Consider the following 57,671-nt stretch of genomic DNA (forward strand, 5'->3'; position numbering starts at 1 on the left):
GCCATCATGCCGCTACGTGGTAAAATTTTAAATACCTGGGAAGTTGACTCGGGACAAATCTTAGCTTCGGAAGAAGTGCATAACATTTCTGTGGCTTTAGGTATTGACCCTGATAGCGATGATTTATCAGGATTGCGTTACGGTAAGATTTGTATTCTCGCCGATGCCGACTCTGATGGGTTACATATCGCTACTTTGCTTTGTGCGTTATTTACGCAACATTTTTTACCTTTGGTTCAAGCCGGTCATGTTTATGTGGCTATGCCGCCATTGTATCGCGTTGATGTTGGTAAAGAAGTGTTTTACGCTTTGGATGAAGCGGAAAAAGACGGTATTTTGGATCGAATTGAAGCAGAGAAAAAGCGTGGCAAAGTCAATGTACAGCGATTCAAAGGTCTAGGTGAAATGAATCCGTTACAATTACGTGAAACCACCATGGACCCCAATACGCGTCGCTTAGTGCAGTTAACGGTTGATGATCATAGTGAAACTATGGAATTGATGGACATGTTGCTCTCTAAAAAACGGGCCGGTGATCGTAAGGTTTGGTTGCAATCTAAAGGTGATCTGGTTGAATTAGATTGATAAGGTTTATCCATTCTGTCGGCAACATTGGCCAACAGAATGGATTTTTTCGCGTTAAGTCATCAGCCATTCGATAACTTTTATTAATGTGCCATAGCATTAGGCGGACGTTGCAACAACGAACTTGGAGTAAGATGATGATATGCTTACCTCGTTGTTGACCTAGATGATAATGAAATAGCAGCAAGTTACTGGCAAGTAACTGAAAAATAGTTTGAAATAACCTTAGTGATATATAGCTTATTGTTTTTTTAACATAATAAATAATAGTTTATCATTTACCTAAATTCGTTTTATACTATTAATTTTATATTATCAGATGGATTGTTGGAGCAGAGATTTGTTGAGAAGCTTGGTAAAATTAACCTTTCAAAATAGTAGCCTAATTTTATTTGTTTTTTTGTTAATATCTTGTAAGTCAAATGCTTTACAGTCTTTAACTGATAGCGATTTTAATACGTTTTTGTTACGTGCTGAACAGCTTAATAACACTGATCCCAAAGCGGCATTGGTTTTATTAAATAGACATAAAGCCGAGCTAAACACTCAACCTATCACCAATCAAGTCAATTACTATCGCATTCAATCCACGGCATATATAGATCAAGCGTTATACCGTTTAAGTGAGGCATCTTCAGAGCAGGGCTTAAAACTTGCGAAGCAAATGAATAACCCTAGCATATTTATTGCAGAGCTTGCTTACACTAAAGGTTTTGCGATCGAAAATTTGGGTGATCTGGAAGGGGCTTTTTTACTTTATCAAAACGGTTTAGACGTTGCACGCTCGATGAATAATCAGAAATTAATTGCGCGCGGTCTGATTAATATCGGTGCGATATTATATTTACAGCAAGATTACAAACAGTCATTAATTACGCTTAATCAAGCCTTAGCACTGGCAAATGCCATTGGCGATGATACACTTTTAGGTGAAATTAACAATGAGCTGGGTATTTTATATGGTCATTTAGATGAAAAAAACCAAGCCAATGACTATTTTCAACAGTCGTATCAACATTATAAAAGTGCAGGTAAACATAACTATGCTCTTAAAAGTTTGCATAATGTGGCTAATAACCACACTAAGCAAAAGAATTTTGAGCAAGCTATTAAAGTTTATCGCGTATTAGAAAGCGAAATTCAGCCCAATAGCAGTCATCAGTTTATCGCTAATGTTTATAGAAAGTTAGCTTGGGCGCTACTCAATAAGGAAGATTCTGGGACCGAAAATGCTTATCGATATATTCTCCTTGCGGGTGAATATGTTGAAGATGTAGAACAACATTTAGTAAAACTTCAATACCTTATAGACAAAGCTTATATTTTAGAAAAAATGACGCGTTATCAAGAAGCATTAGACAGTCTTGAGCAAGCTGAAATACTGCTTGAGCGTAAAACTAGCAATGTTTATGACACTAGTGAGCTAAAAATGCTCTTTTTAAGCGCTAAATTGCATTATGCTTTAGGCCATTATAATCAAGCATATCAAATTCAAACTCAATATTTTACGCTGTCTATAGCGGGTGAGCAGGCACGAGAAACGACAGAAGTCGATGAGTTAATGTTGCAATATGAAAGTGAAACGGCTCAACGACATACGCATATTTTGGAAAAAAAACAGCGCATACAGCACTTACAACTCCAGCAAATGACACTTGACGTTAACAGCCGTAAGGCATTTGTTGGCATATTAGCATTGTGTACTTTGTTATTAGCTTGGTGCTTATATCGTGTTATCAAAGGGCAAAGGAACTTAACTAACGCCACTCGAACTGATAGTCTAACGGGTGTCGTTAATCGACGTAGATTACTTGAGTTAGGTGAAGAATACTTTTTAACCGCTCAAAACCATCAACAAGCCTTTAGTGTTTATATGATTGATATCGATTTATTCAAAAAAATCAATGACCAATTTGGTCATGTTATTGGTGACAAAGCACTAAAAGAAATTGCTATTCAAGGTCAAAATCTAATGCGAGCGAGTGATGTTTTTGGCCGCTTTGGCGGTGAAGAATTTATTGCTTTATTGCCAAATACTGGAAATAGTGAAGCATTGGAAGTAGCACAGCGACTTAAAGAAAACATCGAACAAGCAAAATGGCAAACTCAGCAAATCAAGCAGTTAACGGTAAATATTGGTGTAGCGACATTTGAGCAAGGTAATTATGATAACTTTGCGGCTTTGTTAAAAGTAGCTGACGAACAGTTATTAAAGGTCAAACAGTCTGGCCGTAATACAGTTACAGTGAGTGATCATGAATAAATACTCACTGTTAACAGGTCTTGCTTTATATTTGTTAATGACTTTTATTAGTACGGCGGTGAATGCGGATGAAATTACTGGCCAGCAAGAGGTATTTAATCAAGTTAATAGCCTCTATGCTAAACAGCAAAGGCCCATTGTTTTTTTTGCGATTAATAGCGAAATATTATCGCTTAACAGCTTGAGTATGCATGACAAAGTGGCAGCGCAAGTTAAATTATTAGCTTGGCAAAAATTGTCTCTGACATTAAATGTCGCTGAACAATATTTATTGTATGTTGTGCGTGCCAATATTGCTGATGTTGCAGGGCAAGAATATAAAGTGATTAATTGGCTCAATAAAGCACTTAAACTTGAGCCGTTACTGGCTAAAAAACAACTCGACTCACCTTTATTTGCCAGTGCTTATCTAACCCTTGCAAACATCTATGCAAGCCAAGGTGAAGATAAGAAAGCCTTCGATAGTAAAAAACAATACATGAACAAGTATTTTTCTCATTTGAAACAGCAAAAAGAATATCGTGTTAAAGGTTTAAATGAAAAATACCACATTGAAAAAAAGCATGAAGAAAACGAGCTACTGAGACAAAATAGTCAAATACAGCATTTTGCGCTGACGCGTGCTGAATCTGAACGTAGTCAACAGCATCGTAATATTGCCATTTTTATTGCCGTAGGAAGCCTGTTCCTTTTACTACTTTTACGACAATTTAAAATCCGTCAAGCCTTAAAGTTACTGGCAAAAACTGATAGTTTAACGTTATTGCCTAATCGTCGTTTGTTCTTTAGTCACGGTGCTACTTATATGAAACAAGCATTAACGGGTAATAAAGCGCTCAGTATTTTAATCTTAGATATAGATAATTTAAAAAATATAAACGACAACTTTGGTTACGATGCCGGCGACAGCGTTATTGCTCAGGTTGGCGTATTAGCCGGTGAAACTATGCGTTCTCGAGATTTTCTGGCACGTATTGGCGGTGAAGAGTTTGCCGCTATTTTACCCGAGGCCACCATTGTACAAGCGCGCGCGATTGCAGAGCACATACGTGAGAAAATTCAAGCTAATATCAGTAAAAATAAAAACAATAATATGCAGGTTACTGTCAGTATAGGTATTGCCAGCATTGCTGATATTAAAGAAAATTTTGATAGTTTGTTACATGCGGCTGATTTGGCTATGTATCAAGCAAAGGCTAATGGTCACAATCAAGTTTGTAGCTATTCTACAGAAAGACAAGAAAATTAAGATTAATCACTATTGGACGATATTTATCGCCTAACAGTGTTCTTTCCACTAGTATAATCAGCTAAGCTACCCCAGAACAACAATAATAAAAGTAACGCTTAATAATTCGGCATTAAGTGAGCTTTTTAGGAAAATATTTTCATGTCAGATGCTCTCGACTTTAGTTTAGACGGTATTGAACAACGCCCTCTAAGACAATTCACTGAAGAAGCTTATTTAAATTACTCGATGTATGTCATTATGGATCGTGCATTACCTCATATTGGTGATGGCTTAAAGCCGGTGCAACGACGTATTGTTTATGCCATGTCAGAACTTGGCTTATCTGCATCAGCAAAATATAAAAAATCTGCCCGTACTGTCGGTGATGTACTAGGTAAGTTTCATCCCCATGGTGATTCTGCCTGTTACGAAGCTATGGTGTTAATGGCGCAGCCATTTTCATATCGTTACCCATTAGTTGACGGACAAGGAAATTGGGGCGCTCCTGACGATCCAAAGTCATTTGCCGCCATGCGTTATACCGAAGCCCGTTTATCACGCTTTAGTGAAGTTTTACTGGCCGAATTAGGCCAAGGCACTGTTGATTGGTCGCCTAATTTTGATGGCACCATGCAAGAGCCCAAAACCTTACCTGCGCGCCTACCGCATATTTTACTCAACGGTATTACCGGCATTGCTGTCGGCATGGCAACAGACATTCCGCCGCATAATGCTAGAGAAGTGGCTAATGCCTGTATTCATTTAATTGAGCAACCGAAAGCTGAATTAGCCGATCTACTCGATATTATTCATGGGCCAGATTATCCAACTGATGCTGAAATCATCACGCCTAAAGCCGATATTGAAAAAATTTATCAAACCGGTCGTGGTAGCATTAAAATGCGTGCGGTCTATGAAGTGTTACACGGTGATGTGGTTATTACCGCATTACCACATCAGGCTTCTGGTGGAAAAATATTAGAACAAATTGCTAATCAAATGCAGGCAAAAAAACTGCCAATGGTGGTTGATTTACGTGATGAATCAGATCATGAAAACCCGATCCGTTTAGTGATTGTGCCCCGTTCAAATCGTGTTGATATTGAACAGTTGATGCAGCACTTATTTGCTACCACAGATTTAGAAAAAAACTTTCGTGTCAATTTAAACATGATAGGTTTGAACAACAAACCCGCCGTTAAAGATATTAGAACCATATTAAGCGAGTGGTTAGAATATCGACGTGAAACTGTGCGTCGTCGTTTGCAATATCGATTAGATAAAGTATTAGCGCGTTTGCATCTGTTAGATGGCTTATTAATCGCCTATCTTAATATTGATGAAGTAATTGAAATTATAAGAGGTTTTGACAAGCCCAAAGCAGAGTTAATGTCACGCTTTGAACTGTCAGAACGCCAAGCCGAATCGATATTAGAAATTAAACTTCGCCAACTGGCCAAGCTTGAAGAAATTAGAATTCGTGCTGAGCAAGATGAGTTGAACATAGAACGTGAATACCTAGAAAAAATACTCAGTTCTAAAGTTCGCATGAACACCTTAATGAAGAAAGAGATCCTAGAAGCCGCTGAAAAATACGGTGATGATCGTCGCTCTGTTATTGTTGAGCGACAAGAGGCAAAAGCCCTATCTGAAAAAGATCTTATGCCGAGTGAGCCTGTGACTGTTGTGGTTTCGCAAAAAGGCTGGGCACGTTGTGCAAAAGGTCATGACATTGATGCACAAGCATTAAGTTACAAGTCAGGTGATGAATACTTATGCTTAGCAAAAGGGCGTAGTAATCGTCCTGTGGTGTTTTTTGACTCCGCAGGTAGAGCTTACGCCACTGATGCGCATAGTCTACCCTCAGCGCGTAGCCAAGGAGAGCCGCTAACCGGACGCTTTAATCTGACCAGTGGTGAAAACTTTGAAAAAGTACTGATGGCTGATGACCAATGTCGTTACTTACTCAGTAGTGATGCCGGTTACGGTTTTGTGGCAAGCTTTGCCGATATGGTCAGTCGTAATAAAAATGGTAAAGCATTATTAACTTTGTCTGCAGCGGCGAAAGTAATGACGCCAAAAGTTATTAGTAATTTAGAGACAGAATTAGTGCTTTCAATTACCTCAGAAGGGCGCATGCTGGTTTTCCCAATCAAAGACTTGCCTATTTTGAGTAAAGGTAAGGGTAATAAAATAATTAATATCCCTACTGCAAGGGCTAAAACACGTGATGAATATGTAACCTTGCTCGAAGTGTTGCCACCCAACAGTGCCATTACCTTGCATGCAGGCAAGCGCAAGTTAACGTTAAAAGCGAGTGACATTGAACATTATAAAGGTGAACGTGGCCGTCGAGGTAATAAGCTACCTAGAGGTTTACAACGCGTTGATCATATCGTTATAGAGCAACAAAACTCAGATATAGAGCCTGAAATTCCTGAGAGTTAATACTTCTGATTTAGCACCTAAGAATTAGCACAAAAAAAGCCTTAAGATTAAATATCTTAGGGTTTTTTTATGCTCAGGACGAGCGGTATGCTGCGATCACATGGATATGAAGTAGCAGCGATGCTCAGGACGAGCTGTATGCTGCGATCACATGGATGTGAAGTAGCAGCGATGCTTAGACGAGCGGTATGCTGCGATCACATGGATGTGAAGTAGCAGCGATGCTTAGACGAGCGGTATGCTGCGATCACATGGATGTGAAGTAGCAGCGATGCTTAGGACGAGCGGTATGCTGCGATCACATGGGTGTGAAGTAGCAGCGATGCTTAGGACGAGTGGTCAGCCTTTTGTGCCTAACAAAAACTCAGTACCAACATTCATGTCGGCAATGCTACAAACACGTCGCCGTTCCTAACCATCCACCTTGGATTGTACTTGGTGCGCGGTTACTTGTTGAATTAGGCCTGAAAGTTGCGTAATTTTTTTATTTGATAATTGCCGATAATCGAAATAAGGACAAATAATAACGCCTAAATCGATATTAATGGCGAAATCATGACTCAGCCATATGCAGCTATTACAAAACCCTAGTTGTTCAGCGTAACCTTTACCTAATATTATGTGTAGTTTTTGACTGGGCTTAGCACTGAGTAAATTAACCCCTGAACAGTCAGCCTCTGAAAAGTCAGGTGCTGAAAAAAGTAAGCAATGATCACTTTCTGCCTGTAATAGAGCGCTGTCTCTTAATTTTTGCCAACTAGTAAATTGTTCCGGTGATATTTCAAATAACAACTTAGCGTAGACATTAAAAATTTTCGCCAATGGTTACCAGTTTCAAGAGCAATATCGGCAATTTCATCTGTCACTAACGCTTTAACACTCGTCAGGTTTTGATAGTGTGCTAATGGAGGGCAGTTTCTTATATAGAAAATAATCTTGGCGTCAAGAGTACCTAAACCGACGGCTTTATTTAGCATTTTTACCCATTTTATTCGTTAGCTTATCCATTTTTACGCAGGAAAAATGGCCAAATATAAAACATTTATTTAATAACGAGTTGTGCTAGTTATTAAATAAATAAATAAATAAATAAATAAATAACGCAGCAGTTCTTTATTTAAACCAGTAGAATTGATAACAAGTTTAGTGAAATTGGTGGTACTTTTCCTAATAAAAATGCAATAAAAAACCCGGTACAATCCGGGCTTTTAATCGTTTATATTAGCCATACTAAGCTTAATTAAAACTCTTTCAACATATTTTCTAAAGAATCATCAAATGCTTTTAATTCTTTTTCCAGTTGAAATTTTTCTTTCAGTTGTTCAATTTCACGCCACTTTCTTTTTTTATTATTACTTGAACTCGATTTAGGCCGTTTGCCTAAAGAGCCCAATACTTGTTGAAAATTTTCCATGGTATGCTCCTTATTTCTACAACTGCAGTATTTTGTATCACAGTTGTTAACAATATAGAAACATTATTTGCATTTTATTTACAATTTCATGGGGTTCACAAGTTTCATAACTTAAAAATTTAAAGCATAGCCTGTAATTGTTGCTCAAGTTTAACTTGGTCAATGGTAAAGTTTCGAATACCCTCGGCTAACTTCTCTGTTGCCATGGCATCTTGGTTCATTTGCCATCTAAATTGTGCTTCACTAAGTGCAGGTTCATCGGCTAATGGTGCATGATCGCTGAATAGTTTTTGCGATACTGTTGCCGTTGAATTAGCTAATTCATCCATCAGGTTTGGGCTAATCGTTAATCGGTCACAACCAGCGAGTTCAAGTATCTCACCAATATTTCGGAAACTAGCACCCATGACTACAGTTTTGTGACCTTTAGCTTTGTAATAATTATAAATACTGGTTACTGATACTACGCCTGGATCTTCGCTGGCTGAGTAATCACTACGGCCAGTGTCTTTTTTATACCAATCTAAAATGCGACCAACGAAAGGTGAAATTAGGTAAATATTGGCTTCAGCACAGGCCTGTGCCTGAGCAAAGTTAAACAACAAAGTTAAATTGCAGTTAATGCCTTCAGCTTCTAGTTGCTCTGCCGCTTTAATACCTTCCCACGTTGAGGCTACTTTGATCAAGATACGATCATTACTAATGCCAGCCTCGTTGTACATAGCGATAAGTTTATACGCTTTAGCAATCGATGCGGCTGTATCAAAGGATAAGCGCGCATCAACTTCTGTTGAAATTCTACCTGGGACTGTCTTTAAGATTTCTAAGCCGATGAGTACCGAAAACTTATCTGCAGCGTCGATGACTTGCTGTTCAGCGTTTGATGATTGAGTTTTCGCCCACGCTACTGCGCTAGTAAGTAGTTGCTGATAATTAGCTAAAGAGGCTGCCTTTAATAGTAAAGACGGATTCGTGGTGGCGTCTTGTGGTTGAAACTTAGCAATAGCTTCAATATCGCCGGTATCAGCAACAACCGTGGTCATTGCTTTTAGTTGAGAAAGTTGAGAAAGTTGATCGGTCATAACATGTCCCTTGACGTTGATAATGTAATCAGGTGGTTTTATTGAGTAAATTTTGGTGAAATATTACAACATTTACAAGTATTTTGATTGGAAATAGTAAACTTTTTATCTTATTCGGCTCTATTTGTATCAAATTTTCATAATTTAGCAAGTGTGATGATGAAATAGTGTTGATAAAACACTTTATTGCCTGTGCGCGCGCTAGCGGTTCAATGAGTAATTCATAATGAAGATAATTATATTAGTTTTTTCCTGTGTTATAGTGACAAAAATTGTAAGATAGAGTAGATAAATAATGTTACTTGTTGTTTCTCCGGCGAAGAACTTAGATTATGAATCCCCCGTTGCTACCGAGCTATATTCACAACCTGAACTATTAGCAGACAGTAAAGTGCTGATGAAAAAGTGTAAAACACTAACGCCTGCGGATATTAGTTCATTAATGGCTATTAGCGATAAATTAGCCGGCTTAAATGCGGCACGTTTTGGCGAATGGGCAACGCCTTTTACGCCGGAAAATGCTCGACAAGCTGTGCTAGCATTTAATGGCGACGTATACACTGGCTTAGATGCTAAATCGTTTAGCGAGGATGACTTTACCTTCGCTCAACAGCATATGCGGATATTATCAGGATTATATGGCCTATTAAGACCGCTCGATTTGATGCAAGCATATCGACTAGAAATGGGTAAAAAATTAGATAATGATCGCGGTAGCAATTTATATCAATTTTGGGGTGACATTATCACCGAGCATTTAAATGTCGCTATTGCTGCCCAAGGCGATAATGTGTTAATTAATTTAGCGTCAAATGAATACTTTAAAGCGGTTAATAAAAAAGTATTAAAAGCCGAAGTAATAACTCCGGCATTTAAAGATTGGAAAAATGGTCAATTTAAAATGATCAGTTTTTTTGCCAAAAAAGCCCGAGGTTTAATGGCGCGTTATATTATTGAGCACCAAATCACAGATCTTGAAAAGCTAAAAGACTTTGATGTCGCAGGTTATCAATATTCTTGCGATTTAAGTAAAGGTAATGATTGGGTATTTACCCGTAAAGAGCTAGATTAAGCTGATTTAATTTGCGTGACTATAGTCGCTATAAAGTTGAAAGGTAGATACTTTATAGCGACTATAGTGCTAACTGCCCGAGCGGTTAATAACACGCGCCTACCTTGTTTAATGCGTCGTCACTTATAGCTGACCTGATTAGCTGACCTGATATATTTGAACAGTATATTTAACCTGTGGGTATTGTTTTTAAACGCCTAAATGACCCAGGTGATCTTCAAGTACAAAATATAAATCAACAGTCCAACACTTCTAAATCTATCACAGAATATAGTTATAAAAGCTATGCTAAATTAAATATAACCGTATTAACTATCGGCTTCTTTTACTTCAGCTTTACTACTCGAATGAATAAAATACAGCGCAATCGCCAAACAAACTAAAGCCCCAATTCGGCTATTTGACAGTGTAATGGCCTCATTGCCCAACCAGCCAAAGTTATCGATTAACACACTCATGGTGAGCTGACCAAAAATAACCGCAACCGTTGCTAATGCTGTGCCTATATGTTGAACAGCAATCACCATAATAACAATATAAGGTACACCACATAAGGCGCCAAGCAGCTGCCATTTGGGTACGTCCATTAAAGTAATAGCGTGATTGGGCTCAAAGAAAAAAATAAGCAAGGCAGTGATTAAAGCGCCTACCGAAAACGTTAAAAATGCGCTTTTAAATACACCAACATTGCCGCCTAGGCGACCATTCAATGCCGCCTGAACACTCAATGTAGCGCCAGCAATGACGGCTAACATAATCATTATAATGGTGGTCATTTCTTTACCCCTTAGTCATAAAAAAAAGTGCTAGCACAATGAAAGCCAAGGCAATAATTCGCTTAAGATCTATTTTTCGTTCAGTCGTACCAAATAAACCAAAATGGTCGATTATTAAACTTTTAAATACTTGGCCTGCAAGTATGCCAATCATAGTCATCGCGACCCCAATAACAGGAGTAACAACCGTTAATACAATAACGTAGATAGGCCCTAATACGCCGCCAATGAGCAATAATGGCGGTTGTGCAAAAAAAGAAGCACTATTACGTGGGCTAAAGAACAGCATTAATAAAAAAGTCAGTGCAGCTCCAACACCAAAAATGCTCAATGTGGCCCACAGTTCACCGACTTGATTTCCTAGAGGCCCAAGTAGACCCGCTTCAACAGACAAGCCCATTCCACCTAAAACAACAATAAATATTAATAAAATTTGCATGAGACAGCCTTTAATAAATCATATTATGTAGTTTACATCAGCTCATCATCATGAAAAACGCTATAATATAGAAATGATCTTTGCAAAAGTTGCACAAATGAATAATATAAATTCAATCAGTATAAAAACATTAGTTTTTTTTATTAATGTATTTAATCATCAAAGTTTTTCGGTTGTGGCGAGAAGAGAAGGTGTGTCAGCGTCTAAAGTGTCACGTATTATTAAGCAGTTAGAAGACAATTTAGGGCAGCAACTTTTTTATCGGAATACACGTGCGGTGATCCCTACCGAAGCTGCTAGGGTATTTTTGACTTATGCACAATCAATTACCGCAAGCATTAATGAGGCGCAAAATAAATTTCAAGACAAAACGCTAGAACCCGGTGGTTTAGTCAGAATAAATGGCCCGGTATTTTTTGGACAACGACACATCGCACCTTGGCTGCCTCAACTCAGCTCTCGCCACCCTAAATTACAAATAGACCTGACATTAACGGATGATTTTATTGATCCCCATCATGATGCTACAGATATTATTTTTCGGATTGGAACCTTAACTGACTCTTCGTTTCATGCCCGTACTTTTGGCGAGCAAACCTATCATTTAGCTGCTTCTCGAGCATACATAAAAAAATATGGCATAGTGCAAAGTCCAGCAGATTTACCCGAGCATAAATGTTTAATATATAAAGGTTCATCAGGCCAAAACCGTTGGCTGTTTAAAAAAGAAAATGAAGATTGGGTGCATCAATCTATACCGGCTTTACTGACCTCTAATAATGCAGAAAGCTTGCTAGTATGCGCGCTTGAAGGCATGGGTATTGTGCTTTTTCCTGATTGGCTTATTGGAGAGCATCTCAAAAATGGTACTTTGATTAAATTATTACCCAACTACAATACCGCTATTAAGAAAACACCTCAGCATGTTACGGCCATTTATCCTAATACCCGCCATGTATCGCTAAACGTAAGACAAATAATTGACTACTTTAGTGAAGTGTATGGCTCACCGCTTTATTGGGAACTAAATTAGATTGAAAAAGTTAAATTGAAAAAGTTAGATTGAAAAATCACACTGAAAAGTTAAACAAGATTAAATCGTATGCTATAAACAAAAAAACCTAAACAGCAAGGTTTAGGTTTTTTAGTTTCTAGCTAACATCTGGTCACTTTTAACTGACCGCTTAGCACTGGCCGTGTTTAGTTTAACTCGTCGCTTTACCGCGTTTCGCGACTTTTTTCGCTTTAGCTTTCTTCTGAGCAACGGTTCTTTTTACTTTGGTTTTTTTAACAGCAACACGTGCTTCTTTGTATTGCGGTCTTAACGTTTCAATGACACGGCGTGGTAAACGTTCTTTAATATAACGTTCAATTTTACCAATAACCAACATGTCATGCGCTTCAACCAGTGAGATAGCGGTGCCTTTATTGCCCGCTCGACCTGTTCGGCCGATGCGATGTAAATAAATATCGGCGGTGCGTGGCATATCAAAGTTGATAACATGGGTGATATCGTCAATATCAAGGCCACGTTCAGCGATATCGGTAGCGACTAAAACATTAACCGTACCATTGCGTAAACGCTCGACTGAGGTGTTGCGTTTGTCTTGTTGCATTTTACCTTCAAGCCAGACACAAGGCATGTTATCAGCATAAAGTTTACCTGATAGGTATTGCACTGTCTCACGTTTATTGGCAAAAACTAGGGCACGTCCCACTTCTTCTTGTTGCAATAAGTTCAGTAGTAAGGCGAATTTATGATCTTTGTTATCGGCTAAGTGCATCCACTGATGAATTTTCGCTTTTTCTTTTCGAGAAGGGTTCGCTTCCAAAAATACCGGGTCGTTCAATAGTTCGCGAGAAAAACGTACTACGGCAGCACCTTCCAGTGTGGCGGAAAATAACATGGTTTGTTTGCGCCAACGTGCTTCTCCAACAATGCGATTAATCGTTTCAGCAAAACCCATAGTGAGCATACGGTCAGCTTCATCTAAAATAAGGATTTCAATTTCACGGCTATCAAACTGCTCGCTTTCAATGTATTCCATTAACCGGCCAGGTGTAGCAACCAAAATATCGGTGTTACCTGTGAGTACTTCTTTATGGCTGCCATAATTAACACCACCGGTAATAACCGCAGATTTAATGTTGGTTAGCGCGGTTAACTTCTGACATTGCTCATGAGTTTGTATGGCAAGCTCGCGTGTTGGCGATAAAATGAGTACCCGTGGAAAACCTTGCTGCGGGCGAGGATAATCAAGCAAGTGTTGAGCAGCAGGCAAAATAAATGCTGCTGTTTTTCCCGTTCCTGTTGGGGCTGAAGCTAATACGTCTTTGCCTGTCATCGCTACAGGAAGTACTAACTCTTGGATAGACGTTGGCTTTTTATAGCCTGCATTTTCAATGCCGCCCAATAATGCGGAATCTAGGTCAAACTGCTCAAACATGTAATAATTTTCTTTGGGGATTAATGAGGGGGATTATAATGGCAAAATACGATTTATCCTAAAGATCTCGCCAAATTTGTCTATTTATTATGATATTTAGCCTAATCTGCTAGAATATCTGCGATTTCAGCGCTAATTTGTTGGCACCATTGTTTGATCCGTGCTTCGCTAGCATTGTACTGGTTGTCTTCATCAAGGGCTAAACCAACAAAATGTTGCCCATCTTCTGTTAGTGCTTTTGACTCCGCAAAGTCATAACCTTCATTTGGCCAATAACCGATAACATAACCGCCTTGTGCTAGCACTTGGTCATGTAACATGCCAAGTGCATCTTGAAACCAATCAGTGTAACCAATTTGATCCCCCATGCCATAAAGGGCAACAATTTTTCCTTCAAGATCAATGTCGGCTATTTCTGGCCAATGTGACTCCCAGTCTTCCTGAATTTCACCATAGTCCCAAGTAGAAATACCTAAAATTAAGATGTCGTGGTTTACCATTTCCGTCAGTGGCGTATCTTTGATATTAAATAAGGTGACGTTATCTTGGCCAAGTTCAGCTTGAATTTTTTCTGCTGCTATTTCGGTATAACAAGTAGTTGAGCCGTAATATAATGCGATGTTCATTGATAAATTACCGAGGTTTAACGAACCACGTTAGGTGGTTGGTGAGCGAGTGGCGAGATTTTAGCAAATTTCTCGCCAATAAGATGCTTTGCTGTGCCACTGAAAGTCATATTTTATCAGATCAGTTAGCTAGTGGCCGGCTTAGTGTTATTGCAATTATGCCTTTTTCACTGTAATTTTAGGGTGCTTAAAGCGGTCTTTGTATTTATCTAAAATTACAAAAGTAATTTTCCGCTTATTTTCCGCTCATAGAGTTAAGGTATGGTATTGATTTATGTCTAAGAAATTTTTATTGGCTGCTGCATTTGGCTTGTTAAGTTTGACCCAAAATGTTGTAGCGTCTGCTGAGCCAGAAAATAACCGTGTGATGTTACCTGTTAACCAGTCGTCTGAGTTGCAAGGGGTAAAGGCAAAATTGTCACAAATGTTAGGGTTTAATGTCGCTAGTATCAAACCCTCTCCCATGGCAGGTGTCGTTGAAGTGCTTACCGATCAGGGCTTATTTTATGCTAGCGCCGATGGCAATTTTTTATTGCATGGTAAAATGTATGGATTAGGCGAAAATGTGAGTAATTTAACCGAAGAAAGTTTAGCGCAAGTGCGTGTTGACGGTATGGTTAAGTTCTCTGATGCTATGATTGTTTATCCGGCTAAAAACGAAAAGCATGTAGTAACCGTTTTTACTGACATTACCTGCGGTTATTGTCGTAAAATGCACGAACAAATGAGCGCTTACAACGATAAAGGCATCACGGTGCGTTATTTAGCCTATCCACGTGCCGGCGTAAAAGACCAAACCGGTAGTTATTCACAAGGTTTTAAAGATTTACGCTCGATATGGTGTCATGAAGATCCTCAGTCGGCGTTAACAAAAGCAAAAAGTGGCTCTTCAGTGGCGGCACGTATTTGTGATATGCCTATCGAGGATGAATTTGACTTTGGTCGTCAAGTGGGCGTTTCTGGAACACCGGCCATTATATTGGCCAATGGCATGATGGTGCCTGGTTATCAAGACCCAAGTAAATTATTTATGTTATTAGAAACTTCTCAACAAGGTGGCTAATATCAAAAAAATTGATAAATTTTTTTGATAGGTATAAGTTAATTTTTTGATAAAATGGCAAGTCATTCACTTGCCATTTTTGTCTCTAGCATTTCAAGTATAAGGTGCATTCATGCATAAAGAGATCATTCGTCGAGAGCAAGTTAGCGATGAGCATTTACCCGATACACTTCATCCACTTGTTCGACAAATATATGCACGACGCGGTGTTACCAACAAAGCACAACTTGAATTAACCGCGTCTCATTTATGTGCGGTTGACTCGTTAAAAGGCTTACCTGAAGCATGTGAACTGTTATATCAGGCCCTGCAAGGGCAAAAAAACATCACGATAATTGGTGACTTTGATGCTGACGGAGCCACAAGTACGGCCTTAATGATGGAAGCATTGCAAATGCTAGGTTCAACCAATCATCATTTTTTAGTCCCCAACCGATTTAAGTACGGCTATGGCTTAACCCCTGAAATTGTTGATATTGCCAACTCACAAGGCGCACAGGTATTGGTGACGGTTGATAATGGCATTAGCTGCATTGCGGGTGTTAAAAGGGCGAAAGAGTTAGGGCTGCAAGTGGTAGTTACTGACCATCATTTACCTGGCGCACATACACCCCCTGCCGATGCCATTGTTAATCCCAATCAAGTGGGTTGTAATTTTGCCAGCAAGTCGTTGGCCGGTGTTGGTGTCGCATTTTACTTTATGTTGGCGTTAAGAAAATATTTACGTGAACAGCAATGGTTTGAACAGCAGAACATTAAAGAGCCTAATATCGCACAATTACTTGATTTAGTTGCCTTAGGTACGGTTGCTGATGTGGTGTCACTTGATGCCAATAATCGAATTTTAGTCGAACAAGGACTCAAGCGCATTCGCGCAGGAGCGACGCGCCCGGGTATTCAAGCCTTAATAGAAATTGCCGGTAAAAATCAGCAAAAATTAGTGGCCAGTGATTTTGGCTTTGCTTTAGGCCCACGTATCAATGCAGCAGGTCGGTTAGACGACATGGCGTTTGGCATTAACTGTTTACTAGCAAAAGATTTATCCAGCGCTAGAGTGATGGCGGCCGATTTGGATGACTTAAATAAAGCGCGCCGGGAAATAGAGCAGGGCATGCAAATTGAAGCCGAGCAAGTACTGGCCAGTTTACAGTTTAGTGAAAGCAATTTACCCCATGGCATTAGTTTGTTTCATGGCGACTGGCATCAAGGCGTCATCGGTATTGTCGCAGGGCGCTTAAAAGAAAAGTATCATCGCCCGAGTATTGTGTTTGCCAAAGGTAATGATGACGACGCCAGTGGTATGAATAACAGTGACGCTGACAGTATTGATATCAGTAGCAATGAAATAAAAGGCTCAGCGCGCTCTATTCCAGGTTTACATATTCGTGATTTACTCGAGTATATTGACAGCCAACACCCTGGTATTATTATAAAATTTGGTGGTCATGCCATGGCGGCAGGTTTATCAATACCGGCAAATAAATTCGAACAGTTTTCAGCACTATTTGAGCAATATGCCGAGCAGTGGTTAAGTAAAGAAGCTTTAACGGGTGTACTGGCCTCAGATGGCGAGCTATTAACTAACGATATGACACTGGCTTTTGCACAGGTCTTACGTGAGGCCGGGCCGTGGGGACAAAATTTTCCAGAACCGGTATTTGATGACGTTTTCACGCTTGTACAGCAACGTATTGTCGGCGAAAAACACTTAAAGCTTGTGGTAGAAAAAGACCAGCAAGTATTTGATGCCATCGCCTTTAATGTTGATATTAAGCGTTGGCCAGACAACCAAGCCAAGCAGGTGAAGCTAGCCTATCGTCTGGACATTAATGAGTTTCGAGGTAAACAGTCAGTACAATTAATGGTTGAACAATTAGACTAAAGGTTATCAATGCCATTATCAGCTTAAGAGGTGATAAAAATATCATAAAAATGGCATTGCATTACTCAAGCAAGCGTTTATTTAATCGCGTAATTAGGCTACAATGCGCGACTATTTTTTTTGTTTTTCCCTTTATTCATCAATTACGGCGTGACAGATAAAAAATATGCTAGAAGTTAATCCAGTACTCAATAAAATTAAAGAAATTCGTGAACGCACCAATCTGCTTCGGGGGTATCTTTGACTACGACCAAAAGTCAGAACGCTTGGTTGAAGTTACGCGAGAATTAGAATCTGCCGATGTTTGGAATAACCCTGAACGTGCACAAGCACTAGGTCGTGAACGTGCGGCATTAGAAGCTGTGGTTGAAACTATTCAACAAATGGACTCAGGTTGTGAAGACATTGAAGGCTTGGTTGAACTTGCCGTTGAAGCCGACGACGAAGAAACCTTTAATGACGCTGAAGCTGAAACAAAAACCTTAGAAGTTAGCCTTGAAAAACTAGAATTTCGTCGGATGTTTTCTGGTGATCACGACGCCAATAACTGCTATTTAGATATTCAATCAGGATCTGGCGGTACAGAAGCACAAGATTGGGCAGAAATGCTTATGCGCATGTATTTACGCTGGGGTGAAGCCAATGGTTACAAAACAGAAGCCATTGAAGTCACCGGCGGTGATGTCGCCGGTATTAAAGGTTGCACCATTAAATACACGGGTGAGTATGCTTTTGGTTGGTTACGCACAGAAACCGGTGTGCATCGTTTAGTACGCAAGTCACCTTTTGACTCAAGTGGTCGTCGTCATACCTCGTTTGCTTCTGCGTTTATTTACCCAGAAATTGACGACAATATTGAAATTGATATTAACCCAGCAGATTTACGCATAGACACCTTTCGTGCCTCTGGTGCGGGTGGTCAACATGTTAACAAAACTGATTCTGCCATACGTATTACCCATGAGCCAACCGGCGCAGTAGTGGCTTGTCAGGCTGATCGTTCACAGCACAAAAACCGTGCTACTGCGATGAAATTGCTAAAAGCTAAATTGTATGAAATGGAAATGCAAAAGCAAAATGAAGGTAAACAAGAATTAGAAGACGGCAAATCAGATATTGGCTGGGGCAGTCAAATACGCTCTTATGTTTTAGATGACAGCCGTATTAAAGACTTACGCACCGGCATAGAAAATCGCAATACTCAAGCAGTATTAGACGGTGATTTAAACAAATTTTTAAAAGCTAGTTTGAAATCTGGCTTATAAGTACTTAATTAATTTAAACTATTTTTAATAGAATATACCTGTAATAGCAAGATTTGAGCGCTAAATAACTTAGCTTAAATTCCATGTTACGTTAACACACGAGAAATAAAATGACTGATCAAGCACACCAAGACGAAAATAAATTGATTGCCGAGCGTCGTGGCAAATTAGCAAAAATTCGAGAAAACTGTCCGGCTAATGGCCACCCTAACAAGTTTGACCGAAAACATTATGCTGCTGATTTGCAAGCTGAACACGGTGAAAAAGATAAAGAAACGCTTGAAGCTGAAACCGGTCTTTACAGCATTGCTGGTCGTGTTATGGCAAAACGTGGTCCATTTTTAGTCTTACAAGATATGACCGGCCGTATTCAGGCTTATGCCCACAAAACGGTGCAAAAAGATATTAAAGAGCGTTGGGGCACTTTAGACATTGGCGATATTATTGGTGTTACCGGTACTATGCATATGTCAGGTAAAGGCGACTTATACGTCAATATGGATAAATACGAGCTGTTAACAAAGTCACTGCGTCCATTACCAGAAAAATTTCATGGTTTATCAGATGTTGAAACAAAATACCGCCAACGTTACGTTGATTTGATCATCAATGAAGAAACGCGTAACACCTTTAAAATTCGTTCAAAAATTGTTGATGGTATTCGCAAGTTTTTAACTGACCGTGATTTTATGGAAGTTGAAACACCTATGCTACAAACCATTCCAGGTGGTGCAACGGCGAAGCCTTTTGAAACATTCCACAATGCCCTAGACATTCAAATGTATATGCGTATTGCGCCAGAGCTTTACTTGAAGCGCTTGGTTGTTGGTGGTTTTGAGAAAGTTTTTGAAATTAACCGTAACTTTCGTAATGAAGGCTTATCATCACGTCATAATCCAGAATTTACCATGATTGAATTCTACCAAGCTTATGCTGATTATCATGACCTAATGAACCTTACTGAAGAAATGTTACGTACTCTAGCTGAAGACGTTATGGGGTCAGCTATTATTCGTAATACCGTTAAAAACTCTGACGGTGAAGTTGTAGAAGAGAAGTTCTATGATTTTGGTAAGTCGTTTACTCGTCTGTCTATGGTTGATGCGATTTTACAATATGGTACCAACCTTGATGAAGCGGTTTTACGTGACCCAGAAGCTAATTTTGATGCCTTAAAAGCGATGGCAAAACAAGTAGGTGTTAAGGAAACTGAAGCATCTAAAGTCTGGGGTGCTGGTAAGTATGTTTGTGAGATTTTTGAAGAAGTTGCCGAGCATATGCTTGACCAACCGACCTTTATCACAGAATATCCTTGGGAAGTATCGCCATTAGCTCGTAGAAATGATGACAACGCATTTATCACTGACCGTTTTGAGTTTTTTGTTGGTGGTCGTGAACTAGCCAACGGTTTCTCAGAGCTTAATGATGCTGAAGACCAAGCGGCGCGTTTTAGAAATCAAGTTGCAGGTAAAGATGCCGGTGATGACGAAGCCATGCACTTTGACGCTGACTATATTCAAGCACTTGAATACGGTTTACCGCCAACAGCGGGTGAAGGTATTGGTATTGATCGATTAGTCATGCTATTTACCGATTCACCTACCATTAAAGACGTTATTTTATTCCCGCATATGCGTCCACTTGCTGAGTAATACCAACTTGGCATTACTCGCTGAATAAGCTGAGTTAAACGCATAACGAAAAAAGCACCTTAGGGTGCTTTTTTATGTTCAGGCTTTCTGTCTTTCAAGGCATTAGAGCATATCGCTAATTGCTCCTGCACTACTTCCACTGACTTCTCTCCCTGTAAAAAAATATGGCTGCACAGTAAGTTCAGTTTAGCTAATGGTTATTATCATCTAAGTATTTATAAGCTAGGGTATTTACAATATAGCTAATATTATTTTAAATAACATAAACAGATACTTAATTTTTTATTAGGCTTTTTTTGGCAGCAATATAATTTTACTCACTTTGTTTATCAACTTAGACTGAAATAATGTCGTGGCCAAAATTAAGTTATAAATAGCACAAGGGTTATTTAAATGAATGGTTTATATTTGTCTGCATTAGTGGTGTATTGTCAATGTTCTGTTAAATTTAAAGGGTTACCGATCAAAGTAAGCCAAATATTAGGAGAATTAAAATGGCATTTGAAGTTACCTTTGAATTGAAAGAGTCAGATTTAGAGTATTTTCGTGATGTGATGCGAGCAGCTAAATCAGAAGCAAAAAATTTAACTGAAGCAGAAATTTTAGCTAATGCAAAAAGCCTGAGTAAAGACATTCAAGTTGATGTGCCGCTATTTGTCAGTGAAAGAATTAAAAAATTAGCCACCTTAGTCGCTATGATTGAAGATTCGGAGTGGAAAATACCTGACCAAGAGCGGGCTGATGTATTAAGTGCTTTGGCTTATTTTAGTGATCCTGAGGATTTAGTGCCTGATCATATTCCGGTGTTAGGTTTTTTAGATGATGCCATCATGATTGAGCTAGTTGTTGATGAACTTAAAGATAACATCGAGGCTTTCTTAGAATTTTGTCACTACCGAAAGCGTGAAGAAGGTCGTCATAGCGATGAAACTATTACTCGAGATGAGTGGTTAGAGTCTAAGCGAAAAGAGTTGCACAGTAGAATGAGAAATCGTCGTGCTGGTCGCAGTAGTTCTCGTTCAGGTTTTCGTTCGGTTTTTTAACTGAAAACTGGTCAGTTTATTTGATTGAATTCAAGGTCTGAAAAAGCCGCAGTAAGTGGCTTTTTCAATTTCAACTTTCAACTTTCAACTTTTAACTTCTAATTTTTCAAGTTTTTTAAGATAGCTAGATGAATTAATGCGTTATAAACAACATTAAAATGAAAAAAGCGATAATAGTAGCGTTAAAAGCAAAGATATAACCAAAGCCTTTTAAGCCCTGTTTAATGGTGTAATTATTACTGCTTAAATACCAATACCAAATAGCGCTCATGAGTATAGGGACAAGAAAAAATAGTTGGATCATATTTACGCTATCTCCTGCGTTACTGTTTTTGATGGCTCGCGCCACGGTGCCACTTTTAATAGCATTAACATACCGGGTATCGCTAATGCCGTACATATAAAGTAAAAATTAGTCCAACCTATTTGTTCAACAATAACGCCCGTAGTGGCATTGGCAAATGTTCTTGGCAGTGCGGTTAATGCAGTAAATAATGCAAATTGTGTTGCTGCAAATGCTGGGTTAGTGGCTCGGGCAATAAAAGCGGTAAAGGCCGCTGTGCCAAGACCAACACCCAAATACTCAAAGCCCATAGCGAAAGCTAAAGCGTAGGTGTTGTGGCCAATTTCTGCGAGGGCTGCAAAACCTAGTATACTTATTATTTGCACAAAACCAAACAACCAAAGCGCACGATTAATACTTAATTTAATCATTACGATACCACCAACAGCCAAACCTATAGTCATAGCAATTAATGACGCTGTTTTAGCCACCACACCTATCTCAGTTTTAGTAAAACCTAAGTCGATAAAAAATGGCGTTTGTAAAGCCGTTGCCATACTGTCGCCGAGTTTATATAAAAACAAAAAAGCGAGAATTTGTAGCGCAGATTTTGTACCTTCTCTACTAATAAAGTCCTTAAACGGTAAAACAACGGCTTGCTGTAATGTTTTTGGTGCTTGGGCGGTGTTATTAAGCTCTTTGATTGAAAGGCTTAAGACAACGCCTATTAGCATAAACGCCGCGACAATAATAAATACGGCTTGCCAACTGATATGGTCAGAAAGAATAAAGGCCAACGAACCCGGCACTAAGCCAGAAAGCCGGTAAGCTTGTACGTGAATAGAGTTACCTAGGCCAAGTTCATGCTCAGGCAGTAATTCTCGACGATAGGCATCGAGTACAATATCTTGACTAGCACTAAAAAATGCCACAGCGGCTGCTAGGTAGGCAACATTCCAGATATTCATTACGGGGTCAACAAAACCAAAACCTGCAATAGAGAAGAGCAATAATACCTGGGTGAGTAACATCCAACTGCGGCGGCGTCCCAATACCGGTAATGAATATCGGTCCATTAATGGCGACCAAATGAATTTCCATACGTAGGGAATGCCGATTAAGGAAAATAAACCAATTTCAGTCAGGCTAACACCCTCTGAGCGTAACCAACCCGGCACCAGTTGATAAAGAATAAACAAAGGCAGACCGGAGCTAAAGCCAGTGAATATACAAATTAGCATGCGGCGATTGAGTATTGCTTGTTTAAAGGTCGGGGATTGCATTGCTCAAAGCCTAATGAATGCGAGAATATAATGTTGTAAGGCTATCAAAATGTATTAGTAAACAGAAGTTTAATATTTTGAAACAGGCAATTAGTTATTACTGCTTACCTGTGGATTTTTTTTAATCTTGTAATATTAAGGTATTGGGCGCCAACCTATGCAATCAATAGGATAACTGCCCGTTCCAGAGAAAAACTCTAAACAGGTGGATATCTCACTTTTAAAGTATAAATCACGTTCAAGGTCATTAGCGCTGTGCAAACTAAGTTCATGCATTATATGCCAAAATACACGTTCTCTAGCATTATTGGGCGTTTCGTCACTCACCTGAAGTAAAGTCCATTCTGCCATGGTGTTTTCGACAAATTTATCAAGCTCAGTGTAGTGTAGAGAATGATTAATAACAGCGGTAATATAGGCCCTAATTTGTGTGATTTTTTCATTGATAAACTGCTCAATTATCATGATGTTCCTTTTTCGAAATCTAGCTAATAAGCTAGCTTAGCTCTGGTATGAAATTCTGCTATATACTCGGGTATATAAGAGTGTTGCTCGCCTTGTAATATTTTTTGATGCTGTTTAGTTATCGTAGATAAAATTCAAATTGTCAACGTTGATCTGTTGTTCAATGGTGGCTTATGGGGGGTGTTAAAAGGCGATGTAGTAACCAAAAGACTATTTGAAAAGTGTGTTTTATATCAAGGTAATGTTATTCATCATCTATTTTATTATTAAGAGGGCGTTGATAAAAACCAATCAGCCCAGTATATAATGAATCAATTTCGGATAAGGGCTTTAGATAGCAGGCAATAAAATGGCCTTGATTAACATGATAGGTTCAATAGGCACATCTTCCCAGCCCATTTCGCCATTATAATCTGTTTTCACTAAGGCCATAGCATCTACCACTGCTTGACCTTCCACGATGGCACCAAAAACCGCATAACCCCAATGTCTGCCGGGGTCTAAACTGCTATTATCTGCCACGTTGAAAAAAAATTGTCTATTTGCGGTATGAGGACGGTTCTCTTTTGCCATGGCAATCGTGCCTATGACATTTTTTAAACCATTGCCTGACTCATTTATGATGGTGTTATCCACTTTTTTAAGTTCAAAGTTTTGGCTATAGCCTCCGCCTTGGACAATAAATTCAGGCACAATACGATGAAAAATAGTGTTGTTGTATTCGCCTCTAACCACATAAGTTAAAAAATTATCGACAGTAATGGGAGCGCGTATTCTATCAAGCTCTACAATAATGATACCCATTGAGGTTTCTAATTTAACTCGTGGGAATAAATTATCAGGATCAATGGCTAAATTTTTGGCACTACAGGTGAATGAAAGTAATAATAATATCACTGAAAAAATTTTCATTATGGCTCTCTCGACATTCGGTTATTAAGTTATTGTGCTATTGAATAAACTGCTGCAACTCTTCGCTTTGCACTATTTGGCTTAATAACTTTGTCAGTTGTTGGTTAAAGTCGCGCTCTAATACCGCAAGGTCTGCTTTTAGAGGGCCATTGCTGGTACCGGTAATTTTAAATGTTTTTGTTAAAGTGTTTTTGCCATTATTGACAATCACACGAAAACTCATTTGATTACTGGCGCTATATTTTAACAATTGTTGTTGTACACTGACCAAGGCATTGTCGATAATAACGTCCACTTGATTAACGGCTAGCGGCTGTATTTGTAGACCATTAGCTATTAATGCTGGGGTAAGTGCTGTAGATACAATATCAACTATGCGCTGTTGAGGTGAATATAACTGTGTGGCTTCGCCAGCACGTAAAATTTGCACGACATGGTTTGAGCGGCGCAAATCACTAAAGCGTAATTGCACTTGCTTTTGTTGGAAGGCATCACTGCTACCTACATTGATTTCAGGGCTGACAATAACCTGCTTTATTGGCGCACTACAGGCAAATAACAAGCTAGTAGCGCTTAAAAGTAGCAACTTTATTATACTTGATTTCATCTTATATCCTTTAGAATTAAAGTGACAAAATTAACGTTTTATTGCTGAAATAGTGACAAATTTTTCGTTGCTGGCAATCAACTTTTCATTGCCAAAAATACGTTGTAATTTTATATGATAACCCAATTGACGGTTGCCAATAATGCGTAACTCACCCCCTTTTTTCAATACCCGGTGGCTGTCTTTAAACATCTGCCACGCGATATGATCTGTGGTGGCGGTTTGTTGATGAAATGGCGGGTTACATAATACAAGATCAACACTGCCGCCCTCAACACTGGTTAAGCAATCGTTGACTAGAAAATGGCACTGTTCAATAGCTGAGGGTAAGTTTTCAGTCATATTTAATTTTGCTGATGCGATCGCCATGTAAGACTCATCGATAAAGTGCACTTGCGCTGCGGGCTGCTTTGATAATACCTGTAAGCCAATAACACCATTACCACAACCTAGGTCGATAACCTCAGTGTTTGCAGCAACATTGGGTAAATTTTCCATAAAATAACGCGCGCCAATATCGAGTTTTTCTCGAGCATAAACGTTGGCGTGATTATGTAGGGTGAAATCGGTGTTTTCTAATGGCCATGAGGTTGGAAAAACCGCCGATAATGCTTTGTCATTATCGAGTTGACTAAAAACTAGGCGGGCTTTTTTTACCGCTAATGATGTTGTTGTTGTGCCTAAGTAATTTTCAAACAATTTAAGTGTCGAACTGTGAATTTCCTTAGCGCGATCGCAGGCGATAAAAATAACATCTTTACTCAGCTGCTGTTTTATTTTGCTCAGTTGTTGGCAAAGTAGGCCTTTGCTTTTTGGAATTTTATAAAGCACGATGTTAATATCGCTAGGTAAATCATCTAGGCTGCTCAGCAGGGTGATATTTTCTTCTGATAAACCATTTTGTTCTAGATTAAGTTCAATACCTTGATGACTTAAAAATGAGTCACTAACACAATACAACTGCTGCTCAGTTAAGTTGCAGCTTATAGCGCCAAAACTATCATTGAAAATAAGAATGTTTTGTTTTGAGCTAGTTAATAGTTGTTGCTCTACGTAACTAATTATATATTCATCAGCGGCGTCCCATGCTTGCAAGCTTCGATTGACTTGGCCGGTTGGAAAACGATCGAGAAAAAGGTTTTTGTCATTGAGAATAAAAGGGCTGATCATAGTGATAAATACTTGGTTGGCGTTACTGATATTGTGACAAAATTTATCACTACGAGCTAGTTAATTGCGGATTTTATCGAGATAATAGCGTTAAATAAGACAAACTCATCATTAAAACATCATAAGGAAGCTATTGGTTTGAAAATACTATCTCCTGATGCTGATATAGATTATATCGAAAACTTTTATGCTGCAGATAAAGCACAACTGTTTTTTCACCAACTTGAGCAAAAGTTAGCTTGGCGCCATGATGATATTAAAATGTTTGGCAAAGTGATGAAAATACCAAGATTACAAGCTTGGTATGGTGATAATAATCTCAGTTACCGTTATTCAAATATGACCTTGATAGCCCAACCTTGGACAGAAAGTTTACGGGCACTGAAAGCAAAAGTTAGCGACTATTGTGACCATGAGTTTAATGCGGTATTAGCAAATTTATACCGTAATCAAGATGACAGTGTCGGCTGGCATAGTGATGATGAGCCTGAATTAGGTCTAATGCCAACTATCGCTTCGTTATCTTTTGGCGCAGAACGTGAATTTCAACTTAAACATATTATCACTAAAGAAAAAATAAACATTATGCTTAGGCCGGGTAGCTTACTGATTATGCGAGGAAATACACAAAAATACTGGCAACACTGCCTACCTAAAAGAAGTAAAGAAATAGCGCCACGCATCAACCTGACCTTTCGAAAGATATGTCTCTAAGGTTTATTTTGGCAATTTTCAAAAAACTTAACTAGTAAGAATAATAGTTAAAATAACGCTGTCAGTCGCCTAGATAGATGGCATAATTATCAGTAACGACTAAAATTAAAACTGATCCATTAGCCGATCAACCTTAGGGAAAATATTATGACAATCGAAGCTATTATTGAAGAAAAACTACTTGCTGCTTTTTCACCCCTTCATCTCGATGTAATTAATGAAAGTCATATGCATAATGTTGCACCGGGTAGCGAGTCGCACTTTAAAGTGATTATTGTTTCAGATGAATTTGAAGGCGAACGTTTGATTAAGCGCCATCGCGCCATTAACACATTATTAGCGACAGAGCTTGCAGATAAAATACATGCACTAGCCCTACATACTTATACTGAACAAGAGTGGAAAAACTATTACGCTGAGAACACACCTTTATCACCTAAATGCTTAGGCGGTAGCAAAAAAACAGGATAAATTATCCGTATATCGCTGTTAAATAACTCGCTATTATATTTTGCACCGTTAATGTCATATTAGCGGTGTTTTTATGTACAGGATGTACGGTATGCAGCGGTCACATGGATGTGAAAGAGCAGCGATGTACAGGACTTAGGGTATGCAGCGGTCACATGGATGTGAAAGAGCAGCGATGTACAGGACTTAGGGTATGCAGCGATCACATCGCAGTTCCTAGCCATCTAGGTAATCGCTCTATTGAGTGGTTTATAGCTATGTCAGGCTATGGCTCCACGGCATTAGTAGAACCATGAATGTCGATATTAAAGATCTTTGCTGTGTAAGCTATACAATGAGTAGCTTCCGAATTTTATCAGGCCGCAGACTAGTATTAATCATCAATATGTCATGAGCCAGGCACTGGCTTAGCGTTTTTAGTTAGCCAACAAGCTTTTGCTGCTTTGCCTGTTGATTTGCATAGTATTATTGAAGTGGCTGTTAATGCGGTAAATGAATCAACCTTAGCAGAAGCCCGTAAAAATATGGCATTAAAAGCCCTGATTAAAGCGCATAATGTGCAATTACGTCAAATGCCTGCTGAAGTTATGTTAGCATTAAAATAGCATAAGAACGCCTTGATTAAAGAACAGGTTAAAGCAGATAAATATTTTGCCCGCGTATGGCAGTCATACAGTGAATTTTTAGCATCTATGCGAGCGTATAATAAATTAACCTTGCAAAATTATGATCAAAATCGTTGATTTTTTAACAATGTTGTCAGTTTTTGTCGAATATTATCGTTGGTTGTAGTCAAGTATTGTCTAGCATGACTGAGTTTCACCACTGGTCGCATCTCTTAAGAGGTCAAGCCAGAGTAAACTAGTCGGCAAATTGTTTGTAGACAGTAAATTAAGCTTAATTAATTTTAATTAAGCATTTTTCAAACTCAAATTGTTACTTTGAATAACCCCGTATCACGATACTACTTGGTGTTGTATGTTATTGGGATTTTGAAGTGACACTAAGAAGGTATAGTTATGGTTATTAAGCCAAAAATTCGTGGTTTTATTTGTACTAATGCCCATCCTGCCGGTTGTGCAGCGCATGTTAATGAGCAAATTGCTTATGTAAAAAGTCAGCCTCAAGCCGATGATAAGCCTAAGAACGTATTAGTTATTGGTGCATCAACAGGTTACGGCTTGTCATCTCGAATCACAGCGGCTTTTGGTAATGACGCTAAAACATTAGGTATTTTCTTTGAAAAGCCACCAACAGAAAGAAAAACCGCATCAGCGGGTTGGTATAATACGGCTGCTTTTCAAGCGGCGGCTGATCAAGCAGGCCTGTGGTCAAAAAATATCAATGGCGATGCTTTTTCTCATGAAATTAAAGCAAAAGCTATTGCCGCTATAAAAGCAGAATTAGGTGAAATTGACCTGATTGTATACAGCTTAGCGTCGCCACGTCGTACGGATCCGGATACGGGTGAAGTCTATTCATCAGCACTTAAACCTATTGGTCAAAGTGTTACGACGAAAAACTTAAATACCTCTAAACGTACGATTGATACAATGTCAGTGGATGCGGCTACAGAAGCAGAAATTCAAGGCACTATCGACGTTATGGGTGGCGCTGATTGGGAGCTTTGGATTAAGGCTCTCGGCGATGCGGGTGTACTGGCTAATGGTTTTAAAACCGTTGCTTATACCTATATTGGTAAAGAATTAACTTGGCCAATATACGGACATGCTACTATTGGTCGTGCAAAAGAAGATTTAGATCGCGCGTCAACAGCAATAAAAGCGACAACAGCTAATATTAAGGGCGAAGCTTATGTTACGTCACTTAATGCCGTGGTAACACAAGCCAGTTCGGCAATTCCTATTATGCCATTATATATTTCAGCCATGTTTAAAGTGATGAAAGCTGATGGCACTTACGAAGGTTGTATTGAGCAAATTCAAGGCTTGTTTAGAGAAAATATATACGGCAAAAAACCTATTATTGATGAAGCTGGGCGTTTGCGTCAAAATAACAAAGAACTTGAAGACAGCGTGCAAAAACGTGTCACTGATATTTGGAATACGGTTGATAGCGACACTATCGATGAGTTAACCGATTACCTTGGTTATCATCAAGAGTTTTTGAAGTTATTTGGTTTTGACTTAACTGGCGTCGATTATAACGCAGATATTAATCCAGAATTGGCGATCAATAACTTATTGTAACTTGTTGCAAATTACATGAGATTTAATGCTGAAAGTCATACAGGCTAGTGCATGATAAATGAGTAACCTAATCTCTGTGATTAAAAAAACCGACAATTTGTCGGTTTTTTTATGTCGATTAGGCGTTATTTATGCTTTATAATTTTGCTTGTTTAGCACTTTATTGCAGAGAATAATGAGTCAATTTTTAACTGGAATTGATGCTGTATCGTAGTAAATTTCTACTAAAAAATGATATTTCGTTCTAATATTAGCCGAATTAGAGATTATTCGACTAAATTGTTATTTTTTGTGCTGCTTAAGATAGAATCAAAATGTGGTTTTGTGCTAGAATCGCGCCAGAAATTTTAACTAGAGCCAGTGAACCTTGATTTATCAAAAATAAATTAAGACTTTGCTGAAATACACTGAAATCAGTCGTTTTGTTAATTGTCTGCGCTCATTGTTGTGATGTTTTGCAACAGAAAGTGCGGTTAAATAGCTCAAAAATTGATTTTGATTACTCCCATCAAAAGTAGTGCAAGTGTTTATGATTACAATAAAAAAAGGTCTGGATGTTCCTGTAGTAGGTACCCCCCAGCAGGTAATCCATGATGGTCCGTCCATCAAAACTGTTGCAACATTAGGTGAAGAGTTCGTGGGTATGCGCCCAACCATGTTTGTTAAGGTTGGAGAAAGCGTTAAAAAAGGTCAGGCACTTTTTGAAGATAAAAAGAATCCTGGCGTTAAATTCACAGCTCAAGCTTCAGGTGTTGTTAAAGAAATTAATCGTGGCGAAAAGCGCGTATTGCAATCAGTTGTCATCGAAATTGGTGGCAATGAGCAAGAAACGTTTACTTGTTATGCAGCTAACGAACTCAACTCTATTGCACGTGAAGATGTTGTTGCAAACCTAGTTAACTCAGGTTTGTGGACGGCATTACGTACACGTCCATTTAGTAAAGTTCCTGCGGTAGATGCGAAGCCTGTTGCCATATTTGTTAGCGCTATGGATACTAATCCATTGGCCGCCAATCCAGCACTCATTATTGCTGAGCAAAGTGCCGCATTTGCCAACGGTTTAACTGTGCTTGCGCGCTTAACTGACGGTGAAGTTTTTGTCAGCAAAGCGCCAGGTAGTGATATTGCGGTTAATTCATCTGCTATTGTCAATGAATTTGCTGGAAAACATCCTGCGGGTCTAGTTGGCACACATATGCATTTCTTGAAGCCTGTTAGTGCTGATAAAGTTGCATGGCATGCTGGCTATCAAGATGTAATCGCGATTGGTAACTTGTTTACTTCTGGTGAGTTAGATAGCAGTCGTATTATTTCTTTAGCCGGTCCTGCTGCAAAGAACCCTCGCTTGGTTCGTACCGTATTAGGTGCAAATGTTGCAGAAATTATTGCTAATGAAACACTTGATGGTGAGTTACGTGTCGTTTCGGGTTCATTGTTATTAGGCGCAATTGCCTCAGGCGTTAAAGGTTACTTAGGTCGCTATCACACGCAAATCTGTCTGATCCTTGAAGGTAGAGAAAAAGAGTTTATTGGTTATATGTACCCGGGACCTAATAAATTCTCAGTAACGCGTGCGTACATGTCACACTTCTTCCCTAAGAAGTTGTTCAACATGACGACTACAACCAATGGCAGTTCTCGAGCTATGGTGCCTATTGGTAATTTCGAACGTGTTATGCCGTTAGATATTTTACCGACATTGTTATTGCGTGATTTATGTGCCGGTGATACCGACAGAGCGCAACAGCTTGGTGCTTTAGAGCTTGATGAAGAAGATTTAGCCTTGTGTACGTTTGTTTGCCCAGGCAAAACAGATTACGGCGTGATCCTTCGTGATTGCCTAACCACAATTGAGAAGGAAGGTTAGTCATGGGCTTGAAAAAGTTTATTGAAGATATTGAACCGCAATTTGAAAAAGGCGGTAAATTTGAAACTTGGTATGCGCTTTACGAAGCGGTCGCAACAGGGCTATTTACGCCTGGCCAAGTGAACAAAGGTCAAACTCACATTCGTGACAGTATGGATCTTAAACGTATTATGATCACAGTATGGCTGGCGGTTTTCCCTGCTATGTTCTGGGGTATGTACAACATTGGTTTCCAAGCGGCTGACGCATTAGCGGCCGGTTACGCTTTACCTGATAATTGGCAAGTAGGTTTGTTTGAAATGCTGGGCGGTAGCTTATCTGTAGAATCTGGTTGGTTCAGCATGATGTGTTACGGCGCTGTGTTCTTCTTACCTATTTATGCCACAGTATTTGTTGTCGGTGGTTTTTGGGAAGTGTTGTTCGCCTCAGTGCGCAAACATGAAGTTAACGAAGGTTTCTTTGTTAGTTCAGTGCTTTTCGCTTTGATCTTACCGGCAACTATTCCACTATGGCAAGCCGCCATAGGTATTACTTTTGGTATTGTTATTGCCAAAGAAATATTTGGTGGTACAGGTAAAAACTTCTTAAATCCAGCATTAGCCGGTCGTGCATTTTTATACTTTGCTTATCCAACGGATATCTCTGGTGGCTCTGTGTGGGTTGCTGTTGATGGTTACTCGGGAGCAACAACGCTAAGTGCAGCAAGCCAAGGGCTAAACGATTATACCATTGGTACTGATTGGTGGAATGCTTTCTTAGGCTATATCCCAGGCTCTGTTGGCGAGGTTTCCACGGTAATGGTTCTGCTTGGTGGTGCTTATATACTTTATAAAGGTATTGCCTCATGGCGCATCGTCTTAGGTGTGTTTACCGGTATGGTGTTAACGTCAATGCTATTTAATAGCATCGGTAGTGATACCAATGCTATGTTTGCTATGCCTTGGTATTGGCACCTTGTCAGTGGTGGTTTTGCTTTTGGTATGATGTTTATGGCAACAGACCCAGTAACCGCTGCATTTACCAATAAAGGTAAATATTGGTACGGGGCAATGATTGGTCTGATGGTGGTACTGATACGTGTGGTTAACCCAGCATTCCCAGAAGGTATTATGTTAGCTATTTTATTCGCTAACTTGTTTGCTCCACTACTTGATTATTTTATGGCTCAAGAAAATATCAAACGGAGGCTTGCTCGTAATGTCTGATACTAAAAAGAAAGAAACTTTCGGCGGAACTGTTGGTTTCGTATTTATAATTTGTTTAGTTTGTGCTGCCCTAGTATCGATTGCTGCAGTTGGTTTAAAACCCTTACAAACCGCCAATAAATTGCTTGATAAGCAAACTAAGATCCTTGAAGCATCTGGTTTATTAGCGATAGCGCTTAAAGCAGAAAATATTAAAGCTTTGGGTGGTGAATCTGAAAGTATTGTTGATACGTATGAAAAGTATGTTGATGCCAAGATGATTAGCTTAGCAACAGGTAAAGTCATTGAAGGTAATGTTAAAACCTTTGATGAACGTGCTGATGCGCGTGATATCAGTAAAAGCTCAATACCTGAAAATGATATCGCGGGTATAAATCGTCAAGCTGATCATGCCGTAGTTTATTTGATTAAAGATGAACAAGGTAAGGTATCAACGATAGTATTGCCTATTGTTGGCTCTGGCTTATGGGATCTAATGTACGGCTTTATTGGTTTAGAGTCTGATTTAAATACCGTTAAAAGCCTTATCTACTCTGAGCTAAAAGAAACGCCGGGCTTAGGTGCTGAAGTACTTAACCCTAAATGGAAAGCTTTGTGGCCAGGTAAGGAAATGTTTGACGAACAAGGCAACATAGCGATTCAAATTGTTAAAGGTGGTGCTAAAGCTGGCAATATTCACGGCGTAGATGCCTTGTCTGGTGCTACCTTGACCAGTAATGGTGTTGAGAATACATTGCATTTTTGGTTAGGCAAAGAGGGCTATGGTCCATTTATTACTAACTACCGCGCTGGAGGATTGAACTAATGGCTACTGATACTAAAAAAGTATTATTTGGACCTGTTATTGATAATAACCCGATCGCCTTGCAAGTGCTGGGTGTTTGTTCTGCACTGGCAGTTACAAGCTCATTAGCGAATGCGTTGGTTATGACGCTTGCCGTCATGCTAGTAACAGGCTTTTCAAATTTATTTATTTCACTGATTCGTCATCAAATACCATCCAGTGTTCGTATCATAGTACAGATGGTGATTATTGCTTCACTGGTTATTTTGGTTGACCAAGTGTTAAAAGCGTTTTCTTATCAGCTATCAAAAGAGTTGTCGGTATTTATCGGACTGATCATTACTAACTGTATTGTGATGGGCCGTGCTGAAGCTTTTGCGATGAAAGAAAAGCCAGGGGTTAGCTTTTTAGATGGTATCGGTAATGGTTTAGGTTACGGTGCAGTGTTGATGGTTGTTGCTTTTTTCCGTGAACTATTTGGTTTTGGTGAACTATTTGGTTATGAAGTGTTTACTTTGGTGCAAAACAACGGTTGGTACCAAGGTAATGGCTTATTAGTTTTACCCTTTAGCTCATTCTTCATTATCGGTTTAATTATCTGGGCAATTCGCCAGTTCAGGCCAGAACAAGTAGAGAAGGATTAAGTCGTTATGGAACATTATTTAAGTATATTTGTTAAGGCTATATTTATTGAAAATTTGGCATTAACCTTCTTCCTCGGTATGTGTACATTCTTAGCGGTTTCTAAGAATGTTAGCACGGCGATAGGTCTAGGTGTTGCAGTTGTTGTAGTATTAGGCATCGCAGTACCTGTTAACCAAATCATTTATCAAGCGATTTTAGCGCCAGGTGCGTTAGATAGCGTCATGGGTGTTACCGAGGCAAAAGACTCTATAGATTTAAGCTTTTTGTCTTTTATTACCTTTATTGGTGTGATTGCGGCTTTAGTGCAAATTCTTGAAATGGTATTAGATAAATACTTTCCTGCGCTATACCAAGCGCTGGGTGTTTTCTTACCCTTGATTACTGTTAACTGTGCCATCTTTGGTGGTGTGTCGTTTATGGTAGCGAAAAACTTAACCTTAGGTGAAAGTGTTGTTTACGGCATTGGCTCAGGTGTTGGTTGGATGTTAGCAATAGTATTAATGGCGGGTATTCGTGAAAAGATGAAATACTCGGACGTACCTGATGGCTTAAAAGGTCTAGGTATTACGTTTATTTCTGCAGGACTGATGGCCTTTGGCTTTCTTTCTTTCGGTGGTATTTCACTTTAGGTTTATGTTGGTTTTAGCGAACACTTACTTGCGAGTAAATGACTTAGCTAAAACCCTTAGAGAAAATTAAAGGAAAGTCGATGGAAATTATTATTCTCGGCGTATCGATGTTCACTGTGATAGTGCTAGCCTTAGTAGTGGTGATTTTACTTGCCAAATCTAAGTTAGTTTCTTCAGGTGACGTTACGATTAGCATTAATGGTGACCCAGAAAAGTCGGTAGTAACTCCGGCTGGTGGTAAGCTTTTAGGCGCACTTGCTGACCAAGGTATTTTTATACCTTCAGCTTGTGGTGGCGGTGGTACTTGTGGCCAGTGTCGTGTAGAAATACATTCAGGTGGTGGTGATCTGCTACCCACTGAATCAGGCCATATTAATAAGCGTGAAGCAAAAGAAGGTTGTCGTTTAGCCTGTCAAGTGGCTGTTAAGCAAGATATGGATATTGTGCTTGAAGATGAAATCTTTGGTGTTCAGCAATGGGAATGTGAAGTTATCTCTAACGATAACCAAGCAACTTTTATTAAAGAACTTAAGTTACAAATTCCAAATGGTGAGTCTGTACCTTTCCGCGCGGGTGGTTATATTCAAATTGAAGCACCTGTTCACCACGTAAAATACAGCGATTTTGATATCGATGAACAATACAAAGGTGACTGGAATCATTTTGGCTTTTTTGATGTAGAATCAAAAGTTGATGAGCCGACGTTACGTGCTTATTCAATGGCGAACTATCCAGAAGAAGAAGGCATTATCATGCTGAACGTGCGTATTGCTACGCCACCTCCAGGGCGTTTACATTTGCCAGCAGGTAAAATGTCGTCTTATATCTTCAGCTTAAAAGCGGGCGATAAAGTGACTATTTCAGGTCCATTTGGTGAGTTCTTTGCCAAAGAAGGCGAAAGTGAAATGGTCTTTATTGGCGGTGGTGCAGGTATGGCGCCTATGCGTTCACATATCTTCGATCAACTTAAACGTTTACATACTAAACGTAAAATATCGTTTTGGTATGGTGCTCGTTCTAAGCGTGAAATGTTCTATGAAGATGATTATAACGGCCTTGCAGCTGAAAATGACAACTTCATTTGGCATGTGGCGTTATCTGATCCACAACCCGAAGATAACTGGGATGGCATGACAGGTTTTATTCATAACGTATTACATGAAAACTACTTGAAAGACCATGAAGCGCCAGAAGATTGTGAGTACTACATGTGTGGTCCTCCAATGATGAACGCTGCAGTTATTCATATGTTGAAAGATCTGGGTGTTGAAGATGAAAACATCATGTTAGATGATTTCGGTGGCTAATTAAGCTCGCGAATTCATTAAGTGAAAAGGCGGCCTAGGTCGCCTTTTTAATACCTATTAGCTTTTAACTTTATCACTGAATTTATTTAGCTAAAACAAGCGGTATTTTTTATCAATGACGCAGCTTGCTTTAGCTAAATAAACTTTTATTAAGGATATTGTGATGCAATATATTTTTAACCTAACCAAGCACAAATTAGCCGCTAAATTATGGCTAATAACAACCATGCTAGTTGTGTTAGGCGGCTGTTCACCCAGTAATGACCTTGCTCGTCAAGAATATTTGCTGCAAGGCAATACGATGGGCACCACCTATAATATTAAACTGGTGGGTCAGAACATAGACGCAGTTAAAATCCAGCAAGGTATTGATAAACAGTTAAAACAACTCAATCAGGAAATGTCGACTTATATTACAGATTCTGAATTATCAACATTTAATCAATCAAAGTCACTTTCGCCAGTTAATATCTCTGCAGGTTTAGCTCGGGTAATTAAAGAAGCTATGCGCTTAGGAGAGCTAAGTAATGGTGCGCTTGATGTAACGGTAGGACCATTAGTTAACTTATGGGGTTTCGGGCCAGAATATCGTCCTGAAACCATACCAAATAATGAATTATTAACGGCCACCAAAGCGCGAGTGGGTTTAGATAAGTTAGCATTTAAAAACGGCATGTTAAGTAAAAGTATTCCCGATCTTTATGTTGATTTGTCAACCATTGCCAAAGGTTATGGCGTTGATTTAGTCGCTGAGTTCGTCGAGGCTAATGGCATCAATAATTACCTTGTTGAAATTGGTGGAGAGATGCGTCTTAAAGGTTTTAAACATACCGGTGAACTTTGGCATGTTGCGATTGAAAAGCCTTTAAGTACTGAACGTGCTGTTCATCAAATTATTGTGCCAAAAGATAACGCGGTTGCTACATCAGGTGACTACCGCATTTATTTTGAAGCTGAAGGCCAACGATTTTCGCATATCATAGACCCAAAAACTGGCAAGCCGATTAATCATAAACTGGTTTCTGTGACGGTAATTCATCCATCATCGATGACTGCTGACGGTTTATCTACGGCCATGATGGTGATGGGTGAAGAAAAAGCGCTGGCGTTTGCAGAGGCTAATGATCTTGCGGTTTACATTATTGAGAAAACTGATCATGGCTTTGTCGAGCAAAGCACGGTAAAATTCATGCAGTACCTCAAGTAGGTTTGCAGGGGTTTATTTACGTTACTGACGTTACTCTCGTTATTTAAAAGTTATTTTTATAATCAACTTATTAAAGTTTTATCAAATAGGTAGGCACTCATTATGGTTATTTTTTTAATCACCTTATGTTTTTTTCTCGTTATTGTTATGGCAATGGCAGTAGGTTATATATTTCAGAACAAAACACTTGCTGGTAGTTGTGGTGGTCTAGCGAACGTTGGTATTGATAAGTCATGCAACTGTGACGATCCTTGTGAAAAGCGCCAAGAACGTGATCGAGTTGCGGCATTAACCATTGGCGACATCAGCGTGAAAAATATTTAGGCTGTTGGGGTAAGTAAAGTTTTTAGCGCATTGTGTTATCAAAACCTGCAGTTTACATCAGATAATTTTTAAACAAAGGTGAGCTTAGCTCACCTTTTTCTGTTTAGGTTGAGCAATATAACTTGAGCCATTGAGCCATTGATGCTTTTAGCCATCGAAGTTTCTTTGGCATTAGCAGACCTTTGTAGCTCGATGTCAAAGAACGCGATGCTTAGTTAACTACTTTACTGCCATTTACCATGCTAATAACTTAACTAAAACGCTTAAATAAGTCGTTCAATTAGCCAATAGATAGCGATAATAGCAATCGCAACATTAAGCGACAGTACTAACCTTTTTTGATACCAAACTTTACTCCTCAAGGGATATAAACACATAAAAGCGAGGGCAATAACCGTCAGTTGTCCTAGTTCAACGCCAATGTTAAATGAGATCAAACTCAAGGCATATTGACTCTGCGCTAATCCCAGATCGCCTAATACCGAAGCAAAACCTAAACCATGTAACAAACCGAAGGCAAATATTATCGGCATACGTGCATAACTAGTGGTATTTGTTTGTGCTCGGTAAATATTTTCAACGCCTACATAGACAATAGATAAGGCAATGAGTGGCTCTACAATTGCGCTGGACAAGGCTACAACACCGTAAATACCTAAGGCAAGGGTAATGGTATGCGCTAGGGTAAATGCAGAGATTTGCCATAGTAAAGTTGAGCGACGTTTAGCAAAAAGTAAAAGGGCTAAAACAAAAAGAATATGATCTAAGCCCAGTGGCAGTATATGAACAAAACCCTGATAAATATAATCAGTGGCAAGTTTTATTCTTGTAGGTACTATGGCGTTACTTGCCGCTAAGTTGGCGTTGGCTAAACTAATTTTATAACGGTTACTTAGGGTTGCTGAACGGATGATTTCTTGCTGTGGTCGAATCACTTTCAGTACAATATCACCCAATAATGGCGAAAATCGCACGGCAACTTCATCCACCCCTTGTGGAATATCTCCGGTTACGTTTAATTGTGCTTTATATTCAGCTAAGCCGGCTTGTTGAGATAATATTCGCTTTAAATGCTGTAATTGTAAGCCTTTAAAGGGCGCGATATTGTGCTTTAGGTTTTGTTCAATGTTCCTGTCTATGTTCCCGTCTTTATTCGCGTCAATGCTCCCTTGAATATTTTTATGCGCATTTATATAAGTAAAATGCAGACTAGTTTGTTGGCTCAAAATAACTTGCAGATGTTCGAGTAGCTTTTTTTGTTCAACAAACGAGTGCTGATTGAGTACGCCAATCACCTTAGCGTCATCACCTGAGATTTCTAGATGTTTTTTTAGTAAATGCAGCAAGTCTACCGTAACAACAAGTTGATAATGTTCACTGTTATCTAAGGATAACGTTGCCTTATTAATATCATCACTATGGGCAGAGCTAGCACATGAAAAAAGTGCTGTGGTAAATAAGATAATAAAAATATATAGCGGAAAAAGTGCTCGCGTATGCAAAATAAAAACCTTTATGGTGAGAAAAAAATAGCGCTAAGCTATCGCATCTTTTATAAAATTAACAGTGATTTTAAAATGAAGAGAATACTTCTACATTTATATATCACGACTTACCTCTCCTTTACCTATTTTTTACTACTAGCTAGCGCTTATTAATGGACAAACATAAAAGCTAAACCTAAACCTAAACCTAAAGCTTATTGTTTATCATGCCGAAGGAAAGTGACAAACTTTGCGATATATTATGATTTAGAGCAAAAACTTTAAAAATAATATAAGCCAAAATGTTATATCGCAGATTATAATACTGTGGGCAACACTTCTGCTTTGCTAAAATTTAAATGATTTAGCAAAGCAGAGGGCCTTATTCGTTACTTATCAGCGCTAATTTATTCGCTTAATAAGATCAAATTGATACCTTAAAAAGCCAATAAACAGCCGAGTTAAGTTTGAAAATAGTATAAGCCAATAAAACAGCCATTTTAGTCATTGGTCAACGCTAATAACCAGAACAATATTGAGTTCATTAGGTACTTATGTTTAAAAAAATATTATTAATTCTGTTACTTTCATGTATTTCTGCGACTGCTTGGGCCTCAGGTCACGGCAGTATTGATTTAACCAACTCGATATTTGGTTTCACTGCCCTTATCTTATTCTCAATCGCCTACCTACTGGTTATTGGCGAAGACGTTATCCACTTAAGAAAATCAAAACCTGTGCTTGTTGCCGCCGGTGTTATTTGGTTAATTATTGGCTGGGTATACACCCAGCATGGAGTGCCCTTAGAGGCAGAGGAAGCCTTTAATCATAACTTACTTGAATATGCGCAGTTATTATTATTTCTTCTTGTGGCCATGACCTACATTAACGCGATGGAAGAAAGAGGTATTTTCGATGGCTTGCGTTTATGGATGGTTTCTAAGGGCTTGAGCCTTAGATCGTTGTTCTGGGTAACCGGTATTTTAGCCTTCGCTATCTCTTCATTTGCTAACAACTTAACTACCGCCATGTTGATGTGTGCCATTATATTAAAAGTGGCGTCGAAGGATAAAAAGTTTATCAATATAGCCTGCATTAATATTGTTGTTGCGGCTAATGCGGGCGGTGTATTTAGTCCGTTTGGCGACATTACTACTTTAATGATTTGGCAGTCAGGGCTAGTTAAGTTTGAACAATTTATTGTTTTGTTTATTCCCTCAGTGGTCAATTTTTTAGTACCCGCCATCATCATGAGCTTTTTCATTTCCAATGAAAAGTCGACGCCAGTCGTCAGTGAAGCTTTCCAAATAAAGCGAGGCGCAAAAAGAATTGTCGCACTTTTTGTGCTGACCATTGCAACAGCCGTGTTATGCCATAGTGTGGTTAATATGCCACCCGTGTTAGGTATGATGATGGGATTAGGTTACTTAAAATTCTTTGGTTTTTATTTACGTATGAGCCTACCACGCTCTTTAGATAAAAAACGTAATAAAGCCGAAGCTGAAAACGATGCAGAAGCATTGAAAAAGCTTGGCAATATTATACCTTTTGATATTTTTGACAAAATAGCACGGGCAGAGTGGGACACCTTACTGTTCTTTTACGGCGTTGTTATGTGTGTGGGTGGTTTAGGCTTTATGGGCTATTTAAGCTTAGTTTCAGAGGCCTTGTACAGTAACTGGAGCCCAACTTACGCCAATATTGCCGTAGGTGTATTATCAGCCATTGTTGATAACATTCCGGTAGTGTTTGCGGTGTTAAGTATGAACCCAGTGATGGATCTTCAACAGTGGTTATTAGTTACCATGACCGCAGGGGTTGGCGGCAGTTTGTTGTCAATTGGCTCAGCGGCAGGTGTGGCGTTAATGGGGCAAACCAAAGGTATGTATTCTTTTATGGGTCACTTAAAGTGGAGTTGGGCTATTGCCCTAGGTTACGCGGCAAGTATTGGCGTACACTTTCTGATTAATGGTTAATATGTTTTTCAGTTTAGCTTAACTGAAAAACATATGGTGTCGAACTAGCTATTGTTACTACGCCTAAAGCGTAGTTAACCTTAGCTAGGTTGCCGCTTAATATAGTAACTAATCACTTCAATGAGTAACCAGAAAAGGGGCTTGGCTCTATTTAATCACTCTTTAACTCAGTCTTCATTTTAACAATTCTTTGAGGCAAATTGATGCTTTGACTACGGCCTACGCCCATTAGCATTCAACATCTTATAATGATTTATATTGATAATTTAAGCCATTTCTTCATTGTTTGATTTTACTATATTGACGCTAGCTTAATAAATGGTAAAGTAACTGTGTTTATATACAGTCATGGTCTGTATTGTTATATCTTACATTAATTAATTAATTTATTTATATGGCATGGTAAATGTTTAAAGATAAGCCACCGCAAAAAAAGATAATTCATATCGATATGGACTGCTTTTATGCCGCGGTTGAAATGCGTGATAATCCCCAGTGGCGTCATGTGCCTATTGCTGTTGGTGGCAATGGGCCGCGTAGTGTGTTGTGTACTTGTAACTATAAGGCGAGAGAGTTTGGTGTGCGCTCTGCTATGCCAAACGCAAGGGCGAAAGCCCTTTGCCCTGAACTGATTATTGTTAATGGCCGTATGTCAGTTTATCAGCAAGTATCGCAACAAATTAGCGCCATATTAGCCCGCTATACTGATTTAATTGAACCTTTATCGTTAGATGAAGCCTATCTTGATGTGACTGATTCGCCGTTGTTTTATGGTAGCGCTACCTTAATTGCCGAACAAATACGCCGTGATATTTATAACGAGCTTAATCTCACCGCGTCGGCTGGTATTGCGCCCAATAAGTTTCTAGCTAAAATTGCGAGCGATGAAAATAAGCCCAATGGCCAATGTGTGGTTACGCCAGAAAATGTCAGTGCTTTTGTGGCTAATTTAGCGCTGAAAAAAATCCCAGGCATTGGGCCAAAAACCAGTGAAAAGCTAAAAGCTTTTGGCTTTGAAAGCTGCGCCGATGTAAGAGCGAGTTCGGTAGCAAAACTACACACTATAGTCGGTAAATTCGCTAACGTTATATACCAACGTAGCTTTGGTATAGATGACAGAGCACTTGAAACCTCACGGGTGAGAAAATCACTGGCAATTGAAACTACTCTGGCAGACGATATTGACTCCATTGAACAATGTCAGGCGATATTAACAAGTTTATTTAGTCAACTGCAACTGCGCTTAGCCAAGTATGCTGATCGTGAAATTAGCAAACAAACGGTAAAAATTAAATTTGCCGACTTTCAGCAAACAACGGTTGATATAAAATCAAAAGCTTGTCTTGAAGCTGTTTTTATTGAATTATTACAAAAAGCTATGACCCGATCTAATAATCGAAAGGTGCGTTTGATAGGCTTGTCATTGGGTTTTACTGAGCAACACAGTCATGATAAGCAAAGTCAGCTAGCCTTATTTTAGTCTTGTGTTGTATTTTTGTTAATTTAGTGTCAGATTTTTATTGCCTTTGAAAAGTATAATGCAAGGGCAAAGTGATCTAAGTACGGTCAAATAGAGTAAAACAATACATATCAACTAAAACAATACATATCAACTAATACCCATACCAACGACAATTAAATGACAGAAGTTTAGAGCTATTAATAGGATTTAACCTATGCTTTGAATTCTCAAGTTTAATCATATTAAAAATGGCGGAAAATCATGTTAAAAAAACTTTTAGTCAGTGCAGTCGTGAGTACATTATTGAGTGTTTCATTGCATGCGCAAGAAATGGCTGATGCCGATATAACTGTGCAACCCGCTGCAGGCGGTGTTTATATGTTGCAAGGTCCAGGTGGTAATATTGGCGTGTTAGCCACAGAACAAGGTTTGCTATTAGTTGATGATAAATTTGCCCCATTAGCTGAAAAAATTGAAGTAGCAATGAAAGGTATTGAGAATAAAGCACTTAAATATATCATCAATACGCATTATCACGGCGACCATACTGGCAGTAATCAGTTTTTTTCACATAAAGCGCCAATTTTTGCCCATGAGAATGTTCGCAGCCGGTTGAGCAGCAAAGCCGACCATGAAGTAGAAAGTTTGCCGGTGGTAACCTACAAAGATGGTATTACTATTTATTTAGCTAACGAAGAAATTCAGCTAACACATTTACCGAGCGGCCATACTGACGGCGATACCTATGTTTACTTTAAAAAAGCGAACGTATTACATACCGGTGACTTATTTTTTGAAATTGGTTTTCCTTATATCGATTTAGAAAGTGGTGGTAGTGTTAAAGGCTATTTAGCCAATGTTAAGTACATGCTTAAAAACACACCTGACGATGTGGTGATCATTCCAGGCCATGGCAAGTTAACCGACAAGAGCCATATGCTAGCCTTTGCGACAATGATGGAGTTTAGTATTAATAAAGTGTCTGCGGCACTTGCTGCCGGAAAATCTGAACAGCAAATACTTAACGAAGGTATGGGTGAAAAATATCAGCATTTGTCTTGGGAATTTATTTCTGAAGAGAAGTGGCTGAAAACCTTGGTTGCTGACTTAAAGTAATAGTTTGCTGACTTAAAGTCATAGGTGCTGAGTCAAAGTGATAGGTGAGTTATAATTCTTGGCCGTGTGAATAAAAAGTCCAACAAAACTGAACTCAGCTAACCGACTAGAGATAATTTACCTATAAGGGCTTTTTAATAGCCCTTTTTTTATGCGTAGAATTTACAGGTTGTAAGGTATGTTTGGGGGGTATGGCCATTACTCAATGATCATAATTTTTGCATCACTAACGCCTTATCGAACTTAACGTTTGTGCTTAAGTTACTTAAACATTAAAGTGAAAAATAAGATGATTTATTAACATAATTTTAGCTTACTTAAGCTTGCTTTAAGATTTGAGTAATAGAATGACATTATAAACTTTTCAGGAGATAGTTATAATGTTAAACACAATTTCAAGCCATCAAGTACACGAGATAACTTCAACTGAAAAATATCAAGATTATTCAGTTAATTTGACATCGCCTGAGCTGTTGTCAAACAAGACTACGCCAAAGCCATACTCACCAAGTACCAATTCACCAAGTGCCCACTCAACAAGTAACAATTCACTTGTTAAGCAAAAGTTTAATTTTGATATTCAAGTTGCGGCCTTGGGCAGTAAGCAAAGAAGTGAGATTGAGCAATTTATCAAACAAGGTTTCCTCAAGAGTTATCAGGCGAAAGTTTCAGTGACTATGCCTCATTTGTTGGCTCTGTGTAATGGTACTTATAAGGCGGCTTTAGGCATTCGTAGTGGTCAAGACGATTTATTTATTGAGCAATACCTTTCCGGTGCCATTGAGCAACAAGCTGTGTTTGTAAAAAATAATATCGACAGAAAAGATATTGTCGAAATAGGCCATCTTTTTAGTAATAATCAAAGGTTCACTCTGCCATTATTTATGATCACAGCCGTTTCTTTGTTTTATCTAAACTATAAATACATGGTGTTTTCAGGTACAGAAAAGGTGGTTAATTTAATGGCTAAATCAGGAGTGCATTGCACTCACCTTGGTGACGCTTACCAGAATAAAATTCAAACATCGACTGATGATTGGGGCAGTTATTATGCCACTAATCCAAAGGTTATTGCGGTGTCGTTATCCGATGTTATTGCTTTGATAGACCGACTGCCGATGTATCAAGCAATGTTTAAATCACTTGATAAACAAATTGCCCAAACATGTCAGCAACTAGGTTAAACAACTTTTAATTTATATGATTAATAAAAAGGTATTACCATGAAAAAATTCACATTATTAACACTCCTTTGTTGCCTTGTAAGTAACGTATACGCGAATAATATCAGTAAGCTTAATTTTGATGACGCACTACTCGCCATACAGCAACAGTGGGTAGAAGCTAATTATGTTAAAACTCAAAAGGAACAAAAAAACGATTTTACCGAGTTACAGCAGCAATCAAAACAACTAACGGTTGAATTCCCTGACCATGCCGAAGCTTGGATTTGGCATGGTATTGTACAATCTAGTTTTGCGGGGGCAAAAGGTGGCTTGGGAGCACTTTCTTTAGCCGATGATGCTAAAAGTGCTTTTGAAAAAGCTTTATCTCTGGATGAAACCGCCTTACAAGGCTCTGCTCACACCAGTTTAGGTATTCTTTACCTCAAAGTACCTGGCTGGCCACTGAGTTTTGGCGATGATGACAAATCTGAACAACATCTTAAAGCCGCTGTAAAAATGAATCCTACGGGGATTGATATTAACTATTTCTTAGCTGAATTTTATCTTGAGCAAGACCAGTATGAAAAAGCAAAAGAGCACCTATTATTAGCACAAGCGGCTCCACAGCGAGTTAACCGAGCCAGTGCTGATAAATTTAGACAGCAAGAGGTTTTAGTTTTACTTGCCAAAGTGAATAAAAGTATAGCGAAGCATTAAGTTTAATCGTTAAGCATGATTTTAACAGCTTGAAAGATAATGGTTTCAAGTTGTTTTTTTCTACAAGATAAGTGATAGGCGCTGATGCTATGGCGACTCCTCAGCATCTTATTAGTCAATAAACCGTTGAGGTATCGCGAAATGATAATTTGTATTAAGTGTAGAAGCCAAATAAAGCTAGCAACATTTTTTCAATGTAAGCCTACTTATGCCGTTAAGCATATAATGGTCTGCTTTGCCGCCAATACACTTTTGAATTATTAACGATCACTTTGTGCGCTTTGCGGAAGTACAAGTTTGAAATTTCGAGTGCTTGTTAAGGTCAACTGTTCACCCGTTAGTTGACCTTGTTAGGTCGACAGCTAACTTCAAAAATTTGCATTTACCTAACGTTATTTAATTTGTTTTGAGACTCATTTAATGATCATAAAAAGCAAATACCCCTCTCTTATCTACCTCCCTTATCTACATCTCTTAGCATCCAATCTATGGGCGCAGAATTTAGGATATACAAACACCGCATTGTGGCCAATATTTTGAATAACATCAGTTAAATCTATGACTTATTAATAAAGGTAGCTATATCTTAAGTTAATACTATCCTTTATCATCCAAAATAATATAGATAAAGCCTTTAGGATACATATGAATAAGCACGGAAATTTATTTACAACCCTTTTTATCATTCTATTTTTAGAATCAGTAGTTATGGCTTTTGTATATAATACATTTTGGGAAACATTTATTATTGGCCTACCTGCCGCTTTAGTTCCTATCTTTTTGATTAAAAATGCAATCAATAGTGAGTTAACTAAACATGCTACGGCAATAGCTGTGATAATTTTTGCATCCTTACATATTCATCAAATGAATGGCCTAATTGAAGTCCATTTTGAAATATTCATTTTGATGGCTTTTTTAATTATCTTTAGTGATTGGAAAGTATTTATATCTGCTTTATTAACGATTGCAGTTCACCATGTATCTTTTTATTTTCTACAATTAAATAACGTTGGCGTTTATATTTTTGATAATGATAGATTACTATTTTCCACTGTAGTCATTCATGCCGCTTATGCTCTTGTTGAAGCAATTATTGCCGGGTATATTGCAAAAATGTTGTATGACGATAGTGTTGTGGGTCAAGAGTTATCAATAATTACCCAACAACTCACTGAAAATAAGAATTCAATAGATTTAACCATTCGCTCTACATCAAATGATAATGTGATTTTACAGGGTTTTAATCAATTATTATCTTTACTTAATAATGTGATCGTAGATGTAAAAAAACAAGCTCAAGACTTAGTGAACAACTCTACAAACTTAACCTTAGTACAAGCCACACTCGTAAGATCATCAAATATAAGACAAGATGAAACAGACGTAATAGCTTCAGCTATTGAAGAAATGGCGGTTACCGTGTCGTCTATTGCCCAAGATACTTCAATGTTAAGCCAGCAAATGTCAGAAGCAAATACACTGACACAAGCTACAGGTTCAAACATTTCAGATATTAACAGTATGAATAAAACATTAACGAAGGCATTATTTCAAACGAGAAGTGAAATAGAAGAGCTTACAAAGTCTAGTGAAATGATTACAACGGTACTATCTGAGATTACAAGCATTGCTGATCAAACTAATTTATTAGCATTAAATGCGGCTATTGAAGCGGCTAGAGCGGGTGAACAAGGTCGAGGTTTCGCAGTGGTTGCAGATGAAGTGAGGGCATTAGCCAATAGAACGAAAGAAAGTACTGATAAAATTAGTAAAACAACGTTAGAGTTAAATAACTATTCTAAAACATCCACTGAAGCAATGAAAAATTCTATAAAAATTGTTGAGGATGTCATTAAAACCTCTGATTTAGCCAGTAGTAATATGGATCAAGCTTTAACGTTAGTTGCTCAAGCAAGTGACATTGCAATATCTGTTGCCGCCGCAGTCGAAGAACAATCAACCACAACGGATAGTATTGCTGAAAGTACAGAAAACATGAGGGTTTCAAGCCAAGATGATTTAAAAAACATACAATCGTTGTCAAATGAAACTGAAAACATGAACGTTTCGATTATGTCATTAGAAAAAAATATTGAAAGTTTTAAATAAGCAAGCCAATTACTTCCATTACATTCTGTTTGCTGTTTGGATCATCGGTACTATTATCGCGGCAATATACTTTATTAGTGCGCGATTAGTTATGTTTGATCCAGATGGCAAATTAAAAGGAATGGATGGTAATGATATTATAACGGCGTTGGTGAACTCAGCAGTTTTAAAAGATAAAACATTGTCCAATACGATAATTCATTTTAGTGATTCAAACTGTCGTTGCGCTGCTAATAGTGAAGATCATAAACTTTTAATAAGTACCCAAGCTGAGCAAGATGGTTTTAATGTATTAAATTTATCTATATCTAACAGTATAAGTCATATAATTCCATCCACACCGTCGGCATTAATTATTGATGCAAAAGGAAAATTAATCTATTTTGGGCCATATTCTGAAGGACTTGATTGTTCGTCCTCCAATAGTTTGATAAAAATAGTGTTAGATAATTATAAAAAAGGTTATAACGCCAAATTAATACTTGCTCAAACTAAAGGGTGTTATTGCAATGTATAAACAAAATATTATTGAAAGAAAGTTATATCATCTATTTTGCGGTGTTCAACCATGTCCGCTGTAGATCAAAACATACAAATTTCATCAGTATAAATTTTCAAATGCTAATATCACGAAAGTGGCATCAGTTAGCGATCAGTTGTCTTAAATAGTGACTGATAGCTAGCTTGCGCTTAACGTATAGCAGGGTCAGCTGCCAATTTTAGTTGATTTTTCCTATTTAGTGTTTCCATCTTTATGTAGAGGGCTCCCACTTTATTCGACTGCTATATTAAGGGTAAAGTTAGAGAAAAAATCACACTGAACTACTATTGGCATATTTTTTTATAATAGGTAATTGTTTTATAATTGATTGACTAACAAGTGAGGGAAATAATTGGTTGATGCGAACAAAAAGCTTTTCTGGCCAACCTATGTAGCGTTCTTCACTTGATTGCATGATCAAGGTGAGTAATTCTTTAGCCACAGTTTCGGCTGAATCGACAGCGCTATTCAGTTCAGCATTTAATTTCTCTACCTCACTAGTATTTAAACTCGTTTGAGTGGCGCGTGGAGCAAGATATTTAACCCGAATATTACTATCGGCTAGTTCTCTTGATAAGGTTTGGCTAAAGCCTCTTAAAGCAAATTTACTAGCACAATAAGCCGTATAGCCAGGAAAACCTATACTGCCATAAGTAGAGCCAATATTGATTATTTGTGCCTTGTCGCACTGTTTAAGTAAGGGCAATAACGCTTGGGTTAATTGCATGGGGGCGATAGTGTTAGTCGTCATAATATGACTTATTTCACTTTCGCTAGCTTGTTCAAATAACTTAAATTGACTCACCCCGGCATTGTTGATCAATACATTAACTTCAAACGGCAATAAGGCTAATTGTGCAATTAAGTCATCACGTTGTGCTGGCTGTAAAATATCTACCACAAAGCTAACCACTGAGTTTTTGGCCTCTGGATTTGCAGCTAATAATTCGGCTTTTAATTGCGCTAGTTTCGCTTGATTTCGACCGACTAAAACCAAGTTAGCGCCAGAGCTAAACAATAGTTGGCTAAACGCTTGCCCAATGCCCCCGGTTGCGCCAGTAAGTAAAATATTATTATTGGTCATGGTGTTGCTGAATTTATTGGTCATTTGCAGAGCCTCTGGTCATGTGGTTTATAGCATTAGGTAAAAATATTGTTTAAGGTATTATTTAAGGTATTTTGTAAAAATTAAGGCCTAGTAACCCATACCAATAAAAAGTGCTCTGTCGCTTAAGTTGCCAGTAATAGCTCTACGACCATGCAATACGCGTTTATTGTTAATAACGACTATATCGCCATCTTGCCACTGAATTTCTTGAGTATATTTTTCAGCAAGCTCAGCGGTTTTTTTCATTAATGCTTCACTCACTGGCTGACCATTAGCAAAGCTATAATTGGGTTTTTCATAATTAAAAGACGGACCTAACAGGGCGTTAGCAAAGGCGAATTGCTCAGTTTGGCTTTCTGCTTTAAACGCTCCTTTGCCCGCGCCTTCGTTAGCAAGGCCCTTAATAGGTAAACAAGGCTGAATATCTAATGCGTAATCTAAACTATCATCAGGGTTTATTTTCCCTCTTTGATCTTGATTAATCGCTATAAAATCAGCTAAATGTTTTTCAGTTACCTCAGCTAGACAGTTAACTTCTGGGTGTTGATTAACTACATACTGGCGCCAAAGGTGGGAAGGTAAACGTCGTGAAACAGTCACCGTTTGCTGCCATGCTTGTTGTAACTGTGCCGACATATTTTGAAAAAGTTCAGCACCGTCGCACAAGGTAGTTTGAGAACCCTGTTTAGCGCTTTTTTCACTATAAAAAGCCACCAAGTTAGGCGGAAAAGGCGTATTACCATTTTCTATATGTAAACCTACTGCTTCTGTACCCGCATTAACTTTTTGGCTAGATTTATCAGCAAATTCACGTGCGGGATCAAAAGTTAGCTCATGACAAAACTGTTTTAATAATTCACTAAATTTTGGCAAGCTAGCATCAAACCCACGCAGTAATACCCAGCCGTTATCATTTAACTTTTGTTTAGCTTGGTTAACCACTTCAATATTATTTAGCGCTGTGTGGGTGGTAGCCGAAATAATGTTTGTCATACTGATGTCCTAATAATAAATACGGTTAAATTATGAATAAAGTGCAGCAAGTTTGTCTTCATAGAGCAAGGCAATATTTTTTCTTTTTATACGTCCGTTACTGGTAAGCGTATTGGACTGAGTACTAAAAGGGGCATCAGCTATTAACCAATGATGAATTTGCGCATAATCGGGTAAGCTTTTATTACACTCATCAATAGCGTTTTGTATCGCAAGCGGGTTTTTATGACTGGCAACCACTACCGCTGACAAAGTAGGACGAGCTTCACCAAAAACCGCTACTTGCGCAATAATTGACGACGACGTTAAGCTAGCCTCAACCCATTCAGGAGAAATGTTACGACCAAAACTACTGACAATAGTGTTCTTTTTTCTGCCTGACACATAGATGAAGCCATCAGCATCGATATAGCCTAAATCACCGGTATGAATTTGTTCAGGTACTGGATTTAATTCACCTAAATACCCTAGCATTGCCTGACCATCAATAATGATCTCGCCATCAGCAGCAATACTTACCTGCACATGAGGTAGTGCTTTACCAACACTGCCCACTTTATTTTGTTGGGGTAAATTAAGACTGACCACCGAACAACATTCTGATAAACCATAGCCTTCATAAACAGGTAAGCCACTATCTATCGCTTGTTGCAAAATAAGTGGCGATGTTTTGCCTCCACCTAGCGCGATAAACTGTAAGCTGGCGCATTGATCTAAAACGTCTTTATTTGCTGCATGCACCAAGTATTTTAATATTTGAGGTAATAAAATAACGCTGCCAACCTGATGCAAAGCAATTTTGTTGACTAATTTTTCAATATCGAATTCAACATTAGACACAAAACCTAGCGTGGCTAATGGCGCGGTTATTACGGCTCCACCTCGAAGTAAGCAAATATATACCCCGGCAATATTTTCTAATAATGTCGCTAACGGCATAACGCATAAATGATCTGATCTGGGCATTTGAACCATTGAAGCTTCAATGCCTTCACACACAGCCGCAATGTTTGCACTGGATAAACAAACCCCTTTAGGCGCTCCGGTAGAGCCTGAGGTATAAGTAATTTTAGTCACGGCATTGATATCGTTAATCGCATTAATTTCACGATCAAGGCGGCAATCGCCCGATAGAGGTAATAACAGGGTGTCAGTAAGTGGTAAAAGCATAGCTGCGGCGTTATTCGCAACAGCAAAATGTAAGTGCTCGTTACTGCTAAGCGCTAGCGTTAAAGCTTGCTTGGTTATAATGGCGTCTAGTTGTGCGCTTTTCGCTAAATGTCCAACTTGTGCTGGCGTAAAAAATAGTGGAATGGGTACCAAGGTCACGCCTAAGCTAGCGGCGGCTAAATCACAGATAATCCACTCTGAGCAGTTATCCATATATAGCCCAATGCACTGCACTTTTTCTTGGGTAAAAACCGCGGCTACACTCGCTATTTTTTGCCATAATTGCTGATTAGAAATGATGTCTTGATGATCACCCGCATCGGTAATTAAAGCAGCTTGATGAGGAAAAAAATCAGCGCGCGAGCGTAATACTTGAAACAGTTTTTCCATGATACTTCCTTTCAATGAATCCATTAGGATTTGATTAAAGCAAGTATCTATGACAAATCTTAACGCAGTCTTAAGTGTGAGATAAATTTCTCAACATAAAGAAGAAAATTATGCCTTGGGTTTTTTTTACTTGATGCACTGGTAGCTATTGGCTTCGTAGGTAAGTCAAACCATTGCAAAAGGGGCTGTTAATTATCTAGTTCTGTGATGGCCTTTACTGGCTAAGCGCGTTATTCAGTTAACTCATATGCAGCAGTAATATTGATTTTATCTTGTGTATAGTGGTAAATATTTAACGTTTTAGTACTAGGTTGTCCAGTGCTAACATTTGCCTTATATCAGGTCTGTTTAAAAGCAATAATTAAATTTATAACCAGATATGCCATTGATTTAAGTTGGTTTTTCAGGTTACCCTTGTTTGCTCTAGGCTTAAGGTTGTGTCTATTTTTTAGCTTCAATTGCTGTGACCTTAAAATCAATTCCTTCATAGAAATCTCCGGTATCTCCAGGCAGCACGTTAATGCTCAGAACATCTTTAGCAAGCGTAATTTTTTCACTGCCTAAGTAATTTATTCTTAGGTTATATTTTCCTGGCTTTAAGTCCTGTAAAACAAAAAAACCGTCATACTCAGGGCTTACGCTACTATAGTAATTACCATTTTTTTCCACAACTATCTCAACATAGCTAAAAAACTTTTTACTTATGCTAGCGGCTATTTCTGGTAAATAAATAGATCCCATAACCAAGGATAAGGGGACAAGTCCGACAGATAGTTTTTTACCAGATGCGGGGATCAGCTCGATAACTTCAGCACTATTCGCTCTTAGTGTTGGATCAACCATAATACCAGAATAATCATAATGCAGCTTGTTACTGCGATAAGGTGATATGTTGCTGAGATAAAAACTACCCGCGCGGTCGGTTTTTACCTTATTTTTACCTATAGCAACACCCACACCCACAACAGGTTCCTCATCGATATCTTTTTCCCCATTGGCATTTTTATCAACAAAAATTCTTCCTTCGAGATAACCATTATCTGGATATTTGGCGTGATTGGTTAGAAAGGGTTTTTTCATATTGATCACGGTTTCATAACTCGCTCTGACCTTGTGCGGCTGAGCTCTTTTACTATCGTAATCCGCGTCTATCTTGAAAAAATCGTTAAATTTATATTCAAAAGTTATACCGAGGGTAAAATGATCACTTTTGTTATAATTTACCTCAACACTATAGGCAAAGTTTGTCTGCTGATGTAGTCTTTTTCTTAGCCTAGCGATATATTGCCATTTAGCCTCACGGCGCTGGTTATAGTTGGCATTGAGATTATAGGTAAAATCTCCCTCATTATAATCAACATCTATTTTGACTGTGTGGTTATGCTGTTGCTCGCTTTGTTTTTGTACCGTTTTGCCAAGGTCTGCTTTAATGCGCAGTACTTTGTTAACATCATAACTTACGCCGGTGTTATATATATTTTCGGTATGGTCTTGATATTTTTTATTTGAAAACCTAAAAAAATAATCACTTCGGCCATAATTGCCACTAATCTCAACTTGTTGATAGCGGTCTTTGTTTTCATCTTGCGCCAATAGGTGACTAAAACGCTCATAGCTGTAGAATAATTTATGGGAAAAAATTTCACTGCTCAATTCGCCAATATAGCCCTGACTTCGGTCTGCAAGAGAGTCATAATAAGAAAGGTTAGCCACTAAGGGGACAAATAAAGTTGAAAAACGGTATGCTAGTTTATGCTTAGCATATTGATAAAGCGTGTCTTCATTGCGGGTATTATAATAGTCAAAGTAATAACTGAGATTATTGCTTACACCGTAGGAAATCCCATAGGTTCGATCATCCCAAGCCTTATTTTCTGCTTGTGGATTTTGCCCATAGAAAAAGTTGTAGTCCCACTCTCCCGCATTTAAAAAGTCATTACCCTGCATTACATTGACAATTTTTTCTGTTAGTAAGACACCATTTCGGTCGAATATCTTTATTGTAAAGGCATCGTTTTGACTTCTCATTTCTAGGGTAAACTCATACTCGACTCCCTCGATACGCTGATAGTCAGCGACCTTACCATTTTGATAAATTTCAACCATAGCGTTGGCGGCTGCTCTCCCTCTAATAGTGACGTTTTGTCCGGAACGCGTCACGGTATAATCGTTGTCACTAATGGATAAGCCACGAATGTTGCTGTTGTAGCCCAGCAGGTTATTGCCACGGATATAATTGTCTCCAATAATGAGCGTTTTATCCTGTAAAATATAAGGATATTTTAGGCTAATATTAGCGAGGTTTTTATTGGGATAAAGGCTATGCCTGATATTAAAATCACCATAAAGCAGCTGCGCACTATACTCAAGGTCAACATTGCCCTTGTTTTGCTCTGCCCCATTTTTAAAGTAGCTACTTATATCATTAATGTCATAGCGCAGCTTAAGCATACCAAAATCGATGAGCTTTCTGTCCTCTTGCATAAAGAAGTCTTTTTCTGGTGTGGCAGACTGACTGTTTTTCTCTTCTTCGATACCTCGCTTTCTTCTTTGTGCCGCAATCCGGTAGTCTAGGGGTAGGCTAAAATCGGGTGATATTACTAAAGTGTAACTTTCTGCCCGCCACTGAACCGCCTTAATAGGCAGCAGCTCACTGATCCCCTGAGGGTCCAAATAGATCTGGCCATCTATGATGATGGTGTTTAGATTAGTAAGCTTTTTTGTTATATACCTTGCTTTGCTATCTGGAAAGAGACTAGCTGCCATAAAGAGTTTTATGTTTTCACCTTCAATGGACAATTTGCTATATTCGCGCAATTCACTAAAGGCTATAAAATCCTTGATTGCAATATAAATGCCGCCATCATAATCACTTTTGACCTCGTAGAACTCTTGCTTTAGGTAGCGACCAACTTTGAGGGTGATCATATCGTCAAAATACTCATCCTGTGTATTGGCGAAAGTGGGATGAATAAAAAGCAAGCTGTATAGCATGAGGAAAACTGGACTGATTAAGCCTGTGGGCACTTTTTGAATGGCCGAAAAAAACATTACTAGGCTATCAGGAAATTTAAGCAACATTTTTAGGCCGCTAAAACGTATGTAAGCTGCAAAGGCGCAGGTGTTAAAAGGCATAAAATGTAGTAATTAAAAGCGCTAACGTCGTAGCGTGACTTTTGCAAGGAAGATCGCCTGTAGGTTATTAAAAACTAAGGTGCTTTGATTTAAATACGGTTACTTAGAGTGTCGCTAGGCCAATATATTCAGTGCTTTTAGTGAATTTAAAAGGCTTAATCATCATCAAGATAGTTAACTTGGTATTTAATTCTTTTGCTATGTTTACCGCTGATATTTTTTTCTCCCAGCAGTGAAAAACCAATTGTAAATTCGCCTTCGCCATATTTATTTAAAGTAATGATTTTTTGTTTAGGCTGCAGGTTTTCAATCCTGACACCCGGGGTAAGATACACGACCCCATTGGTTTTGATCTGCAATTTCACCTGTTTATTGGCTTTGCCTTCAACGGTGATAAGTACACCCTCTTCAGGATAAACCTTCAGCCTGCTGCCGTTATAAAGATAGAGGTCTTGCAATAGGGCATTTTTTACGCCGACTATCTCTAGTGAAAAAACCGAAGGTGCATAAATAAACACTAATAAAAATAAAAATTTGTTCATTGCTTGGTAACCAGGTTAAAAAAGGCAACTATCAAGTTGCCTGAATAATGATTAAGTTTATGCTTAACTTGTAACTTTAGTCACCGTTGTATCAGCGATAGCATCATAATTTACTGCAATGGTAATAATTTCACTAACATCAGCATCGGTCACTTTAGCTGTATCTAGGCCAACATTAAAAGTCAGAGCTTTCGATGTACCTGTATCGCCAAAAGCTATTGTTGAACCGGTCGTATCACCATCCAAAGTAGCCAAGTCACCATCACTTGTAACTGAGTAAGTAAATGTTTCATCAGCTTCACCAACGACGGTAGCAATAACCGCTTCAGTTGAAATAACTGAGTCAGTGTAAACATCGCCAAAGTCGATTGTTGCTGTATCTACCGTGACAGAAATTGGTGTTACATAATGAGCAACAACCTTTAAGGTATCGCTTACTTGCCCATCTAAGGTCGCAGAATCATTCGCAGCCATTGCTGTTGAAGAGATGGCTAGTATTGATGTTGCTAATAATAATTTTTTCATTTTTATCTCACTTGTATTGCTTTGATGATGAATAAACTGCCTTTTTATCAAAGGCAGCCTATTCGGGGATGTCGTTGTAGGCCACCAGTACCGTAATTGTCGCAGACAAATCGCTGCTCATATCACGGGTACTAAGGTCTACATAAAATTCATGGGCTTGGTCAGCCCCGTTTGCTGTTGCTACATAAGTCATGGTATTTGTTGTATAGCCGGTGTTGGCCGTGCGCGACACTTGTAAAACATTACTGTTGTCGTCATTACTTATTTCGACGGTATAGTCATAGCCACTCTCGGCATTTACCGTAAAATCAACCACTACACTGTCTACTTCGCTATCACGGTACACATCGCCAAAATCAATACTTGTAACAGCAAGCGAGAGCGATATTTTTTTAACCGCCTCACCATTGATATAAAAAGACCCTTCTTCAGCGGCCAAGTAGCTTGAAAAAAGTAATAATATTACAGCGAGTTTACGCACTTTTAGCGCAGTTAAAGAACAAAGCTAAATGCTTTAGAAAAATCAATTTTGTCATTGGCAAAAACAATTTCTACATAATCAGTATCTGTCTTCATCGCTATCGATTGATTGAGCTTAACCAGCTGCTCGCGATAGAAACCTTTTTTAAAGTTTTCTTCTTTAATCAATGCGTTATTTTGGTAAAACTTAACAGCAATATTAAGAGGATAAGAATAATTCCCCTCATTTTTAAGCTCACCTTGTAATTGATAACCTTCATCGGCTTTTACCATCCGTAAATTTTCAAAATCCATAGCACTTTTAAGTTCACCTTTTCTGGCATAGTAGGGGATCCCTATGTTCATCAACATGGTAACTTGACCAGAATTTTTTCTTGGTGGCAGCTCTTTAAATACCAGTAGCGCAACATATTCTCCATCAGCTAAGTCTTTTTTTATTCTGGGCGCTATCCTTACTTGGATCTGACCTTTAGGTGGTATCAATACTATTTTGGGATAAGCGACCAATTGATCGCCCAAGTAATACTTGGCTTTAGCCCATGGCGGTTTTTCAAAGTCGACCCTAACTCGAACAGGCTTGTTGCTCTGATTGACCAGGGTAGTGTCTTGCGTGACCGGTTGGTCCAGATCTACCCCAAAACTTGTTTGGGTGACCGTAAAGGCACTAAAGCTGCTAATGGAATAAGTGCAAAGTAATAGTGCAATAACACCTTGTAAGTAATTTTTCATATCAATCAAATAATTCCTGCTAGATTTTTATCTTTAACGAATTTTACAAAATTCAGGCAAAAAAAATGGCCTTCATAAAGAAGACCATAGGTAAAAAAATAGCTCAGGAAACAAAAAGTGTTAATTCACTCTTGGCAACTGGCTACCATTTTACAGGCCCTTTAGCTTTGCGTCCCTAGGTTTCCCTAGGTTTGCGATTTATTTACTTTCTAAACAGTACAACGAGATTAGATAACCGCCATAAAAAGCGTTTATCTGATAATGACTTATGTTACTTCTCTGTACTGATCGATAATTAAGCTTTGCTATATTATTTATTAGCCTTACCGTATCACAAATATGGTGTATGTTAAAACTAGCTACTTATGATGAATATTCAGACAGTTTAAAACTTGTATTGTACAAGCTCAGTTTATAGTGTCGTTATCGAACCGCTAGTGCTTGTAAACTCATAAAGTAGGCAAGAGAAAGGATTAACACAAAAGTGTCACATCAGAAAATAAGCGCTCATTTTGAACACATTTTAAACAATAAAAAATGTCAGGTTGGAGAAGTTAATGTCGGAGAAATAGACTAGTGGCTGGGTAATTAAGCTGATTTTTTGTAAAAATTTCTGTTACTTAATTCATGGGAAAATTAGGATAAAAAATAATT

The 57,671-nt window shown here is 38.5% G+C and carries 50 protein-coding genes, 2 pseudogenes and 1 riboswitch; of the genes and pseudogenes, 30 read left to right on the forward strand and 22 right to left on the reverse strand.

What is annotated here, in order from left to right; genetic code table 11:
- The 4 genes and pseudogenes from H4J41_RS01995 to parC form a co-directional block, all read left to right on the forward strand.
- Window positions 1–585, forward strand: a pseudogene (locus tag H4J41_RS01995) (DNA topoisomerase IV subunit B); the annotation flags it as partial.
- A 400-nt stretch (window positions 586–985) separates the two neighbouring features.
- On the forward strand, window positions 986–2,848 hold the full coding sequence (locus H4J41_RS02000) for a tetratricopeptide repeat-containing diguanylate cyclase (RefSeq protein ID WP_182150444.1): 1,863 nt from the start codon (window positions 986–988) through the stop codon (window positions 2,846–2,848).
- On the forward strand, window positions 2,841–4,097 hold the full coding sequence (locus tag H4J41_RS02005; RefSeq protein WP_182138365.1) for a GGDEF domain-containing protein: 1,257 nt from the start codon (window positions 2,841–2,843) through the stop codon (window positions 4,095–4,097). Before H4J41_RS02000 ends, H4J41_RS02005 begins: the two co-directional genes overlap by 8 nt.
- Before the next feature lie 141 nt (window positions 4,098–4,238).
- Window positions 4,239–6,527: a DNA topoisomerase IV subunit A gene (parC, locus tag H4J41_RS02010; RefSeq protein WP_182138366.1), complete on the forward strand. Its 2,289-nt coding sequence runs from the start codon at window positions 4,239–4,241 to the stop codon at window positions 6,525–6,527.
- Window positions 6,528–6,938: 411 nt separating this feature from the next.
- Here parC and H4J41_RS02015 read toward each other — a convergent pair.
- From H4J41_RS02015 to tal, 3 genes and pseudogenes are all read right to left on the reverse strand, one after another.
- Window positions 6,939–7,504 (reverse strand): annotated as a pseudogene (locus tag H4J41_RS02015) (DUF6942 family protein).
- A gap of 263 nt (window positions 7,505–7,767) precedes the next feature.
- Window positions 7,768–7,941 carry a DUF3545 family protein gene (locus tag H4J41_RS02020; protein ID WP_182135130.1) on the reverse strand — a complete coding sequence of 58 codons (174 nt, stop codon included), beginning with the start codon at window positions 7,939–7,941 and terminating at the stop codon, window positions 7,768–7,770.
- A 119-nt stretch (window positions 7,942–8,060) separates the two neighbouring features.
- Window positions 8,061–9,023, reverse strand: coding sequence for a transaldolase (gene tal / locus H4J41_RS02025; RefSeq protein ID WP_182135128.1), 963 nt, complete (start codon window positions 9,021–9,023; stop codon window positions 8,061–8,063).
- Window positions 9,024–9,318: 295 nt separating this feature from the next.
- Between tal and yaaA the strand changes: the two genes are divergently transcribed.
- Window positions 9,319–10,095 carry a peroxide stress protein YaaA gene (gene yaaA / locus H4J41_RS02030; RefSeq protein ID WP_182135126.1) on the forward strand — a complete coding sequence of 259 codons (777 nt, stop codon included), beginning with the start codon at window positions 9,319–9,321 and terminating at the stop codon, window positions 10,093–10,095.
- Window positions 10,096–10,403: 308 nt separating this feature from the next.
- Here yaaA and H4J41_RS02035 read toward each other — a convergent pair whose 3' ends face one another.
- Together H4J41_RS02035 and H4J41_RS02040 are read right to left on the reverse strand one after the other, a co-directional pair.
- Window positions 10,404–10,871 carry a DMT family transporter gene (locus H4J41_RS02035; RefSeq protein ID WP_182135124.1) on the reverse strand — a complete coding sequence of 156 codons (468 nt, stop codon included), beginning with the start codon at window positions 10,869–10,871 and terminating at the stop codon, window positions 10,404–10,406.
- 4 nt (window positions 10,872–10,875) lie between these two features.
- Window positions 10,876–11,310 carry a DMT family transporter gene (locus H4J41_RS02040; protein WP_182135122.1) on the reverse strand — a complete coding sequence of 145 codons (435 nt, stop codon included), beginning with the start codon at window positions 11,308–11,310 and terminating at the stop codon, window positions 10,876–10,878.
- A gap of 97 nt (window positions 11,311–11,407) precedes the next feature.
- On the opposite strand from H4J41_RS02040, the gene H4J41_RS02045 reads away from it, so the two are divergent.
- Window positions 11,408–12,343 (forward strand): LysR family transcriptional regulator, encoded by a 936-nt coding sequence (locus tag H4J41_RS02045; RefSeq protein ID WP_182135121.1) that lies wholly within the window; start codon window positions 11,408–11,410, stop codon window positions 12,341–12,343.
- A gap of 172 nt (window positions 12,344–12,515) precedes the next feature.
- Here the strand turns inward: H4J41_RS02045 and srmB are convergent, their stop codons facing one another.
- Together srmB and fldB are read right to left on the reverse strand one after the other, a co-directional pair.
- Complete coding sequence (gene srmB, locus H4J41_RS02050) at window positions 12,516–13,757, reverse strand: ATP-dependent RNA helicase SrmB (protein ID WP_182135119.1); 1,242 nt, start codon at window positions 13,755–13,757, stop codon at window positions 12,516–12,518.
- 101 nt (window positions 13,758–13,858) lie between these two features.
- Window positions 13,859–14,383: a flavodoxin FldB gene (fldB, locus tag H4J41_RS02055; RefSeq protein ID WP_182135117.1), complete on the reverse strand. Its 525-nt coding sequence runs from the start codon at window positions 14,381–14,383 to the stop codon at window positions 13,859–13,861.
- A 274-nt stretch (window positions 14,384–14,657) separates the two neighbouring features.
- Between fldB and dsbC the strand changes: the two genes are divergently transcribed.
- The 5 genes from dsbC (at window position 14,658) to H4J41_RS02080 (ending at window position 21,288) form a co-directional block, all read left to right on the forward strand.
- The gene (gene dsbC, locus H4J41_RS02060) at window positions 14,658–15,446 is read left to right on the forward strand and encodes a bifunctional protein-disulfide isomerase/oxidoreductase DsbC (protein WP_182135115.1); all 789 of its coding nucleotides are present in this window, start codon (window positions 14,658–14,660) and stop codon (window positions 15,444–15,446) included.
- 112 nt (window positions 15,447–15,558) lie between these two features.
- Complete coding sequence (recJ, locus tag H4J41_RS02065) at window positions 15,559–17,328, forward strand: single-stranded-DNA-specific exonuclease RecJ (protein ID WP_182135113.1); 1,770 nt, start codon at window positions 15,559–15,561, stop codon at window positions 17,326–17,328.
- Window positions 17,329–17,494: 166 nt separating this feature from the next.
- Window positions 17,495–18,593 (forward strand): peptide chain release factor 2 gene (prfB, locus tag H4J41_RS02070; protein ID WP_182135111.1). Its coding sequence is split into 2 segments (ribosomal slippage): window positions 17,495–17,569 and window positions 17,571–18,593, totalling 1,098 coding nucleotides; the frame shifts between segments, so codons are not numbered across the junction.
- Window positions 18,594–18,703: 110 nt separating this feature from the next.
- On the forward strand, window positions 18,704–20,245 hold the full coding sequence (gene lysS / locus H4J41_RS02075; protein WP_182135110.1) for a lysine--tRNA ligase: 1,542 nt from the start codon (window positions 18,704–18,706) through the stop codon (window positions 20,243–20,245).
- Between the two features lie 494 nt (window positions 20,246–20,739).
- Window positions 20,740–21,288 carry a YkvA family protein gene (locus H4J41_RS02080; protein ID WP_182135108.1) on the forward strand — a complete coding sequence of 183 codons (549 nt, stop codon included), beginning with the start codon at window positions 20,740–20,742 and terminating at the stop codon, window positions 21,286–21,288.
- Window positions 21,289–21,421: 133 nt separating this feature from the next.
- Here the strand turns inward: H4J41_RS02080 and H4J41_RS02085 are convergent, their stop codons facing one another.
- From H4J41_RS02085 to H4J41_RS02110, 6 genes are all read right to left on the reverse strand, one after another.
- Complete coding sequence (locus H4J41_RS02085) at window positions 21,422–21,592, reverse strand: hypothetical protein (RefSeq protein ID WP_182135106.1); 171 nt, start codon at window positions 21,590–21,592, stop codon at window positions 21,422–21,424.
- Between the two features lie 2 nt (window positions 21,593–21,594).
- Window positions 21,595–22,854: an AmpG family muropeptide MFS transporter gene (locus tag H4J41_RS02090; RefSeq protein ID WP_182135104.1), complete on the reverse strand. Its 1,260-nt coding sequence runs from the start codon at window positions 22,852–22,854 to the stop codon at window positions 21,595–21,597.
- 135 nt (window positions 22,855–22,989) lie between these two features.
- The gene (locus tag H4J41_RS02095) at window positions 22,990–23,319 is read right to left on the reverse strand and encodes a hypothetical protein (protein WP_182135103.1); all 330 of its coding nucleotides are present in this window, start codon (window positions 23,317–23,319) and stop codon (window positions 22,990–22,992) included.
- A gap of 330 nt (window positions 23,320–23,649) precedes the next feature.
- Complete coding sequence (locus H4J41_RS02100) at window positions 23,650–24,231, reverse strand: peptidylprolyl isomerase (RefSeq protein ID WP_182135101.1); 582 nt, start codon at window positions 24,229–24,231, stop codon at window positions 23,650–23,652.
- A 37-nt stretch (window positions 24,232–24,268) separates the two neighbouring features.
- Complete coding sequence (locus H4J41_RS02105; RefSeq protein WP_182135099.1) at window positions 24,269–24,838, reverse strand: YajG family lipoprotein; 570 nt, start codon at window positions 24,836–24,838, stop codon at window positions 24,269–24,271.
- A 30-nt stretch (window positions 24,839–24,868) separates the two neighbouring features.
- Window positions 24,869–26,008: a methyltransferase gene (locus H4J41_RS02110; protein ID WP_182135098.1), complete on the reverse strand. Its 1,140-nt coding sequence runs from the start codon at window positions 26,006–26,008 to the stop codon at window positions 24,869–24,871.
- A gap of 138 nt (window positions 26,009–26,146) precedes the next feature.
- On the opposite strand from H4J41_RS02110, the gene H4J41_RS02115 reads away from it, so the two are divergent.
- The 12 genes from H4J41_RS02115 to nqrM all read left to right on the forward strand — a co-directional run bounded on the left by H4J41_RS02115 (window position 26,147) and on the right by nqrM (window position 37,371).
- Window positions 26,147–26,722 carry an alpha-ketoglutarate-dependent dioxygenase AlkB gene (locus H4J41_RS02115; RefSeq protein WP_220460872.1) on the forward strand — a complete coding sequence of 192 codons (576 nt, stop codon included), beginning with the start codon at window positions 26,147–26,149 and terminating at the stop codon, window positions 26,720–26,722.
- Between the two features lie 147 nt (window positions 26,723–26,869).
- On the forward strand, window positions 26,870–27,193 hold the full coding sequence (locus H4J41_RS02120; RefSeq protein ID WP_182135097.1) for a BolA family transcriptional regulator: 324 nt from the start codon (window positions 26,870–26,872) through the stop codon (window positions 27,191–27,193).
- A gap of 383 nt (window positions 27,194–27,576) precedes the next feature.
- A complete protein-coding gene (locus H4J41_RS02125) occupies window positions 27,577–27,798 on the forward strand; it encodes a hypothetical protein (protein ID WP_182135137.1) in 222 nt (73 codons plus the stop codon).
- A 414-nt stretch (window positions 27,799–28,212) separates the two neighbouring features.
- The gene (fabV, locus tag H4J41_RS02130; RefSeq protein WP_182135095.1) at window positions 28,213–29,403 is read left to right on the forward strand and encodes an enoyl-ACP reductase FabV; all 1,191 of its coding nucleotides are present in this window, start codon (window positions 28,213–28,215) and stop codon (window positions 29,401–29,403) included.
- Window positions 29,404–29,932: 529 nt separating this feature from the next.
- Entirely contained in the window at window positions 29,933–31,270 is a 1,338-nt protein-coding gene (locus tag H4J41_RS02135; RefSeq protein ID WP_182135093.1) for a Na(+)-translocating NADH-quinone reductase subunit A, read from the forward strand.
- Window positions 31,271–31,272: 2 nt separating this feature from the next.
- A complete protein-coding gene (locus H4J41_RS02140) occupies window positions 31,273–32,475 on the forward strand; it encodes an NADH:ubiquinone reductase (Na(+)-transporting) subunit B (protein ID WP_182135091.1) in 1,203 nt (400 codons plus the stop codon).
- Window positions 32,468–33,280, forward strand: coding sequence for a Na(+)-translocating NADH-quinone reductase subunit C (locus H4J41_RS02145; RefSeq protein WP_182135089.1), 813 nt, complete (start codon window positions 32,468–32,470; stop codon window positions 33,278–33,280). Before H4J41_RS02140 ends, H4J41_RS02145 begins: the two co-directional genes overlap by 8 nt.
- Window positions 33,280–33,903, forward strand: a complete 624-nt coding sequence (locus tag H4J41_RS02150; protein WP_182135087.1) for an NADH:ubiquinone reductase (Na(+)-transporting) subunit D — start codon at window positions 33,280–33,282, stop codon at window positions 33,901–33,903. Before H4J41_RS02145 ends, H4J41_RS02150 begins: the two co-directional genes overlap by 1 nt.
- A 6-nt stretch (window positions 33,904–33,909) precedes the next feature.
- Window positions 33,910–34,533: an NADH:ubiquinone reductase (Na(+)-transporting) subunit E gene (gene nqrE / locus H4J41_RS02155; protein WP_182135085.1), complete on the forward strand. Its 624-nt coding sequence runs from the start codon at window positions 33,910–33,912 to the stop codon at window positions 34,531–34,533.
- Between the two features lie 80 nt (window positions 34,534–34,613).
- Entirely contained in the window at window positions 34,614–35,840 is a 1,227-nt protein-coding gene (gene nqrF, locus H4J41_RS02160) for an NADH:ubiquinone reductase (Na(+)-transporting) subunit F (protein ID WP_182135083.1), read from the forward strand.
- Window positions 35,841–36,003: 163 nt separating this feature from the next.
- The gene (locus tag H4J41_RS02165; RefSeq protein WP_182135081.1) at window positions 36,004–37,047 is read left to right on the forward strand and encodes an FAD:protein FMN transferase; all 1,044 of its coding nucleotides are present in this window, start codon (window positions 36,004–36,006) and stop codon (window positions 37,045–37,047) included.
- Window positions 37,048–37,149: 102 nt separating this feature from the next.
- On the forward strand, window positions 37,150–37,371 hold the full coding sequence (nqrM, locus tag H4J41_RS02170; protein ID WP_182135079.1) for a (Na+)-NQR maturation NqrM: 222 nt from the start codon (window positions 37,150–37,152) through the stop codon (window positions 37,369–37,371).
- 263 nt (window positions 37,372–37,634) lie between these two features.
- Here nqrM and H4J41_RS02175 read toward each other — a convergent pair whose 3' ends face one another.
- On the reverse strand, window positions 37,635–38,873 hold the full coding sequence (locus H4J41_RS02175; protein ID WP_220460873.1) for a HupE/UreJ family protein: 1,239 nt from the start codon (window positions 38,871–38,873) through the stop codon (window positions 37,635–37,637).
- 536 nt (window positions 38,874–39,409) lie between these two features.
- Between H4J41_RS02175 and nhaD the strand changes: the two genes are divergently transcribed.
- The 7 genes from nhaD (at window position 39,410) to H4J41_RS02210 (ending at window position 47,921) form a co-directional block, all read left to right on the forward strand.
- The gene (gene nhaD, locus H4J41_RS02180) at window positions 39,410–40,831 is read left to right on the forward strand and encodes a sodium:proton antiporter NhaD (RefSeq protein ID WP_182135077.1); all 1,422 of its coding nucleotides are present in this window, start codon (window positions 39,410–39,412) and stop codon (window positions 40,829–40,831) included.
- 406 nt (window positions 40,832–41,237) lie between these two features.
- Window positions 41,238–42,311: a DNA polymerase IV gene (dinB, locus tag H4J41_RS02185; protein WP_182135075.1), complete on the forward strand. Its 1,074-nt coding sequence runs from the start codon at window positions 41,238–41,240 to the stop codon at window positions 42,309–42,311.
- A 243-nt stretch (window positions 42,312–42,554) separates the two neighbouring features.
- Window positions 42,555–43,409: an MBL fold metallo-hydrolase gene (locus tag H4J41_RS02190; protein ID WP_182135073.1), complete on the forward strand. Its 855-nt coding sequence runs from the start codon at window positions 42,555–42,557 to the stop codon at window positions 43,407–43,409.
- Between the two features lie 380 nt (window positions 43,410–43,789).
- A complete protein-coding gene (locus H4J41_RS02195; RefSeq protein WP_182135071.1) occupies window positions 43,790–44,593 on the forward strand; it encodes a thermostable hemolysin in 804 nt (267 codons plus the stop codon).
- Window positions 44,594–44,632: 39 nt separating this feature from the next.
- Window positions 44,633–45,292, forward strand: a complete 660-nt coding sequence (locus tag H4J41_RS02200; protein ID WP_182135069.1) for a tetratricopeptide repeat protein — start codon at window positions 44,633–44,635, stop codon at window positions 45,290–45,292.
- Between the two features lie 645 nt (window positions 45,293–45,937).
- Window positions 45,938–47,404 (forward strand): methyl-accepting chemotaxis protein, encoded by a 1,467-nt coding sequence (locus H4J41_RS02205; RefSeq protein WP_182135067.1) that lies wholly within the window; start codon window positions 45,938–45,940, stop codon window positions 47,402–47,404.
- Window positions 47,388–47,921, forward strand: coding sequence for a DUF6436 domain-containing protein (locus H4J41_RS02210; RefSeq protein ID WP_182135065.1), 534 nt, complete (start codon window positions 47,388–47,390; stop codon window positions 47,919–47,921). The genes H4J41_RS02205 and H4J41_RS02210 overlap by 17 nt, the downstream gene beginning before the upstream one ends.
- A 295-nt stretch (window positions 47,922–48,216) precedes the next feature.
- Here the strand turns inward: H4J41_RS02210 and H4J41_RS02215 are convergent, their stop codons facing one another.
- From H4J41_RS02215 to H4J41_RS02250, 8 genes are all read right to left on the reverse strand, one after another.
- Window positions 48,217–49,053 (reverse strand): SDR family oxidoreductase, encoded by an 837-nt coding sequence (locus tag H4J41_RS02215; RefSeq protein ID WP_220460874.1) that lies wholly within the window; start codon window positions 49,051–49,053, stop codon window positions 48,217–48,219.
- 87 nt (window positions 49,054–49,140) lie between these two features.
- Window positions 49,141–50,046 (reverse strand): TauD/TfdA family dioxygenase, encoded by a 906-nt coding sequence (locus H4J41_RS02220; RefSeq protein WP_182135063.1) that lies wholly within the window; start codon window positions 50,044–50,046, stop codon window positions 49,141–49,143.
- 30 nt (window positions 50,047–50,076) lie between these two features.
- Window positions 50,077–51,606 (reverse strand): AMP-binding protein, encoded by a 1,530-nt coding sequence (locus H4J41_RS02225; protein WP_182135061.1) that lies wholly within the window; start codon window positions 51,604–51,606, stop codon window positions 50,077–50,079.
- Window positions 51,607–52,047: 441 nt separating this feature from the next.
- Window positions 52,048–54,687: a hypothetical protein gene (locus tag H4J41_RS02230; RefSeq protein ID WP_259364462.1), complete on the reverse strand. Its 2,640-nt coding sequence runs from the start codon at window positions 54,685–54,687 to the stop codon at window positions 52,048–52,050.
- A 209-nt stretch (window positions 54,688–54,896) separates the two neighbouring features.
- On the reverse strand, window positions 54,897–55,283 hold the full coding sequence (locus H4J41_RS02235; protein ID WP_182135059.1) for a hypothetical protein: 387 nt from the start codon (window positions 55,281–55,283) through the stop codon (window positions 54,897–54,899).
- A gap of 63 nt (window positions 55,284–55,346) precedes the next feature.
- Entirely contained in the window at window positions 55,347–55,808 is a 462-nt protein-coding gene (locus H4J41_RS02240) for a hypothetical protein (RefSeq protein ID WP_182135057.1), read from the reverse strand.
- Window positions 55,809–55,866: 58 nt separating this feature from the next.
- On the reverse strand, window positions 55,867–56,289 hold the full coding sequence (locus H4J41_RS02245) for a hypothetical protein (protein ID WP_182135056.1): 423 nt from the start codon (window positions 56,287–56,289) through the stop codon (window positions 55,867–55,869).
- An 11-nt stretch (window positions 56,290–56,300) separates the two neighbouring features.
- Entirely contained in the window at window positions 56,301–57,017 is a 717-nt protein-coding gene (locus H4J41_RS02250; protein WP_182135054.1) for a molecular chaperone, read from the reverse strand.
- Between the two features lie 130 nt (window positions 57,018–57,147).
- Window positions 57,148–57,223: riboswitch (cyclic di-GMP riboswitch) on the reverse strand.
- Window positions 57,224–57,671 lie beyond the last annotated feature (448 nt).

The sequence above is a fragment of the Colwellia sp. MB3u-45 genome (genome assembly GCF_014077005.1).
Classification (GTDB): domain Bacteria; phylum Pseudomonadota; class Gammaproteobacteria; order Enterobacterales; family Alteromonadaceae; genus Cognaticolwellia.

Coding starts and splice junctions, on each gene's coding strand:
- H4J41_RS02095 (WP_182135103.1), bottom strand. CDS start 23,319: ATGATAATTGAGCAGTTTATCAATGAAAAAATCACACAAATTAGGGCC.
- H4J41_RS02090 (WP_182135104.1), bottom strand. CDS start 22,854: ATGCAATCCCCGACCTTTAAACAAGCAATACTCAATCGCCGCATGCTA.
- dsbC (WP_182135115.1), top strand. CDS start 14,658: ATGTCTAAGAAATTTTTATTGGCTGCTGCATTTGGCTTGTTAAGTTTG.
- H4J41_RS02225 (WP_182135061.1), bottom strand. CDS start 51,606: ATGGAAAAACTGTTTCAAGTATTACGCTCGCGCGCTGATTTTTTTCCT.
- H4J41_RS02040 (WP_182135122.1), bottom strand. CDS start 11,310: ATGCAAATTTTATTAATATTTATTGTTGTTTTAGGTGGAATGGGCTTG.
- H4J41_RS02080 (WP_182135108.1), top strand. CDS start 20,740: ATGGCATTTGAAGTTACCTTTGAATTGAAAGAGTCAGATTTAGAGTAT.
- nqrE (WP_182135085.1), top strand. CDS start 33,910: ATGGAACATTATTTAAGTATATTTGTTAAGGCTATATTTATTGAAAAT.
- H4J41_RS02200 (WP_182135069.1), top strand. CDS start 44,633: ATGAAAAAATTCACATTATTAACACTCCTTTGTTGCCTTGTAAGTAAC.
- tal (WP_182135128.1), bottom strand. CDS start 9,023: ATGACCGATCAACTTTCTCAACTTTCTCAACTAAAAGCAATGACCACG.
- H4J41_RS02035 (WP_182135124.1), bottom strand. CDS start 10,871: ATGACCACCATTATAATGATTATGTTAGCCGTCATTGCTGGCGCTACA.
- H4J41_RS02235 (WP_182135059.1), bottom strand. CDS start 55,283: ATGAACAAATTTTTATTTTTATTAGTGTTTATTTATGCACCTTCGGTT.
- srmB (WP_182135119.1), bottom strand. CDS start 13,757: ATGTTTGAGCAGTTTGACCTAGATTCCGCATTATTGGGCGGCATTGAA.
- H4J41_RS02230 (WP_259364462.1), bottom strand. CDS start 54,687: ATGTTGCTTAAATTTCCTGATAGCCTAGTAATGTTTTTTTCGGCCATT.
- fabV (WP_182135095.1), top strand. CDS start 28,213: ATGGTTATTAAGCCAAAAATTCGTGGTTTTATTTGTACTAATGCCCAT.
- H4J41_RS02150 (WP_182135087.1), top strand. CDS start 33,280: ATGGCTACTGATACTAAAAAAGTATTATTTGGACCTGTTATTGATAAT.
- H4J41_RS02045 (WP_182135121.1), top strand. CDS start 11,408: ATGAATAATATAAATTCAATCAGTATAAAAACATTAGTTTTTTTTATT.
- yaaA (WP_182135126.1), top strand. CDS start 9,319: ATGTTACTTGTTGTTTCTCCGGCGAAGAACTTAGATTATGAATCCCCC.
- nqrF (WP_182135083.1), top strand. CDS start 34,614: ATGGAAATTATTATTCTCGGCGTATCGATGTTCACTGTGATAGTGCTA.
- H4J41_RS02120 (WP_182135097.1), top strand. CDS start 26,870: ATGACAATCGAAGCTATTATTGAAGAAAAACTACTTGCTGCTTTTTCA.
- H4J41_RS02195 (WP_182135071.1), top strand. CDS start 43,790: ATGTTAAACACAATTTCAAGCCATCAAGTACACGAGATAACTTCAACT.
- nhaD (WP_182135077.1), top strand. CDS start 39,410: ATGTTTAAAAAAATATTATTAATTCTGTTACTTTCATGTATTTCTGCG.
- H4J41_RS02105 (WP_182135099.1), bottom strand. CDS start 24,838: ATGAAATCAAGTATAATAAAGTTGCTACTTTTAAGCGCTACTAGCTTG.
- H4J41_RS02005 (WP_182138365.1), top strand. CDS start 2,841: ATGAATAAATACTCACTGTTAACAGGTCTTGCTTTATATTTGTTAATG.
- H4J41_RS02215 (WP_220460874.1), bottom strand. CDS start 49,053: ATGACCAATAAATTCAGCAACACCATGACCAATAATAATATTTTACTT.
- nqrM (WP_182135079.1), top strand. CDS start 37,150: ATGGTTATTTTTTTAATCACCTTATGTTTTTTTCTCGTTATTGTTATG.
- H4J41_RS02020 (WP_182135130.1), bottom strand. CDS start 7,941: ATGGAAAATTTTCAACAAGTATTGGGCTCTTTAGGCAAACGGCCTAAA.
- parC (WP_182138366.1), top strand. CDS start 4,239: ATGTCAGATGCTCTCGACTTTAGTTTAGACGGTATTGAACAACGCCCT.
- H4J41_RS02085 (WP_182135106.1), bottom strand. CDS start 21,592: ATGATCCAACTATTTTTTCTTGTCCCTATACTCATGAGCGCTATTTGG.
- recJ (WP_182135113.1), top strand. CDS start 15,559: ATGCATAAAGAGATCATTCGTCGAGAGCAAGTTAGCGATGAGCATTTA.
- H4J41_RS02135 (WP_182135093.1), top strand. CDS start 29,933: ATGATTACAATAAAAAAAGGTCTGGATGTTCCTGTAGTAGGTACCCCC.
- dinB (WP_182135075.1), top strand. CDS start 41,238: ATGTTTAAAGATAAGCCACCGCAAAAAAAGATAATTCATATCGATATG.
- H4J41_RS02190 (WP_182135073.1), top strand. CDS start 42,555: ATGTTAAAAAAACTTTTAGTCAGTGCAGTCGTGAGTACATTATTGAGT.
- H4J41_RS02110 (WP_182135098.1), bottom strand. CDS start 26,008: ATGATCAGCCCTTTTATTCTCAATGACAAAAACCTTTTTCTCGATCGT.
- H4J41_RS02100 (WP_182135101.1), bottom strand. CDS start 24,231: ATGAAAATTTTTTCAGTGATATTATTATTACTTTCATTCACCTGTAGT.
- H4J41_RS02165 (WP_182135081.1), top strand. CDS start 36,004: ATGCAATATATTTTTAACCTAACCAAGCACAAATTAGCCGCTAAATTA.
- fldB (WP_182135117.1), bottom strand. CDS start 14,383: ATGAACATCGCATTATATTACGGCTCAACTACTTGTTATACCGAAATA.
- H4J41_RS02250 (WP_182135054.1), bottom strand. CDS start 57,017: ATGAAAAATTACTTACAAGGTGTTATTGCACTATTACTTTGCACTTAT.
- lysS (WP_182135110.1), top strand. CDS start 18,704: ATGACTGATCAAGCACACCAAGACGAAAATAAATTGATTGCCGAGCGT.
- H4J41_RS02140 (WP_182135091.1), top strand. CDS start 31,273: ATGGGCTTGAAAAAGTTTATTGAAGATATTGAACCGCAATTTGAAAAA.
- H4J41_RS02240 (WP_182135057.1), bottom strand. CDS start 55,808: ATGAAAAAATTATTATTAGCAACATCAATACTAGCCATCTCTTCAACA.
- H4J41_RS02205 (WP_182135067.1), top strand. CDS start 45,938: ATGAATAAGCACGGAAATTTATTTACAACCCTTTTTATCATTCTATTT.
- H4J41_RS02220 (WP_182135063.1), bottom strand. CDS start 50,046: ATGACAAACATTATTTCGGCTACCACCCACACAGCGCTAAATAATATT.
- H4J41_RS02145 (WP_182135089.1), top strand. CDS start 32,468: ATGTCTGATACTAAAAAGAAAGAAACTTTCGGCGGAACTGTTGGTTTC.